Source organism: Blastococcus sp. SYSU DS0828, from assembly GCF_054050975.1.
Genome location: NZ_JBJHAK010000008.1, coordinates 1 through 56,081 on the forward strand (window position 1 = coordinate 1; position 56,081 = coordinate 56,081).

The 56,081-nt window shown below is 74.1% G+C and carries 57 protein-coding genes and 1 tRNA gene (1 of these 58 running past the window's edge); 41 read left to right on the forward strand and 17 right to left on the reverse strand.

Annotation, left to right across the window (positions count from 1 at the left end):
- Positions 1–81 precede the first annotated feature (81 nt).
- The 9 genes from ACI79Q_RS08355 to ACI79Q_RS08395 all read left to right on the forward strand — a co-directional run bounded on the left by ACI79Q_RS08355 (position 82) and on the right by ACI79Q_RS08395 (position 8,584).
- Positions 82–957, forward strand: coding sequence for a branched-chain amino acid ABC transporter permease (locus tag ACI79Q_RS08355; RefSeq protein ID WP_456591300.1), 876 nt, complete (start codon positions 82–84; stop codon positions 955–957).
- On the forward strand, positions 957–2,777 hold the full coding sequence (locus tag ACI79Q_RS08360; RefSeq protein WP_456614524.1) for a branched-chain amino acid ABC transporter ATP-binding protein/permease: 1,821 nt from the start codon (positions 957–959) through the stop codon (positions 2,775–2,777). The genes ACI79Q_RS08355 and ACI79Q_RS08360 overlap by 1 nt, the downstream gene beginning before the upstream one ends.
- The gene (locus ACI79Q_RS08365) at positions 2,774–3,496 is read left to right on the forward strand and encodes an ABC transporter ATP-binding protein (RefSeq protein WP_456599126.1); all 723 of its coding nucleotides are present in this window, start codon (positions 2,774–2,776) and stop codon (positions 3,494–3,496) included. Before ACI79Q_RS08360 ends, ACI79Q_RS08365 begins: the two co-directional genes overlap by 4 nt.
- A gap of 282 nt (positions 3,497–3,778) precedes the next feature.
- Positions 3,779–4,138, forward strand: coding sequence for a histidine triad nucleotide-binding protein (locus tag ACI79Q_RS08370; protein ID WP_456588904.1), 360 nt, complete (start codon positions 3,779–3,781; stop codon positions 4,136–4,138).
- Between the two features lie 61 nt (positions 4,139–4,199).
- Positions 4,200–5,021, forward strand: a complete 822-nt coding sequence (locus ACI79Q_RS08375) for an enoyl-CoA hydratase/isomerase family protein (RefSeq protein WP_456599127.1) — start codon at positions 4,200–4,202, stop codon at positions 5,019–5,021.
- Between the two features lie 254 nt (positions 5,022–5,275).
- A complete protein-coding gene (locus tag ACI79Q_RS08380) occupies positions 5,276–6,298 on the forward strand; it encodes a PhoH family protein (RefSeq protein WP_456588906.1) in 1,023 nt (340 codons plus the stop codon).
- A gap of 5 nt (positions 6,299–6,303) precedes the next feature.
- Positions 6,304–6,807: an rRNA maturation RNase YbeY gene (ybeY, locus tag ACI79Q_RS08385; protein WP_456588907.1), complete on the forward strand. Its 504-nt coding sequence runs from the start codon at positions 6,304–6,306 to the stop codon at positions 6,805–6,807.
- Positions 6,804–8,165: a hemolysin family protein gene (locus tag ACI79Q_RS08390; RefSeq protein WP_456588908.1), complete on the forward strand. Its 1,362-nt coding sequence runs from the start codon at positions 6,804–6,806 to the stop codon at positions 8,163–8,165. The genes ybeY and ACI79Q_RS08390 overlap by 4 nt, the downstream gene beginning before the upstream one ends.
- A gap of 86 nt (positions 8,166–8,251) precedes the next feature.
- Entirely contained in the window at positions 8,252–8,584 is a 333-nt protein-coding gene (locus ACI79Q_RS08395) for a cytidine deaminase (RefSeq protein WP_456588909.1), read from the forward strand.
- Here ACI79Q_RS08395 and ACI79Q_RS08400 read toward each other — a convergent pair.
- Positions 8,581–9,168 (reverse strand): hypothetical protein, encoded by a 588-nt coding sequence (locus tag ACI79Q_RS08400; protein WP_456588910.1) that lies wholly within the window; start codon positions 9,166–9,168, stop codon positions 8,581–8,583. The two genes, ACI79Q_RS08395 and ACI79Q_RS08400, sit on opposite strands and share 4 nt — an antisense overlap.
- 129 nt (positions 9,169–9,297) lie before the next feature.
- On the opposite strand from ACI79Q_RS08400, the gene ACI79Q_RS08405 reads away from it, so the two are divergent.
- The 9 genes from ACI79Q_RS08405 (at position 9,298) to ACI79Q_RS08445 (ending at position 16,710) form a co-directional block, all read left to right on the forward strand.
- On the forward strand, positions 9,298–9,498 hold the full coding sequence (locus ACI79Q_RS08405; RefSeq protein WP_456588911.1) for a hypothetical protein: 201 nt from the start codon (positions 9,298–9,300) through the stop codon (positions 9,496–9,498).
- Positions 9,499–9,579: 81 nt separating this feature from the next.
- On the forward strand, positions 9,580–10,494 hold the full coding sequence (gene era / locus ACI79Q_RS08410) for a GTPase Era (RefSeq protein WP_456588912.1): 915 nt from the start codon (positions 9,580–9,582) through the stop codon (positions 10,492–10,494).
- Between the two features lie 2 nt (positions 10,495–10,496).
- Entirely contained in the window at positions 10,497–11,288 is a 792-nt protein-coding gene (gene recO / locus ACI79Q_RS08415; RefSeq protein WP_456588913.1) for a DNA repair protein RecO, read from the forward strand.
- Positions 11,278–12,042 carry an isoprenyl transferase gene (locus ACI79Q_RS08420; protein ID WP_456588914.1) on the forward strand — a complete coding sequence of 255 codons (765 nt, stop codon included), beginning with the start codon at positions 11,278–11,280 and terminating at the stop codon, positions 12,040–12,042. The genes recO and ACI79Q_RS08420 overlap by 11 nt, the downstream gene beginning before the upstream one ends.
- Before the next feature lie 72 nt (positions 12,043–12,114).
- Positions 12,115–12,990, forward strand: a complete 876-nt coding sequence (locus tag ACI79Q_RS08425; protein WP_456614525.1) for a hypothetical protein — start codon at positions 12,115–12,117, stop codon at positions 12,988–12,990.
- A 69-nt stretch (positions 12,991–13,059) separates the two neighbouring features.
- Entirely contained in the window at positions 13,060–13,335 is a 276-nt protein-coding gene (locus ACI79Q_RS08430; protein WP_456588916.1) for an antibiotic biosynthesis monooxygenase, read from the forward strand.
- 23 nt (positions 13,336–13,358) lie between these two features.
- Positions 13,359–13,739 (forward strand): HNH endonuclease, encoded by a 381-nt coding sequence (locus tag ACI79Q_RS08435; protein WP_456588917.1) that lies wholly within the window; start codon positions 13,359–13,361, stop codon positions 13,737–13,739.
- A 72-nt stretch (positions 13,740–13,811) separates the two neighbouring features.
- Entirely contained in the window at positions 13,812–15,209 is a 1,398-nt protein-coding gene (locus ACI79Q_RS08440; protein ID WP_456588918.1) for a glycine--tRNA ligase, read from the forward strand.
- A 49-nt stretch (positions 15,210–15,258) separates the two neighbouring features.
- Entirely contained in the window at positions 15,259–16,710 is a 1,452-nt protein-coding gene (locus ACI79Q_RS08445) for an aldehyde dehydrogenase (protein ID WP_456599129.1), read from the forward strand.
- A gap of 106 nt (positions 16,711–16,816) precedes the next feature.
- Here the strand turns inward: ACI79Q_RS08445 and ACI79Q_RS08450 are convergent, their stop codons facing one another.
- Positions 16,817–17,890, reverse strand: coding sequence for a type IV toxin-antitoxin system AbiEi family antitoxin domain-containing protein (locus tag ACI79Q_RS08450; RefSeq protein WP_456614526.1), 1,074 nt, complete (start codon positions 17,888–17,890; stop codon positions 16,817–16,819).
- A gap of 222 nt (positions 17,891–18,112) precedes the next feature.
- Between ACI79Q_RS08450 and dusB the strand changes: the two genes are divergently transcribed.
- The 3 genes from dusB (at position 18,113) to ppdK (ending at position 22,574) form a co-directional block, all read left to right on the forward strand.
- A complete protein-coding gene (dusB, locus tag ACI79Q_RS08455; RefSeq protein WP_456614527.1) occupies positions 18,113–19,276 on the forward strand; it encodes a tRNA dihydrouridine synthase DusB in 1,164 nt (387 codons plus the stop codon).
- Entirely contained in the window at positions 19,273–19,713 is a 441-nt protein-coding gene (locus ACI79Q_RS08460) for an Rv0361 family membrane protein (protein ID WP_456588922.1), read from the forward strand. Before dusB ends, ACI79Q_RS08460 begins: the two co-directional genes overlap by 4 nt.
- A gap of 158 nt (positions 19,714–19,871) precedes the next feature.
- Entirely contained in the window at positions 19,872–22,574 is a 2,703-nt protein-coding gene (gene ppdK / locus ACI79Q_RS08465; protein WP_456613027.1) for a pyruvate, phosphate dikinase, read from the forward strand.
- Positions 22,575–22,659: 85 nt separating this feature from the next.
- Here the strand turns inward: ppdK and ACI79Q_RS08470 are convergent, their stop codons facing one another.
- Positions 22,660–23,532, reverse strand: coding sequence for a metal ABC transporter substrate-binding protein (locus tag ACI79Q_RS08470; RefSeq protein WP_456614528.1), 873 nt, complete (start codon positions 23,530–23,532; stop codon positions 22,660–22,662).
- Entirely contained in the window at positions 23,529–24,815 is a 1,287-nt protein-coding gene (aztD, locus tag ACI79Q_RS08475) for a zinc metallochaperone AztD (RefSeq protein ID WP_456614529.1), read from the reverse strand. Before aztD ends, ACI79Q_RS08470 begins: the two co-directional genes overlap by 4 nt.
- Positions 24,816–25,025: 210 nt before the next feature.
- Here aztD and ACI79Q_RS08480 point away from each other — a divergent pair, with 210 nt between their 5' ends.
- Genes ACI79Q_RS08480 through ACI79Q_RS08495 form a run of 4 tightly spaced genes read left to right on the forward strand, consistent with a single transcriptional unit; the run spans position 25,026 to position 28,576 of the window.
- Positions 25,026–25,649: a YdcF family protein gene (locus tag ACI79Q_RS08480; RefSeq protein WP_456588926.1), complete on the forward strand. Its 624-nt coding sequence runs from the start codon at positions 25,026–25,028 to the stop codon at positions 25,647–25,649.
- A gap of 10 nt (positions 25,650–25,659) precedes the next feature.
- Positions 25,660–26,139: a hypothetical protein gene (locus ACI79Q_RS08485; protein ID WP_456588927.1), complete on the forward strand. Its 480-nt coding sequence runs from the start codon at positions 25,660–25,662 to the stop codon at positions 26,137–26,139.
- Positions 26,139–28,025, forward strand: a complete 1,887-nt coding sequence (dnaG, locus tag ACI79Q_RS08490) for a DNA primase (protein WP_456614530.1) — start codon at positions 26,139–26,141, stop codon at positions 28,023–28,025. The genes ACI79Q_RS08485 and dnaG overlap by 1 nt, the downstream gene beginning before the upstream one ends.
- Positions 28,022–28,576 (forward strand): hypothetical protein, encoded by a 555-nt coding sequence (locus ACI79Q_RS08495; RefSeq protein ID WP_456588929.1) that lies wholly within the window; start codon positions 28,022–28,024, stop codon positions 28,574–28,576. Before dnaG ends, ACI79Q_RS08495 begins: the two co-directional genes overlap by 4 nt.
- Positions 28,577–28,589: 13 nt before the next feature.
- Here the strand turns inward: ACI79Q_RS08495 and ACI79Q_RS08500 are convergent, their stop codons facing one another.
- Positions 28,590–28,799, reverse strand: coding sequence for a hypothetical protein (locus ACI79Q_RS08500; protein WP_456588930.1), 210 nt, complete (start codon positions 28,797–28,799; stop codon positions 28,590–28,592).
- 137 nt (positions 28,800–28,936) lie between these two features.
- Here ACI79Q_RS08500 and ACI79Q_RS08505 point away from each other — a divergent pair.
- Positions 28,937–29,009: transfer RNA gene (locus ACI79Q_RS08505), tRNA-Asn, on the forward strand.
- A 97-nt stretch (positions 29,010–29,106) separates the two neighbouring features.
- Here ACI79Q_RS08505 and ACI79Q_RS08510 read toward each other — a convergent pair.
- Positions 29,107–30,024, reverse strand: a complete 918-nt coding sequence (locus ACI79Q_RS08510) for a LysR family transcriptional regulator (protein ID WP_456599136.1) — start codon at positions 30,022–30,024, stop codon at positions 29,107–29,109.
- A gap of 168 nt (positions 30,025–30,192) precedes the next feature.
- On the opposite strand from ACI79Q_RS08510, the gene ACI79Q_RS08515 reads away from it, so the two are divergent.
- The 3 genes from ACI79Q_RS08515 (at position 30,193) to ACI79Q_RS08525 (ending at position 33,106) form a co-directional block, all read left to right on the forward strand.
- Complete coding sequence (locus ACI79Q_RS08515) at positions 30,193–30,792, forward strand: hypothetical protein (protein WP_456599137.1); 600 nt, start codon at positions 30,193–30,195, stop codon at positions 30,790–30,792.
- Positions 30,793–30,941: 149 nt separating this feature from the next.
- The gene (locus ACI79Q_RS08520) at positions 30,942–31,319 is read left to right on the forward strand and encodes a nuclear transport factor 2 family protein (protein ID WP_456588935.1); all 378 of its coding nucleotides are present in this window, start codon (positions 30,942–30,944) and stop codon (positions 31,317–31,319) included.
- 95 nt (positions 31,320–31,414) lie between these two features.
- The gene (locus tag ACI79Q_RS08525; RefSeq protein WP_456614531.1) at positions 31,415–33,106 is read left to right on the forward strand and encodes a flavin monoamine oxidase family protein; all 1,692 of its coding nucleotides are present in this window, start codon (positions 31,415–31,417) and stop codon (positions 33,104–33,106) included.
- A gap of 81 nt (positions 33,107–33,187) precedes the next feature.
- On the opposite strand, the gene ACI79Q_RS08530 is transcribed toward ACI79Q_RS08525, so the two are convergent.
- Positions 33,188–34,099: a hypothetical protein gene (locus ACI79Q_RS08530; RefSeq protein ID WP_456614532.1), complete on the reverse strand. Its 912-nt coding sequence runs from the start codon at positions 34,097–34,099 to the stop codon at positions 33,188–33,190.
- Positions 34,100–34,193: 94 nt separating this feature from the next.
- Positions 34,194–34,937 (reverse strand): SDR family oxidoreductase, encoded by a 744-nt coding sequence (locus tag ACI79Q_RS08535; protein WP_456614533.1) that lies wholly within the window; start codon positions 34,935–34,937, stop codon positions 34,194–34,196.
- Between the two features lie 80 nt (positions 34,938–35,017).
- On the opposite strand from ACI79Q_RS08535, the gene ACI79Q_RS08540 reads away from it, so the two are divergent.
- Positions 35,018–35,491 carry an RrF2 family transcriptional regulator gene (locus tag ACI79Q_RS08540; RefSeq protein ID WP_456588939.1) on the forward strand — a complete coding sequence of 158 codons (474 nt, stop codon included), beginning with the start codon at positions 35,018–35,020 and terminating at the stop codon, positions 35,489–35,491.
- A 126-nt stretch (positions 35,492–35,617) separates the two neighbouring features.
- Here the strand turns inward: ACI79Q_RS08540 and ACI79Q_RS08545 are convergent, their stop codons facing one another.
- The 3 genes from ACI79Q_RS08545 to ACI79Q_RS08555 form a co-directional block, all read right to left on the reverse strand.
- On the reverse strand, positions 35,618–36,598 hold the full coding sequence (locus tag ACI79Q_RS08545; protein ID WP_456599142.1) for an ADP-ribosylglycohydrolase family protein: 981 nt from the start codon (positions 36,596–36,598) through the stop codon (positions 35,618–35,620).
- Between the two features lie 41 nt (positions 36,599–36,639).
- On the reverse strand, positions 36,640–38,325 hold the full coding sequence (locus tag ACI79Q_RS08550; protein ID WP_456599143.1) for a ribonuclease J: 1,686 nt from the start codon (positions 38,323–38,325) through the stop codon (positions 36,640–36,642).
- 120 nt (positions 38,326–38,445) lie between these two features.
- Entirely contained in the window at positions 38,446–39,753 is a 1,308-nt protein-coding gene (locus tag ACI79Q_RS08555; protein WP_456613021.1) for a class I SAM-dependent methyltransferase, read from the reverse strand.
- A 188-nt stretch (positions 39,754–39,941) separates the two neighbouring features.
- Between ACI79Q_RS08555 and ACI79Q_RS08560 the strand changes: the two genes are divergently transcribed.
- Complete coding sequence (locus ACI79Q_RS08560) at positions 39,942–40,610, forward strand: hypothetical protein (RefSeq protein WP_456614534.1); 669 nt, start codon at positions 39,942–39,944, stop codon at positions 40,608–40,610.
- Positions 40,611–40,634: 24 nt separating this feature from the next.
- On the opposite strand, the gene ACI79Q_RS08565 is transcribed toward ACI79Q_RS08560, so the two are convergent.
- A complete protein-coding gene (locus tag ACI79Q_RS08565; protein WP_456614535.1) occupies positions 40,635–41,792 on the reverse strand; it encodes an AI-2E family transporter in 1,158 nt (385 codons plus the stop codon).
- Between the two features lie 378 nt (positions 41,793–42,170).
- On the opposite strand from ACI79Q_RS08565, the gene ACI79Q_RS08570 reads away from it, so the two are divergent.
- Positions 42,171–42,431 carry a hypothetical protein gene (locus ACI79Q_RS08570; RefSeq protein WP_456588945.1) on the forward strand — a complete coding sequence of 87 codons (261 nt, stop codon included), beginning with the start codon at positions 42,171–42,173 and terminating at the stop codon, positions 42,429–42,431.
- A gap of 111 nt (positions 42,432–42,542) precedes the next feature.
- On the forward strand, positions 42,543–43,826 hold the full coding sequence (locus ACI79Q_RS08575) for a phospholipase D-like domain-containing protein (RefSeq protein WP_456588946.1): 1,284 nt from the start codon (positions 42,543–42,545) through the stop codon (positions 43,824–43,826).
- Between the two features lie 40 nt (positions 43,827–43,866).
- Here the strand turns inward: ACI79Q_RS08575 and ACI79Q_RS08580 are convergent, their stop codons facing one another.
- Positions 43,867–44,559, reverse strand: coding sequence for a metallophosphoesterase (locus tag ACI79Q_RS08580; protein WP_456614536.1), 693 nt, complete (start codon positions 44,557–44,559; stop codon positions 43,867–43,869).
- A 110-nt stretch (positions 44,560–44,669) separates the two neighbouring features.
- On the opposite strand from ACI79Q_RS08580, the gene ACI79Q_RS08585 reads away from it, so the two are divergent.
- Entirely contained in the window at positions 44,670–46,265 is a 1,596-nt protein-coding gene (locus ACI79Q_RS08585; protein WP_456613015.1) for a sulfite oxidase, read from the forward strand.
- On the opposite strand, the gene ACI79Q_RS08590 is transcribed toward ACI79Q_RS08585, so the two are convergent.
- Together ACI79Q_RS08590 and ACI79Q_RS08595 are read right to left on the reverse strand one after the other, a co-directional pair.
- On the reverse strand, positions 46,232–47,146 hold the full coding sequence (locus ACI79Q_RS08590) for an alpha/beta fold hydrolase (RefSeq protein WP_456614537.1): 915 nt from the start codon (positions 47,144–47,146) through the stop codon (positions 46,232–46,234). The two genes, ACI79Q_RS08585 and ACI79Q_RS08590, sit on opposite strands and share 34 nt — an antisense overlap.
- A gap of 159 nt (positions 47,147–47,305) precedes the next feature.
- Positions 47,306–48,853, reverse strand: a complete 1,548-nt coding sequence (locus ACI79Q_RS08595) for a phosphatase PAP2 family protein (protein WP_456614538.1) — start codon at positions 48,851–48,853, stop codon at positions 47,306–47,308.
- Between the two features lie 238 nt (positions 48,854–49,091).
- Between ACI79Q_RS08595 and ACI79Q_RS08600 the strand changes: the two genes are divergently transcribed.
- Genes ACI79Q_RS08600 through ACI79Q_RS08610 form a run of 3 tightly spaced genes read left to right on the forward strand, consistent with a single transcriptional unit; the run spans position 49,092 to position 50,647 of the window.
- Positions 49,092–49,421, forward strand: a complete 330-nt coding sequence (locus ACI79Q_RS08600) for a hypothetical protein (RefSeq protein ID WP_456614539.1) — start codon at positions 49,092–49,094, stop codon at positions 49,419–49,421.
- Entirely contained in the window at positions 49,418–50,224 is an 807-nt protein-coding gene (locus tag ACI79Q_RS08605) for a TIGR02587 family membrane protein (protein ID WP_456598393.1), read from the forward strand. The genes ACI79Q_RS08600 and ACI79Q_RS08605 overlap by 4 nt, the downstream gene beginning before the upstream one ends.
- 15 nt (positions 50,225–50,239) lie before the next feature.
- The gene (locus ACI79Q_RS08610) at positions 50,240–50,647 is read left to right on the forward strand and encodes a TIGR02588 family protein (protein ID WP_456614540.1); all 408 of its coding nucleotides are present in this window, start codon (positions 50,240–50,242) and stop codon (positions 50,645–50,647) included.
- Positions 50,648–50,656: 9 nt separating this feature from the next.
- Here the strand turns inward: ACI79Q_RS08610 and ACI79Q_RS08615 are convergent, their stop codons facing one another.
- Positions 50,657–51,682, reverse strand: coding sequence for an acetamidase/formamidase family protein (locus ACI79Q_RS08615; protein ID WP_456588954.1), 1,026 nt, complete (start codon positions 51,680–51,682; stop codon positions 50,657–50,659).
- A 180-nt stretch (positions 51,683–51,862) separates the two neighbouring features.
- On the opposite strand from ACI79Q_RS08615, the gene bluB reads away from it, so the two are divergent.
- Genes bluB through ACI79Q_RS08630 form a run of 3 tightly spaced genes read left to right on the forward strand, consistent with a single transcriptional unit; the run spans position 51,863 to position 54,911 of the window.
- Positions 51,863–53,563, forward strand: a complete 1,701-nt coding sequence (bluB, locus tag ACI79Q_RS08620; RefSeq protein ID WP_456599152.1) for a 5,6-dimethylbenzimidazole synthase — start codon at positions 51,863–51,865, stop codon at positions 53,561–53,563.
- Complete coding sequence (locus tag ACI79Q_RS08625; RefSeq protein ID WP_456588956.1) at positions 53,560–54,105, forward strand: bifunctional adenosylcobinamide kinase/adenosylcobinamide-phosphate guanylyltransferase; 546 nt, start codon at positions 53,560–53,562, stop codon at positions 54,103–54,105. Before bluB ends, ACI79Q_RS08625 begins: the two co-directional genes overlap by 4 nt.
- Positions 54,102–54,911, forward strand: coding sequence for an adenosylcobinamide-GDP ribazoletransferase (locus ACI79Q_RS08630; protein ID WP_456599153.1), 810 nt, complete (start codon positions 54,102–54,104; stop codon positions 54,909–54,911). Before ACI79Q_RS08625 ends, ACI79Q_RS08630 begins: the two co-directional genes overlap by 4 nt.
- A 36-nt stretch (positions 54,912–54,947) precedes the next feature.
- Here ACI79Q_RS08630 and ACI79Q_RS08635 read toward each other — a convergent pair whose 3' ends face one another.
- Positions 54,948–56,012: an AraC family transcriptional regulator gene (locus ACI79Q_RS08635; protein WP_456614541.1), complete on the reverse strand. Its 1,065-nt coding sequence runs from the start codon at positions 56,010–56,012 to the stop codon at positions 54,948–54,950.
- Positions 56,013–56,073: 61 nt separating this feature from the next.
- On the opposite strand from ACI79Q_RS08635, the gene ACI79Q_RS08640 reads away from it, so the two are divergent.
- Positions 56,074–56,081 carry the 5' end (the start) of a flavin-containing monooxygenase gene (locus tag ACI79Q_RS08640; protein WP_456588959.1) on the forward strand. 1,492 nt of this gene lie beyond the right edge of the window, so only the first 8 of its 1,500 coding nucleotides appear in the window; it begins with the start codon at positions 56,074–56,076; its stop codon lies beyond the right edge, outside the window.

Here is a 56,081-nt window from a genome sequence, read left to right on the forward strand (position 1 = left end):
CGGGGCCCGGTCCTCGGACCGGGCCCCGGCGGGCGTGTCGGCTACCGTGCCCGGGCACCCACGACGAGAACAGGCACCTCTGTGCAGCAGCTCCTGAACGGCATCTTCATCGGCTCCATCTACGCGTTGTTCGCCATCGGGTTCACGCTGGTCTTCGGCATCCTCGACCGGCTGAACCTCGCGCACCCCGCGGTCTTCGCGGCCTCCGCCTTCGTCGGCATCGAGCTGGTCGAGCGGGGCGGGCTGTCCCTCTGGGCCGCGCTGCCGATCGTCTTCGTCTTCGGCGCCGTCCTGGGGCTGGTGATCGAGCGGGTGGCGTTCCGGCCGCTCAAGGGCCGCGCCGACGCCCACTTCGCCGGGCTGATCTCCTCGATCGCGCTCGCCGGCATGCTGATCGCGCTGCTGCAGTGGCGCTACGGCCCGGACACCCGCCGATTCCCCCCGGGCTCGTTCCCCGACACCCGGTTCGAGGTGTTCGGCGCCCAGGTGACCCTCGTGCAGGTGGTCATCCTCGCGGTCTCGCTCGCCCTGATGGTGGCGCTGACCTACATGGTCACCCGCACCCGGCTGGGCCGGGGGATGCGCGCGGTCGCCGAGAACCCGACGGCGGCGCGGGTGCTCGGCGTGAACGTCGACCGGGTCACCGCGGTCACCTTCGCGATCTCCTCGGCGCTCGGCGCGGTCGCCGGCGTGCTGTTCGCGATCAACGTGAACACCGCCCAGCTGGGCATGGGCGCGGCCATCGAGCTCAAGGGGCTGGCAGTCATCATCGTCGGCGGCATGGGCTCGCTGCCCGGCGCCCTCATCGGCGGGCTGCTGCTGGGCCTGGCCGAGGTGTTCGCCGTCCAGTACATCGGCTCGTCGTGGGTGAACGTCATCGCCTTCGGCCTGCTGTTCGTGATCCTGCTGCTGCGCCCGCAGGGGCTGCTCGGCGCGCGGAAGGTCCGGGAGGTCTGATGCTGGGCCAGTACGCCACCACGCTCACCTTCATCGCCCTCGGGGCGATCTTCGCCTACTCCTTCTACGCCGTCCTGATCGCCGGGCAGCTGAGCCTCGGCCAGGCGGGCTTCGCCTCCCTGGCGGCGTTCTCCGGTGCCTACCTGTCACCCGCCGGCGCCGACGTCGGCGAGGTCCCCGCGCTGCTGATCGCCGTGGCGATCGGCATGTCCGTCGGCGCGCTCGGCGCCGTCGTCCTGGGCCTGCCGACCATGCACCTGCGCGGGGTCTTCCTGGCGATCGCCACCCTCGGGTTCGCCGAGGCCGTCCGCGTGGTCCTGCTCAACCAGGAGTGGACCGGCGGCGCGCAGGGCCTGGGGGTCCCCCGGGTCCTGACCGTCGGCATGGCCTGGACCGCGCTCGCGCTGGTCGCGTACTGGTTCTGGCGGATGGGGCGCTCGCGCTACGGCCGCGCGCTGGAGGCCATCCGGGAGGACGAGCTGGCCGCCCGCTCCATGGGCATCGACGTGGGGCGCCACCGGCTCGCCGCGTTCGTCACCGCGGGCGCGGTCGCCGGGTTGTACGGCGTCCTCTACGCCTACTACGTCCGGCTCATCGCCCCCAACGACTTCGACTTCACGGCGGCCGTGGAGGGACTGGTCACCGCGGTGGTCGGGGGATCCACGATGTTCCTCGGGCCGCTGCTGGGCAGCGGGTTCCAGACGATCGTCCCCGAGCTCCAGCGGGCGGTCGGCGTGGAGGCCGGCTGGATCCGGCCGTTCCTCGCCAGCCTGCTCCTGCTGGTCGTCATCCTCTTCCTGCCCGGTGGCCTGGCCAGCCTGATCCCGCGCCGGACCCGGATGCCCTCCGGCGGGGTCGACGACGACGCCACCGGTCTCGCCGCCCGTCGCCACCCGACGGCCGGGGATCCGGTGGTCACCCTCGCCGGCCTGGGCAAGGAGTACGGCGGGGTGCACGCCGTCCGGGGCGTGGACCTGGAGATCCGGGCCGGCGAGGTCGTCGGCCTGATCGGCCCCAACGGAGCCGGCAAGACGACGCTGGTGAACATGATCAGCGGGCTGGTCCCACCCAGCTCCGGCAGTGCGACGGTGCTCGGGACGACGATCGGCGCCACGCCGGTGCACCGGATCGCGGCGGCGGGCGTGAGCCGCACGTTCCAGCACTCGAAGCTGTTCAACCGGCTGTCGGCGCTGGAGAACGTGCTGGTCGGGGCTCACCTGGTCAGCCGGCCGACCTTCCTGCGGCGGCTGCTCTGGTTGCCGTCGGCGCGGCGGGACGAGCGGGCCGCGCTGCGCCAGGCGGCCCGCTGCCTGGAGCGCGTCGGGCTCACCGAGCTCGCCGCCAGCCGGGCGGAGGCGCTCTCCTACGGCGACCAGCGCAGGCTCGAGATCGCCCGTGCGCTCGCCTCCGATCCCTCCCTGCTGATCCTCGACGAGCCGGCCGCGGGGATGAACCGCGTCGAGGCGGAGCGGCTGTCCGAGCTGATCCGGTCGCTGGCGCGGGACGGGCTGACCATCCTGTTCATCGAGCACAACGTCGGCATGGTCCTGAAGACCTGCACCCGGGTCGTGGTCCTCAACTTCGGCGAGGTGATCGCCAGCGGCGCGCCGGACCAGGTCGCGGCCGACCCGGTGGTCATCGAGGCATACCTGGGCTCGGCCGGGGACGACGACGGTGGTGGCTCGATCGCCGATGGCACCCAGGTGGACCCGACCGCGGCCGGCGACGACGCCGTGCCACCGGACGCCGTCGCCAACGTGCGACCAGGTGCCGCCGGCACCCTGGACACGCCCGACACCACCCCGGGGGATGCGAGATGAGCGATCCGATCCTCACCGTCGAGGACCTGCGGGTGACCTACGGACGGGTCGAGGCCGTCCGGGGCGTCAGCTTCCGAGCCGAGCGGGGCTCGCTGGTGACCCTCGTCGGGGCGAACGGGGCGGGCAAGTCCTCGGTCATCAACGCCGTCTCCGGCATGCTGCGGCCGGCAGGTGGGCGGATCACGTTCGAGGGCCAGGACATCACCCGCACCCCGGCGCACAAGCTGGTGGGGCGGGGCCTCGTGCAGGTGCCCGAGGGCCGGCAGATCCTCGCCACGCTCACCATCGAGGAGAACCTCCAGATGGGCACGTGGCACTCCGGGGCCAGCGGCGCGCGCTCCGTCGACGCGATGTACGACCGGTTCCCGGTGCTGGCCGAGCGCCGGGCGCTGCCGGCCGGAGCGCTCTCCGGCGGCGAGCAGCAGATGCTCGCCATCGCCCGTGCCCTGGTGGCCGGGCCGACGGTCATGCTCATGGACGAGCCGTCGATGGGGCTGGCGCCCAAGATCGTCGACGAGGTCTTCCGCGTGATCGAGGAGATCCGCGCCTCGGGCACCACGGTGGTGCTGGTGGAGCAGAACGCCCGCCGGGCGCTGCGCGCCGCCGACCACGGGTACGTGCTCCAGAGCGGGGAGGTGGTGCACTCCGGGCCGGCCGACGAGCTGCTCGCCGACGAGCGGATCGTGCAGGCGTACCTCGGGGTCGAGAGCGGCGGCTGACGGCCGACGCGCTGGAACGGCCCCCGTGCCGGGTCCCGCCGTGAGCGCAGCGAGTGGTGGGGAGCAGGTGACGTCCTGGAACGGCCCCCGTGCCGGGTCCCGCCGTGAGCGCAGCGAGTGGTGGGGAGCAGGTGACGTCCTGGAACGGCCCCCGTGCCGGGTCCCGCCGCGAGCGCAGCGAGTGGTGGGGAGCAGGTGACGTCCTGGAACGGCCCCCGTGCCGGGTCCCGCCGCGAGCGCAGCGAGTGGTGGTGAGCACGGGGGTCCTCCTAGGGTCGGGGCGTGACCGACTGCCTGTTCTGCCGCATGGTCGCCGGCGAGATCCCCGCCGACGTCGTCCACGAGACCGACCGGGTGCTCGCCTTCCGCGACATCAACCCGCAGGCCCCGACCCACGTGCTCGTCATCCCCAAGGAGCACCACGCGACCGTCGGTGCTCTGGTGACGGCCGACCCGGCCCTGCTCGGCGAGGTGGTCGCCGGGGCGCACGCGGTGGCCACCCGGGAGGGCCTGGTGACCGACGGCGGTGCCGCACCCGGCTACCGCCTCGTCACCAACACCGGTCCGCAGGCCGGGCAGAGCGTCCACCACGTCCACCTGCACGTCCTGGGTGGCCGCGACCTCGGCTGGCCGCCCGGCTGAGCAGCCGCCCTCCCGGACGGCCGTCGCTGCGGCCCGCGGGGTGGGCTGAGAGGGTGAGGGCATGGCCGATCCCACCGCACCCCTCCGCGTCGAGCGCGACGGTGACGTCGCCGTCGTCGTCCTGGACAACCCGCCGCTGAACCTGTTCGACGCCGCGACCTTCGACGCGATGGAGACGGTGGCGGGCGAGCTGGTCGCGCTGACCGATCCGTCCCGGGCCGACCGGGCCCGTGCGGTGCTGGTCGAGGCGCGCGGCAAGGTCGTCTCGGGCGGGGTGGACGTCACCTATTTCCGCGACATCGCCGAGGGGCCGGAGCCGGCGGAGCGCGGCGGTGAGCTGTGGGCCCGGCTGCTGCGCGTGGCCAACGCGTTCGAGGACCTGCCGGTGCCCACCGTGTTCGCCGCCCACGGGCTCTGCCTGACCGCGGCCTTCGAGCTGGCGCTCTCCTGCGACATCCTGCTGGCGGCGGAGAAGGCGTCGTTCGGGCTCGTGGAGATCGTCGTCGGGCTCACCCCGTCGATGGGCGGCCCGCAGCGGCTGGCCGAGCGGGCGGGGCCGGCCCGGGCCAAGGAGCTGATCTACACGGGGGAGCGCTACCCGGCCGCCGTCCTGGAGCGCTGGAACGTCGTCAACCGGGTGCTGCCCGACGAGGGCTTCGCCGAGGCGGCGCGGGAGTACGCCCGCCGCGTCGCGGCCGGCCCCACCGTGGCGCACGCGGCGACCAAGCGGCTGGCCACCGTCGCCGTCCGCGAGGGCGCCCGCGCCGCCGACGCCCTGGTGCCGGAGATCTCCGGTCCGCTCTTCGCCACCGAGGACCTCCGCGGCGCCGTCGCCTCGTTCCTCACCGAGGGCCCGGGCAAGGCGACCTACCGGGGGCGCTGACCCCTTCGGGCGAGCCGGGGTTCGGGGGTCCGGGCGCGGGTAGAGTCGAACGGTCACCAGTGCGGGTCCCCCCGCACTTCGCCGTCGCAGGAAGGCAGGGTCGAGGGTTCTTGCCCGACACCTCCCCGAACGTCCCCGTGCCAAGTGCTCCCACGTCGCGTGAGGCCTCGGCGCAGGCCGCCACGGCGGACGGCACGCTCGTCGCTCCGTCCGCCGCGCCCGCCGGTACGCCGGCAGGCGCCGTCCCCCCGCCCGTGCGGGCCACCATCGCCGTGCCCGACGGCGTGTCCATGGTCTCCCTGCTCGGCTCGGGCGACGAGCTGCTCCGGCTCGTGGAGGCAGAGCTCGCCGCCGACGTGCACGTGCGCGGCAACGAGATCGCCGTCACCGGGCAGCCGGCCGACAACGCCTTCGCCGTCCGGGTCTTTGACGAGCTGATCGCCCTGCTCGGCACGGGCCAGGTGCTCCGGCCCGACTCGGTGCGCCGGGTCATCGGCATGCTCAAGGCCGGCGGCGCCGAGCGCCCCGCCGACGTGCTGAGCCTGGACATCATCAGCCGGCGCGGCCGCACCATCCGGCCGAAGACGCTGAACCAGAAGCGCTACGTCGACGCGATCGACGAGCACACGATCGTCTTCGGCATCGGCCCGGCGGGTACCGGCAAGACCTACCTGGCGATGGCCAAGGCGGTGCAGGCCCTCACGACCAAGCAGGTCAACCGGATCATCCTGACCCGCCCCGCCGTCGAAGCGGGTGAGCGGCTGGGCTACCTGCCCGGCACGCTCTCGGAGAAGATCGACCCCTACCTGCGGCCGCTGTACGACGCGCTGCACGACATGGTCGATCCGGAGTCGATCCCGCGGCTGATGCAGGCGGGCACGATCGAGGTCGCCCCGCTGGCCTACATGCGTGGCCGGACGCTGAACGACGCGTTCGTCATCCTCGACGAGGCGCAGAACACCACCGCCGAGCAGATGAAGATGTTCCTCACCCGGCTCGGCTTCGGTTCCAAGATCGTCGTCACCGGTGACGTCACGCAGGTCGACCTGCCCGGTGGTGCGCAGAGCGGGCTGAAGATCGTCCGCGAGATCCTCGACGGCATCGAGGACGTGCACTTCGCCAACCTGAGCAGCTCCGACGTCGTCCGCCACCGGCTGGTCGGCAACATCGTCGACGCGTACGAGCGCTGGGACGCGACCCGTCAGTCACCCACCAGCCGATCGGCCGCCGGCGCGCCACCGGTCCGCACCTCCCGACCGCGCCGGCAGGGGAGCTGACCGCCGTGCCCGTCGAGGTGTCCAACGAGTCCGAGATCGCCGTGGACGAGGCCGAGCTGGCCGGTGTCTGCCGCTTCGTGCTCGGCGAGATGAAGATCAACCAGATGGCCGAGCTCTCGGTGCTCTGCGTCGACCCCGACTACATGAGCAGCCTGCACGAGCGGTGGATGGGCGAGAAGGGCCCCACCGACGTGCTGGCCTTCCCGATGGACGAGTTCGACGGCGGCCGGCCCGACGACCCCGAGCCGGGGCCCGCGCTGCTCGGCGACATCGTGCTGTGCCCCGCGGTCGCCGTCCGTCAGGCCCGGGCCGCCGGGCACTCGATGGACGACGAGCTGGTGCTGCTGGCCACCCACGGCGTTCTCCACCTGTTGGGCTACGACCACATGGAGCCCGACGAGGAGAAGGAGATGTTCGGCCTCCAGACGAAGCTCATCGACGCCTGGCGGGCGGCCCCCCGTGAGCCGGTGACGGGCGCGCCGACGGGTCAGGAGACCGGTTCCCGATGAGTACCGGCGCGATCACCACCCTGGTGATCGCCATCTGCCTGGTTCCGCTCGCCGGCCTGTTCGGCGCGATGGAGGCGGCTCTCCAGCGGGTCTCCAAGGCCCGCGTCGAGGAGCTGCGCCGGGACGGGGTGAAGCGCGCGGCGGCGCTGGAGGAGATCGTCGCCGAGCGGGCGCGGCACGTCTCGCTGCTCCTGCTGCTGCGGATCGTCTGCGAGATGGTCTCCGCGGTCATCGTGGCGCTGCTCTTCTTCGACCTGTGGGACAGCACGCTGCAGGCGGTCCTGGCCGCCGCAGGGGTCATGACGGTGGTCAGCTACGTGCTCGTCGGCGTCGGGCCGCGCACCCTCGGCCGCCAGCACGCCTACGGGACGGCGCTGGCCTCCGCCGGGGTCGTCCGGCTGCTGGGCCGGGTGCTCGGGCCCGTGGCGAGCCTGCTGATCCTGGTCGGCAACGCGATCACCCCCGGGCGCGGCTTCCGGGACGGCCCGTTCTCCTCGGAGGTCGAGCTGCGCGAGCTGGTCGACATGGCCGAGGAGCGCGGTGTCGTCGAGTCCGGCGAGCGCAACATGATCCACTCGGTGTTCGAGCTGGGCGACACGATCGCCCGCGAGGTCATGGTCCCACGCACCGACGTCGTCTGGATAGAGCGCACCAAGACGGTGCGCCAGGCGCTGGCGCTGGCGCTGCGCAGCGGCTTCAGCCGGATCCCGGTGATCGGCGAGAACGTCGACGACGTGGTCGGCGTGGTCTACCTCAAGGACCTGGTCCGCCGGTCGCAGAACCTGCCGGACCGCAGCGGGCCCAAGGTCGAGGAGCTCATGCGCCCGCCGACGTTCGTGCCGGAGTCCAAGCCGGTCGACGAGCTGCTGCGGGACATGCAGGCGCAGCGCATCCACATCGCGATCGTGGTCGACGAGTACGGCGGGTTCGCCGGCCTGGTCACCATCGAGGACATCCTGGAGGAGATCGTCGGGGAGATCGCCGACGAGCACGACGCCTTCCAGCGGCCGGAGATCGAGCAGCTGGAGGACGGCTCGGCGCGGGTCACCGCCCGGCTGCCGGTGCAGGACCTCGCCCAGGTGTTCCCCGGGGTGGAGCTGCCCGAGGACGACGACGTGGAGACCGTCGGCGGGCTGCTCGCCCGCGAGCTGGGGCGGGTGCCGATCGAGGGGGCGGCGGCCGAGGTCGGGGGACTGCGGCTGGTCGCCGAGAGCACCGGTGGGCGGCGCAACCGCATCGACACCCTGCTGGTCTGCCGGCTGCCCGAGCCGTCGGAGGACGGCGAGGAGGCCGCCGACGAGCAGCAGCCCTCGGGGGCCACCCGGGCGGAACAGCCGGCGGGCGTGGTGGAAGGCTGAGGAAGGACCCTCCCACCCCCCACTGCTCGCAGGCTCGCACCGGGCGCCTGTGAGAGGGCTGGACCGACCGGTAGGAGACTGATTCGGTGGCTGATCTGCACCCCGAGGACGCGAAGCTCGTCACGCTCGCCCGGTCGGCGCGGGCGCGCGCCGGTGCGACCGAGGGCGCCGCGGTGCGCGACACCGACGGCCGAACCTACGTCGCGGCGAGCGTGGCGCTGCCCTCCCTGACCCTCACCGCGCTCCAGGCCGCCGTCGCGGCCGCCGTCTCCAGCGGGGTCGAGGGGCTGGAGGCCGCCGTCGTCGTCTCCGCGGCCGAGGCCGTGGAGCCGGCCGGGCTGGCCGCCGTCCGCGACCTCGCCGCCGGCGCCCCCGTGCACCTGGCCGGCCCCGACGGCATCCTGCGCAGCTCGGTCTAGCGGGTCAGCGGGATCCCGAGCGCGTCGGCGAACGCCGCCGGGTCGCGCACCCACAGGGTGAGCGCCTGCTCGCCGTCGTCGCCCAGGTACCGGACGGCGATCCGGTTGCGCCCCGGCCACCACCCGCCGCGCTTCTCCGGCCGGGGCCAGTCCGCCGGAGCGGGGCCGACGCGTACCTCCTGCACCAGCGCGGACGGGACGACGGCTTCCGGATCGGTGCGGCTCCCGGCCACGTCGAACGACAGCCCGTGGTCGGAGACGGTCACCCGGCGGGTGTTCAGCAGGTACACCGCCAGGCCGGCGAGGAGCGCCAGCGGCAGCTCCTCGCGGACGGCCGGCCAGCCGCCGACCCAGCCGAACAGGCCGAGCCACAGGACGACGACGAGCACGGCGGCACCGGCCGCGAACGGACCTCCGGGCCGGTACTGCCAGTAGCGCAGCGGCGCGGGGACGACGGTCGCCGAGCGCTTCGGGCCCCAGCCGGCCACGAACCGGTGGCCGCGCACCTGCTCGACGTGCAGCCGCCGGGCGCGGTCCGCCGCCGCCCGGGGTGGGCGCGACCGGTTCCGCTGACGTCCTGGCACGCCCCCGATCATCCCAGCCGGCCGATCGTGCGCGTCCGCGGTGTGCCGGCCGGACGCTGGCAGGTTTCTTGCGCACGCAGTCGTTCCCGCCGCTTCCGCCGCGGGCGGGGAGCGCCGAGGGTCGACGGTGTGGCGACGCTGCTCTTCCTGCTCCTGCTGGTGCTCGTCCTGCGGTCGCTGGGGCGGCCGGCGGGCGGGGACCGCCGGGAGCCGGCGGACTCCTGGTCCGCGGCGGGCCGGCGGCTGGCCGGGGACGTCCTGGCGGGCGTGCGCGTCCTCGGCCGGCTCGACGCCGCCCGCCGCGACCGGATCGGCCGCCCCTGGTCCTGACGGGGCATCCCGGGGATCGCGGCGCCACGCGTCGGACTCCGCCGCGCGGCGTTGTCGGTCGCCGGTGGGAGACTTGCCCGCGTGACCGACCCTGACCAGCCGTACCGCAGTGGCTTCGTCGCGCTGGTCGGGCGTCCCAACGCCGGCAAGACCACGCTGACCAACGCGATGGTCGGCGAGAAGGTCGGCATCGTCAGCAACCGCCCGCAGACCACCCGGCACGCCATCCGCGGCGTCGTCCACCGGCCCGGCGGCCAGGTCGTGCTGGTCGACACCCCGGGCCTGCACAAGCCCAAGAGCCTGCTCGGCCGCCGGCTCAACGACGTCGTCCGCGACACCCTCTCCGACGTCGACGTGGTCGTCTTCTGCGTCCCGGCCGACCAGCCCGTCGGCACCGGGGACCGGTTCATCGCCCGCCAGCTGCAGGAGGTGAAGGCCCCGATCGTGCTCGTGGTGACGAAGACCGACGCCACGGGCAAGAAGCAGGTCGCCGAGCAGCTCATGGCGGCCAGCCAGCTGGTCGAGGCCGCCGAGGTGGTGCCCGTGAGCGCGGTGAAGGGCGAACAGGTCGAGCTCCTGGAGGACCTGCTGATCGGACTGCTGCCCGAGGGGCCGCCGCTGTACCCGGAGGAGCAGACCACCGACGAGGACACCGAGCGCCAGCTGGCCGAGCTGGTCCGGGAAGCCGCGCTGGAGAAGGTGTTCCAGGAGGTGCCGCACTCCCTGGCGGTGACGATCGAGGAGCTGCACCGCCGCCCCGACCCGAAGTCCCCCGGGCGCGAGCTGGTCGAGGTGCACGCTCTGCTGCACTGCGAGCGGCCCAGCCAGAAGCCCATGCTGCTGGGCAAGGGTGGCTCGATCATCAAGGCGATCGGCACCGAGGCCCGCCAGGGCATGGAGACGCTGCTGGACGCCCGCGTGCACCTGGAGCTGCACGTCACCGTCCTCGGGGAGTGGCAGGACGACCCGAAGAAGCTCAACCGGCTGGGGTACTGAGCATGAGCGCGCACACCCCGAAGGCGCTCTACCGGGACGAGGGCATCGTCCTGCGCACCCAGAAGCTGGGTGAGGCCGACCGGATCGTCACCGTGCTCACCCGCCGGCACGGCAAGGTGCGGGCGGTGGCCAAGGGCGTGCGCCGCACCAAGAGCAAGTTCGGTGCCCGCCTCGAGCCGTTCACCCACGTCGACCTGCAGCTCTACACCGGCCGCAACCTCGACATCGTCAGCCAGGCCGAGTCGATCCGGTCCTACGGCCAGGAGGTCGTGGCCGACTACCCGGCCTATACCGCCGGCACCGCCGTCCTGGAGACGGCCGACCGGCTCACCGCGGAGGAGAAGGAGCCCTCGCTGCGGCTGTTCCTGCTGGTGGTGGGCGCGCTGCGGGCGCTGGGGGAGCGGGCGCACCCCGCGCCGCTGGTGCTCGACGCGTTCCTGCTGCGGGCGATGTCGGTGGCCGGGTGGGAGCCCGCGCTCGCGGAGTGCGCCCGCTGCGGCGAGGCCGGACCGCACCGGCACTTCTCGGTGCCCGCCGGCGGCACCGTCTGCCCGGCCTGCCGGCCCACCGGCTCGGCGATGCCCAGCCCGGTCACCATCGAGCTGCTCGACGCGCTGCTCACCGGCGACTGGACCCGGGCCGAGGCCAGCCAGGGCATCAACCGGCGGGAGGGCAGCGGGCTGGTCGCCGCGCTGCTGCAGTGGCACCTGGAGCGCGGGCTGCGCTCGCTGCCGTTGGTGGACCGGACCGAGTCGGCGCCCCGCCGGGAGATGAGCCTGCTGCATGAGGCGTGAGGTGAAGGCGCCGAATCCGCACCCGTCCGGCGCGCGCCCGCCGCAGCTGCCGAAGGACAAGGTCCCGCGGCACATCGCACTCGTCATGGACGGCAACGGCCGGTGGGCCAAGCAGCGCGGGCTGCCCCGCACCGCCGGGCACGAGGCGGGGGAGTCCTCGCTCTTCGACTGCGTGGAGGGCGCGATCGAGCTGGGGGTGAAGGCGATCAGCGCCTACGCCTTCTCCACCGAGAACTGGCGGCGCAGCCCCGAGGAGGTCCGCTTCCTCATGGGCTTCAACCGCGACGTGATCCGCCGGCGCCGCGACGAGATGCACGAGCTCGGGGTGCGGGTGCGCTGGGCGGGGCGGCGTCCGCGGCTGTGGCGCAGCGTCATCAAGGAGCTCGAGATCGCCGAGGAGCTCACGCAGGACAACGACGTCCTGACCCTGACCATGTGCGTCAACTACGGCGGCCGCGCCGAGATCGCCGACGCCGCCGCGGCGATCGGCCGCGAGGTCGCGGCCGGGCGGCTCAACCCCGACAAGATCGACGAGTCCACCGTCGCCCGGTTCCTCGACGAGCCGGACATGGAGGACGTCGACCTGTTCGTGCGCAGCTCGGGGGAGAACCGCACCAGCAACTTCCTGCTGTGGCAGTCGGCCTACGCCGAGTTCGTCTTCCTCGACACGCTGTGGCCCGACTTCGACCGCCGGCACCTGTGGGCCGCGTGCGAGGAGTTCGCCTCCCGGCAGCGCCGATTCGGTTCCGCCTGACGCCATGCGGCCGTACCGTTTCCGCTCAGCCGGGCAGCCCGCCGGCCGCGGCGCCGAGCGGAAGCGGAGACGATGACCCACCCCTCGACCGGTGACCAGCCCGCCGGCCCACCCGACCCGGCCGGCCGGCCGGGACACGGTCCGGCCGACGGCTCCGGGGCGACGGCCTGGACGCCGCCGACCGGGCCCTTCCCGGCCGCTCCGGTGCCGGGCGAGAGCGGCGGGTGGCCGCCGCCCTACGGGCACCAGCCCCCGGGCCAGCATCCGCCCCCGGGCCAGCAGCACTGGCACGGCGGGCCACCACCGTCCGGACCACCGCCCTACGGCCCGCCCCCGTACGGCGGGCCCGGCGTGCCGCCGGCCGACCGCCCGCGGAAGCGCACGCTGCTCCCGTGGCTGATCGGTGCCGCGGTGCTGCTGATCGCCGGTCTCGGCTTCCTGCTGGTCGTCCTGCTGCGCGGGGACGACGCCGAACGGCGCAGCGCCGAGCAGCCGGCGGGCGGGACCAGCGGGCCTGCCACGCAGCCGAGCCGGTCCCCGTCGGCGCCCCTCGGCGGAACGGGTCAGCTGCCCGGGGGCGCGCGGGGAGCCGAGCCCGTTCCCGGGCAGGAGGGCCGGTACGCCGGCTCGGGCGACGTCGCCCTCGCCTGGGTGGAGGCGATGGGCCAGGGCGACTTCCGGAACGCGTTCGACCTCTCCTGCGTGGAGGTCCAGGAGGGGGCGGTCGACGCCGCGGCCGGTGGTGACCCGGCGCAGGTGCTGGGTGACTACTTCTACAGCGTCACCCTCGGCGGCCAGGGCTTCACCAGCGGGACCTTCGACGGGGTCGAGCACCAGGAAGAGTCCGCCACCGACCTGGCCTCGTTCACCCTGGAGCTCGACGACGGCGCACCCTTCCTGCTGCTGGTCCACGTCGGCGCCGACGGGACGGTCTGCGACTTCCGCTGACCGGCGGGGTGCCTACCCGGCGGGACGATGACGGAGGATGCCGGGCGTGGACCGGACGGGGGAGCGCGCATGTTCGCGGTGACACGGCTGCGGGTGGCCGCGGACGAGGCGGGCGCGCTCGCCGACGCGGTGGCCGGGCTGCTGGCGGCGCTCGCGGCCCGGCCCGGCTTCCGCGGCGGCGAGCTGGGCCGGGCCGCCGACGACCCGACCCTCTGGGCGCTGGTGACCCGCTGGGACGGGGTCGGCGCCTACCGGCGGGGTCTCTCCGCGGCCGAGGTCAAGGTCGCCGGAGCGCCGGTCTGGGTGCACGCCCTCGACGAGCCGGGCGCCTACCTCACCGACTGACGGGCAGCGCCTACGGTTCGGCCGTGGTCAGCCGCACCCGCACCGCCCGGTACGCCCGTCGGCGCAAGCGCCGCATGGACGCCGTCGAGCACGACCTCACCGATGCCCAGTGGGCTGCGCTGTCGCACGCCTGGGGCGGGTGCGCGTACTGCGGAGCCGCCGGGCCCCTGCAGCGCGACTGCGTGCTCCCGATCTCTCGGGGCGGGCGGTACACGTTCGGCAACGTCGTCCCGGCCTGCGGCCCCTGCAACGCCAGCAAGTGCAACGACGAGGTCACCGGCTGGCTGCGGCGCAAGCGACTGGACGAGCGGGCCTTCCTCGTGCGGCACGCCGAGATCCGGGCCTCGCTCACGCTGCTGTTCTGCCCGGAGACGCCCGGGCGACCGGATGCGGCCACCGACTGAGAGCGCCGCACGACCGGCCAACTACCGTGGGCAGGTCAACCGCCGACCGCCAGCCGGATGGAGCCTCTCCGCGTGAGCACCGCCAAGCACGACGCCGCCCGCCTCGACAAGGTCGTCAACCTCTGCAAGCGACGGGGCTTCGTGTTCCCGTCCGGGGAGATCTACGGCGGCACGCGCTCCGCCTGGGACTACGGCCCGCTGGGCGTCGAGCTCAAGGAGAACATCAAGCGCCAGTGGTGGCGCACCGTCGTGCAGAGCCGCGACGACATCGTCGGCCTGGACTCCTCGGTGATCCTGCCGCGCCAGACGTGGGTCGCCTCCGGCCACGTCGGGGTCTTCACCGACCCGCTGACCGAGTGCCAGAGCTGCCACAAGCGGTTCCGCGCCGACCACCTCGAGGAGGAGTTCGAGGCGAAGAAGGGCCGGCTCCCGGAGAACGGGCTGGCCGACATCGCCTGCCCGAACTGCGGCACGAAGGGCGCGTGGACCGAGCCGCGCGACTTCAACATGATGCTCAAGACCTACCTCGGCCCGGTCGAGGACGAGTCGGGGCTGCACTACCTGCGCCCGGAGACCGCGCAGGGCATCTTCGTGAACTTCGCCAACGTCATGGGCGCCGCGCGCAAGAAGCCCCCGTTCGGCATCGGCCAGATCGGCAAGTCGTTCCGCAACGAGATCACCCCGGGCAACTTCATCTTCCGCACCCGCGAGTTCGAGCAGATGGAGATGGAGTTCTTCGTCGAGCCGGGCACCGACGAGGAGTGGCACCAGTACTGGATCGACGAGCGCACCCGCTGGTACACCGACCTGGGCATCTCCCCGGACAACCTGCGGCACTACGAGCACGCGAAGGAGAAGCTGTCGCACTACTCGAAGCGCACCGTCGACATCGAGTACCGCTTCGGCTTCCAGGGCTCGGAGTGGGGTGAGCTGGAGGGGATCGCGAACCGCACCGACTTCGACCTGTCCACGCACACCCAGCACTCGGGCACCGACCTGTCCTACTTCGACCAGGCCAGCAACACCCGCTGGACGCCGTACGTCATCGAGCCGGCGGCCGGGCTCACCCGCTCGCTCATGGCGTTCCTCGTCGAGGCCTACACCGAGGACGAGGCGCCGAACGCCAAGGGCGGCGTCGACACCCGCACGGTGCTCAAGCTTGACCCGCGCCTGGCGCCGGTGAAGGCCGCCGTCCTGCCGCTGTCGCGCAACGCCGACCTCTCGCCCAAGGCCCGCGACCTGGCCGCTGCGCTGCGGCGGAACTGGAACGTGGACTTCGACGACGCCGGCGCCATCGGCCGTCGGTACCGGCGCCAGGACGAGGTCGGGACGCCGTTCTGCCTCACCGTCGACTTCGACACCCTCGAGGACCAGGCCGTGACCATCCGGGAGCGCGACTCGATGAGCCAGGAGCGCGTCGCGCTGGACCAGGTCGAGTCCTACCTCGCGGCCCGGCTCCCCGGCTGCTGACCGACGCCGGAGGCCCCCTCACCCCGCGACCCAGTAGGAGGAGTTCCCCGTGTTCGAGACCAGCCTGCTCATCGGTGACGAGAAGCGGACGGCCACCAGCGGCCGGACCTTCGACCGCGCCAACCCCGTGAGCGGCGAGGCCGTGACGCGCTCGCCGGCCGCCGGGGTGGAGGACGCCGTCCGGGCCGTCGACGCCGCGGCATCGGCGTTCCAGAAGTGGGCGGCGACGACGCCGGGCGAGCGCCGGCGGCTGCTGCTGAAGGCTGCCGACCTCCTCGAGGTGAACACCGACCGCTTCGTCGAGCGGATGGCCGCCGAGTGCGGCGCGACCGCGGGCTGGGGGCACTTCAACGTCCACCTCGCCGCGGGCATGCTGCGGGAGGCCGCGGGTCTCACCACGCACGTGGGCGGGCAGGTGATCCCCTCGGACGTCCCCGGCAGCCTGAGCATGGGCATCCGCCAGCCGGCGGGCGTGGTGATCGGCATCGCGCCGTGGAACGCGCCGGTCATCCTGTCGACCCGCGCGGTGGCCTTCCCGCTCGCCGCCGGCAACACCGTCGTCCTCAAGTGCTCGGAGCTCTCGCCGGCCACGCACATGCTGCTCGGGGAGATCCTGATCGAGGCCGGCCTCGGCGACGGCGTCGTCAACGTCATCACCGTGGCCCCGGAGGACGCCGCCGAGGTGACCGAGGCGATGGTGGCCCACCCGGCGGTCCGCCGGCTCAACTTCACCGGCTCCACCCGGGTCGGCCGCATCATCGGCGAGGTCTGCGCGCGCCACCTCGTGCCGGCGCTGCTCGAGCTGGGGGGCAAGAACCCGCTCCTGGTCCTCGACGACGCCGACATCGACGCCGCCGTCCAGGGGGCGACCTTCGGCGGCTTCGTCAACCAGGGCCACGTCTGCATGTCGACCGACAAGATCATCGTCGACGAGTCGATCGCCGAGGAGTTCGTCGCGAAGCTGGTCGCCCGGGTGGAGTCGCTGCCGATCGGCGACCCGCGCACGGGCGACGTCGTCCTCGGCTCGGTCATCGGCACGAGCACCGTCGAGCACATCCAGCGACTGGTGGACGACGCCGTCGCCAAGGGCGCGAAGGTCCTGACCAAGGGCGAGCCGCAGGGCACGATCATGCCCGGCGTGGTGCTCGACCACGTCACGCCGGACATGGAGATCTTCCACGAGGAGATCTTCGGCCCGGCCGTCACGATCACCCGGGTCGCGAGCGAGGAGGAGGCGGTCGCCGCGGCCAACGACAGCGCCTACGGGCTGTCGGCCGCCGTCTTCACACGCGACGCCGCACGCGGGTTCCAGGTCGCCCGGCGGATCGAGTCCGGCATCTGCCACATCAACGCGCCCACCGTGCACGACGAGGCGCAGATGCCCTTCGGTGGTGTGAAGGACAGTGGGTACGGGCGGTTCGGTGGGCTCGCCGGCATCGAGGCCTTCACCGAGCTGCGCTGGATCAGCATGCAGGTGGAGCCGCGCGTCTACCCGTTCTGAGCTCGTGTCGTCCCACCGGTGAAGCCGGTCGGCCGTGCGGCGGGTCAACCCGCACGGCCGACCGGTGCGCCGCGCCACGGCGCGGCTTCCGGGGCGCCGGTGCGGCTCAACCCGGTCGGCCGACGCCGTCCTCGACCCGGGCGAGCCATCCGTCGTCCCCAGCGTCGTGACCGCGCGCGCGGCCCGCGGGCCGCGGCACCGCCAGGAACTCCCGCACCTCGGGGCCGGGGACGGCGAGCAGCCGCCGTGCCGACCGGTCCAGTCGTCGACGCCCCCCGTTGAGGTCCTCGTACAAGACTCGGAGGAACCGCACCCCGACCGAGCGGAGCAGATCCTCCCGGCGCTTCTCCTCCCACAGCTCCTGCTCCGCGGTGCGGCCGAACTGCGGTCGGCGGTACTTGATCCGGCCGTCGAACTCCACCGCCACCGCGGCCCCGGGGTACCAGCCGTCGACCACCTTCACCAGCTGACCGTCGACACGCAGCTCCACCTGCGGTACGAACGGCGGCAGCCCGAGCGCGGCGAACGTCAGCCGGCCGCAGGTCTCCAGCCACGACTCAGCCCGGCCGTCGGCGAGGCCCAGCGCGCGGCCGGCACGCGGGATCCCGGGCACGTTCACCTGCCGGTCGATGACGCGGCGCACGTCGTCGTGGGTCGTCAGGCCGCGCAGCAGGGCGGCGTCGACGGCGGCGACGGCGTGGATCTCCGGCCAGGCCCTGGCGACGTCGACCAGCGTGCGTGCCACCGTCGTCACCCGGTAGGCGCCGCGGACGGTGACGTCGTCGTCGGGCAGCGCAGCCCGGGTCATCAGCCAGCCGCGTCCCCGGCGCCAGTGGTGCGGATCGGTCAGGTGCACGGCGACCGGAGCCGGGAACGGGCGGGGCAGCCCCCACACCCAGGCCGCGCTGTCCCGGCTGAGGACGGCGGACGGACGGGCCAGGGCGGTCGTGACGGCCAGCGCCTCCAGGCCCGGTCGACGATCGGTGCGCTCCACCTCGGCGAGGTCCGCGGCGCTGACGAAGACACCGGTGCGCAGTCGCACCCACGCGCCCGTGCGGGTCGCCGTCCCGACTTCGCGCTCGGTCACGCCCCGAGCGGCGAGGTCGGCGGTGGTGAAGATGCCCAGGCGCCGCCGTGCGGGTTCGTCGACGGCGAGCGGGACGTGCAGGTGCGTGGTCACGGGACGACCGTCGGGCAGCCAGCCATTTCCGGGACGCGCCCTGCCCGATCTGTGGGCCGGCGCCGGCCTGGGGACGGCGTGGGGCTCGAGTCGCGCCGCCGACCGTCGACCCGGGTCGTGGCGCGGCTGGACTGGCGACCAGGCGGCTCGAGCCTGCTGGCGGCTCACCCGGCCGGGCGGCGGAGGTCCGAGTGACGGCGGTCGCCGCCTACTCTGGGTACCGTGACCGCCACGCTCGAGCCGACGACGACGGCGCCCCTGCCGCCGCTGCGGCTGGGTGCGCTGACCGTCGACCCCGCCGTCGTCCTCGCGCCCATGGCCGGCATCACCAACCCGGCCTTCCGCACGCTGTGCCGTGAGTTCGGGGCCGGCCTCTACGTCTGCGAGATGATCACCACGCGGGCGCTGGTCGAGCGGAACGACAAGACGCTGCGGATGATCCGCGCGACCGCCGACGAGAAGGACGCCTTCTCCGTCCAGCTGTACGGCGTCGACCCGGCGCCCGTCGGCCGCGCCGTGGAGATGCTCGTCGACGAGGGCGTCGCCGGCACCCGGCCGGCGCACATCGACCTGAACTTCGGCTGCCCGGTGCCGAAGGTGACCCGCAAGGGCGGCGGCTCGGCGCTGCCGTGGCACCGCGTGCTGCTGCGGGACATCGTCCGGGAGGCCGTGCGCGCCGCGAAGGACGTGCCGGTCACCATCAAGACCCGCATCGGCATCGACGCCGACCACGTCACCTACCTCGACGCCGGCCGCATCGCCCAGGACGAGGGCGCCGCGGCGATCACGCTGCACGGCCGGACCGCCGACCAGCTCTACAGCGGCACCGCCGACTGGGCACCGATCGCGCGGCTCGTAGAGGCCGTCGACATCCCGGTGCTCGGCAACGGCGACATCTGGGAGGCCGACGACGCGCTGCGCATGGTCGCCGAGACCGGCTGCGCCGGCGTCGTGATCGGCCGCGGCTGCCTGGGGCGGCCCTGGCTGTTCGGCGACCTCGCCGCCGCCTTCGCGGGGCAGGCGCGGCGAGCGCTGCCGACGTTCCGCGAGGTCGCGGCGATCATGCACCGGCACGCCACGCTGCTGGCCGAGGAGCACGGCGAGCGCCACGGCTGCAGCGACTTCCGCAAGCACGTCGCCTGGTACCTCAAGGGCTTCTCCGTGGGCGGGGACGTGCGCCGGGCGCTGGCGATGGTCAGCAGCCTCGACGAGCTGGCCGGGCTGCTCTCGGGCATCCCCGACCAGCCGTACCCGACCGCCGTCCTCGGTGCGCCGCGCGGCCGGACGAGCACCCCCCGCCCCGTCGCCCTTCCCGAGGGCTGGCTCGCCGACCGGGACGACCCCCGCCCACCCGTGGGCGCAGAACTGGAGACGAGCGGCGGATGACGCAGGGCCCCTTCCTCTACGACGACGACCCCGCGCCGCTGCACACCGGCACGCCGCGCGCCCGGCAGGGCTGGCTGATCGGCGGCCTGGTGGGCACCGTGGTGGTGGCCGTCGGCATGGTCGGCGTCCTGTACCTGGTCCGGGGCGGGCCCGCCGACCAGGCCACCGAGGTCACCGGGGTGTTCCTGGCGGCGCTCGCGAACGGGGACACCGAGACGGCGTACGGGCTGCTGTGCGAGGACGAGCGCGGTCGGCTGGACGGCACCGGCATGGAGGCCGAGTACTCGCGCCCGGGGGACGCCGAGATCGTCGAGGTCGAGGACGACCCGGGCGAGGGCGCCCGGGTGCAGCAGGTGACCGTCCGCTGGGACGACGGCGGATCGGCACAGCTCGCCGTGGTCAACGAGGACGGCCCGCGCATCTGCGGGATCGACTGACCCCGACCGGCGCCACCGCGGCCAGGGCTCGCGCCGGCTGCTCTTGTACGCCAGGATCGACGGACGTCGGCGGGGTGGACGTTTAGGACGTCTGCTCCGCGCGGCATTGTCTCCTCTGGCGGATCGGCCCCGGAGGGCTGACGGATGCGGAGGTACGGGTGGCTGACGGGAAGTGGGTCTACGACTTCAGCGAGGGCAGCAGGGACCAGAAGGACCTGCTCGGCGGCAAGGGCGCCAACCTGGCCGAGATGACCAACCTGGGTCTGCCCGTGCCGCCCGGCTTCACCATCACCACGGACGCCTGCCGGTACTACCTGGAGCACGGGAGCACCCCGCCGGAGCTGGACGAGCAGGTCAGCGGGCACCTGGCGGCGCTGGAGAAGTCGATGGGGAAGACCCTCGGCGATCCGGTCGACCCGCTGCTGGTGTCGGTCCGGTCCGGTGCCGCGGCGAGCATGCCGGGGATGATGGAGACGGTCCTGAACGTCGGCCTCAACGACGACTCCGTCCAGGGTCTGGCGGCGCAGTCGGGGAGCGAGCGCTTCGCCTGGGACTCCTACCGCCGGCTGATCCAGATGTTCGGCAAGACCGTGCTGGGCATCGACGGCGCACTCTTCGACGACGCCCTCGACGCGGCCAAGGAGGAGCAGGGCACCGATCTGGACCTGGATCTCGACGCCGAGCACCTGCGCGACGTCGTCGTCCGGTTCAAGGCCATCGTGCGCGAGCACACCGGCCAGGACTTCCCGCAGGACCCGCGGGAGCAGATGGATCTCGCGATCAACGCCGTCTTCGACTCCTGGAACTCCGACCGGGCGATCATCTACCGCCGTCGCGAGCGCATCCCCAGCGACGCCGGCACCGCCGTGAACGTCTGCGCCATGGTGTTCGGCAACCTGGGCATGGACTCCGGCACCGGCGTGGCGTTCACCCGCGACCCGGGCAGCGGCGAGCAGGGCGTGTACGGGGACTACCTGCAGAACGCGCAGGGGGAGGACGTCGTCGCCGGCATCCGCAACACCGTGCCGCTGGCGGACCTGGAGACCATAGACAAGGGCGCCTACGACGAGCTGATGGCAACGATGTCGCGGTTGGAGTCGCACTACCGCGACCTCTGCGACATCGAGTTCACCATCGAGCGCAACAAGCTCTGGATGCTGCAGACCCGTGTCGGCAAGCGGACGGCGGGGGCGGCGTTCCGCATCGCGACCCAGCTGGTCGACGAGGGGCTCATCGACATGGACGAGGCGGTCCGCCGGGTCACCGGTGACCAGCTCGCCCAGCTGATGTTCCCGCGGTTCGTCTCCGGGGGCGACGCCCAGCAGCTGACGCAGGGCATGAACGCCTCGCCCGGTGCGGCCGTCGGCCGGGCCGTGTTCAGCTCCGAGGCAGCGGCGCAGTGGGCCGACCGTGGTGAGAAGGTCGTCCTGGTCCGCCGGGAGACCAACCCCGACGACCTCTCCGGCATGATCGCCGCCGAGGGGGTGCTGACCAGCCGCGGTGGCAAGACCTCGCACGCCGCCGTCGTCGCCCGGGGCATGGGCAAGACCTGCGTCTGCGGCGCCGAGGAGCTGCGGGTCGACACCAGGGCGAAGGAGTTCACCGCGCCCGACGGCACCGTCGTCCGCGAGGGCGACGTCATCTCCATCGACGGCTCCACCGGCAAGGTGTGGCTTGGCGAGGTGCCGGTGGAGCCCTCGTCGGTGGTCCGCTACTTCGAGGGCGAGCTCGACCCGGAGCACGACGACGCCGACGACCTGGTGAGGAGCGTCCACCGGATCCTGACCCACGCCGACGAGAAGCGGCGGCTCGACGTCCGCACCAATGCCGACACCCCCGAGGACTCCGCCCGTGCCCGGCGGTTCGGCGCCCAGGGGATCGGCCTGTGCCGGACCGAGCACATGTTCCTCGGCAGCGACCGCCGGAAGCTGGTCGAGAAGCTGATCCTGGCCGACGGCGACGAGGAACGGCAGGCCGCCCTGGACGCCCTGGAGCCGCTGCAGAAGCAGGACTTCCTGGAGATCTTCGAGGCGATGGACGGGCTGCCGGTCACCGTTCGGCTGCTGGACCCTCCGCTGCACGAGTTCCTCCCCGACCTCACCGAGCTGTCGGTACGGGTCGCGCTGGCCGAGGAGCGCGGCGAACCCGACGAGGGCAATCTGCGGCTGCTGACCGCGGTCCGCCGCCTGCACGAGTCCAACCCGATGCTGGGCCTGCGGGGCGTGCGGCTCGGTCTGGTGGTGCCCGGGCTGTTCGCCATGCAGGTGCGGGCCATCGCCGAGGCCGCCTGCGAGCGGAAGCAGGCCGGGGGCGATCCGCGGCCGGAGATCATGATCCCGCTGGTGGGCGCGGTGCAGGAGCTGGAGGCCATCCGCGAGGAGTCCGAGCGGGTGCTCGCCGAGGTCTGCGAGGAGTGCGGCATCGACCTGCGGCCGCTGATCGGCACCATGATCGAGGTGCCCCGCGCGGCGCTGACCGCCGCCGAGATCGCCGAGCACGCCGAGTTCTTCTCGTTCGGCACCAACGACCTCACCCAGATGACGTGGGGCTTCTCCCGCGACGACGTCGAGGCCGCGTTCTTCCACCAGTACCTGGACAAGGGGATCTTCGGCATCTCGCCGTTCGAGTCGCTGGACCGGGACGGCGTCGGCCGGCTGGTGCGGATCGGCGCCGAGAGCGGCCGGGCGGCCCGGCCGGACCTCAAGCTCGGCATCTGCGGCGAGCACGGGGGCGACCCCGACTCGGTGCACTTCTTCCACGAGGTCGGCCTGGACTACGTCTCCTGCTCGCCGTTCCGGGTGCCGGTGGCCAGGCTCGAGGCCGGGCGCGCCGCGCTCGGCGGAGGGCGCGCGGGCGCCTGAGAGAGGATCCCGGAGCCCCCGCGCCTCGCGAGCTCGGCCCCGGGCCCCTGCACGGCGGCTGCGGTGCAGGGGCCCGGGCTCGCCGTCAGCCGTCGCAGGCGAGCCCGCGACGCAGCGCCGCCAGGTTGGCCGCCATGAGCTCGGGATAGGTCTCCTCCGCCTGCACCCGCTCGACCGGGTGCAGCACGTCGGTGGCAAGCCCCAGGTCGCCCGCGAGGGTCCGGGCGACGCGGTCCCCGGCGGTGGCCTCGAAGAAGATCGTCCGGGCGCCGGTGCCGGTGACCTCCTCCGCGACCTGCCGCAACCGGCTGGGCGAGGGCTCGACGTGCGGGTCCAGCCCCGCCACCCCGACCTGCCGCAGGCCGTACCGGTCGGCGAGGTAGCCGAACGCCTCGTGCGAGGCGAGCAGGGTGGCCCCGCGACAGGGCGCGAGGGTGTCGGCGTACTCCCGGTCGATCTCCTGGAGCGCGGCCGCCAGCCGTTCGGCGCCTTCTCGGTAGGCGCCGGCGTGACCGGGGTCCGCCTCGGCGAACTCGCCCGCGAGGCGGTGACCGAGGTCGGCGAGGCGGGTGGGGTCGAGCCAGAAGTGCGGATCGGCACCCCGGTCCGCCAGGGCGGCGGCGTCGACGACGTCCTCGGGGCGCTCCTGCTCGAGGACGGCGTCGACCGCCGGCTGCAGGCCGCCCGACTGGTGGACCACGACGTCGACCTCGGCGAGAACCGCGACGTCCCGGGGCGCCGGTTCCAGCCGGTGGCTGTCCCCGCCGGGTGGGACCAGGTTGGTGACCTCCACGTGCGGTCCGCCTACCTCCTCGCTCACGTACGCGAGAGGGTAGGAGGTGACCACGACGTCCAGCCGTGCGTCGTCGGCGCCGTTCGCCGCGTCCCCGCAGCCGGTCAGGGCGGTGAGCAGGCCGGCCGCGACGAGGCCGGCCGGCAGGGCCGCCGGCCGGATCACTCGCCCTGCTCGTCGTGCTCGTGGTCCTCCTCGTGCGCGCCGTGCGCCTCGACGTCCCCGGAGACGCCGGCGAGCTCGTTGGGCGTGACCTCCAGCTGCGCCGACTTCCACACCTCGCCGCCCTCGACGTCGACGGCGTGGATCTCCCGGGTGGCGGGCTCGGTCACGTAGGCGATGCCGTCGACCACGAAGACCTGCGGGTGCGGGTCCTGCCAGTTCTCCGACTCCTCCCACGGCCCGGTGACCGGGATGGAGTCCGTGACGGTGCCGGACACCGGGTCGATGACCTGCAGCGCGCCGTCGTAGGTCAGGACCAGCCCCTCGCCGTTCGGCCCGCGGCCGAAGGAGCGGTACCAGTACGGCGCCGGCAGGTCGACCAGGCGCAGCTGCGCGGTGGTGGTGTCGATCAGCGCCACGGTGCTGGAGCGGTCCTCCGCGCTGCGCTCGTAGTCACCGAGCACGATCGGCGAGTTCTCGGTGCCGAACTGGTTGCCGATGCGGCCGTACTCGTCCGGGCTCTCGATCTTCACCAGCTCGCCGCCGGCGTACAGGACGGCGCCGTCCTGGCAGCCGATGACGACCGCCTCGTCGGCGGCCACCGTCTCGCCGTGCACGGCGGGGCAGTCGTCCCGGGCGGCGATCTCGTCCCCGTCCGCGTCGAGGATGCGCACCCCGGAGCGCTCCTCCTCCGTGCCGTCGGAGACGAGCATCGTGCCGTCCTCGAGCTCCACCGCGACGCCGTGGTGGGCCGCCGGCGTGGCGAACTCGCGCACCTCGCGGTCCGGGTCGGCGAGGTCGGCGCTGTCGAACGCGGTGACCTCCCCGGTGCCGTCGTCGAACAGCACGGTCCGCCCGGCGTGGGCGACGACGTGCCCGGGCTTCTCGGCGGGGAGGACGACGTCGGTCAGCTCCGGGTCGGCGGCGTAGTAGTGCTCGTGGTCGCCGTGCGGCTCGGCCCAGGCGCCGCCGTCGAGCAGGCGGAAGCCCTGCTGGGTCGACACGAGGAAGTGTCGGCCGTCGCCGGCGGCGTTGAGCCGGTTGAAGCCCTCGAGCGGCTCGTCGGCGAGCACCTCGAGCGTCTCGCCGTGCAGGACCAGGAGGCCGCCGTCGTAGGTCAGGGCCAGGCGCGGCGAGCTGGCGCCCAGCTCCGCCGGTCCGGACGCGGTCGGCGCGCTGCTGGCCGACGCCGGCCCACCGCCGTCGGTCGACGCGCAGCCGGTGGCCAGGGCGAGGGGTACGGCGGCCGCCAGGGCGGCGGCGCGGAGGGAGGGGAGGGGAGACACGGGTGCTCCTGTCGTTCGGGGATCGGACGACGTGACCGTACCCATAACGAGAATCATTCTCATATACGGGGGGTGTGTGGACGCGCCTCCCCGTGGTGCGGTCGCGGGGCGCCGGCAGCGCGGCGAGCCGCCGGCGCGACGCGAGGCGGCGCGCCGGTGCCCCGTCCCGGGCCGCCGCGCGCCGTCGTCCCCGCGTGGTACCCATGACGGGTGGGTGTGCGGAGTCTGCTGTCGCGGGTGGTCGGGGCCGGGGTCCTGGCCGCCGTGCTGCTGGTGGCCTCCACGGCGCTCGCCATCTGGTGGACGGCGCGGCAGGACGCCCGGCCGCAGTCCGACGCAATCGTGGTGCTGGGCTCGGCCCAGTACAACGGCGTCCCGTCGTCGATCTTCGCGGCCCGGCTGGAGCACGCGCGGGCCCTGTACGAGCAGGGCGTCGCACCGGTGATCGTGACCGTCGGCGGGAAGGCGGCCGGCGACCAGTTCACCGAGGCGGAGGCCGGGCGCGACTACCTCGCGGCGGCCGGGGTGCCCACCGAGTCGCTGCTCGCGGTGCCCGAGGGTGTGGACACCCTGGAGAGCATGCGCGTGGTCGGCGCGGCGTTCGACGAGCGCGGCTGGGAGCGTGCCGTGCTGGTCACCGACCCCTGGCACGCGATGCGCGCCGAGCGGATGGCCGAGGACGCGGGGATCGAGGCGGAGAGCTCACCGACTCGCCAGGGCCCGGCGGTGCAGACCCGCGCCACCCAGTTCCGCTACATCCTGCGGGAGACTGCTGCCTACCTGCTCTACCGCGTGACCGGTGAGAGCATCGCCGGCGCGCCCGGCATCGGCTGAGGGAGGAACGGTGCTCGAACTGGGCAGGGCCGGTACGCAGGGCGCGCCGAAGGGCGTCCTGCCGGTGCTGCGCGACGGCCGGGTCGTGGCGACGCTGCGCCCCGCGACGTGGACGGAGGCCGCCACGGTGGCGGTCGACGGCGACACCTGGGAGTACGCCCGGCGCAAGCGCGAGCTCACCGGTCACCGGTCGGGTGACCCGGAGGGCACCGCCCGGCTGCGTGCCCGGCAGACGTCGAGCTGGAGGGGCACCTGGGCGATCGACCTGGAGGGGGCGACGGTCGAGGTGCGGCCCGCCTCCCGCTGGAAGGGGACCCACCGGTTCCTGCTGCACGGGCGTCAGGTGGCGGAGAGCGGCACCACGCCGGGCTGGACCCCGCGGCCCGCGATCACCCTCGACGGCGCCCTGCCGCTGGACCAGCAGCTGTTCCTGCTGTGGTGGGAGCACGTGATCCGCCGGCGGGTCACGGCAGCGGCGGCGGTCGCCTGATGGCCGGCCGGGGGCGCATTCGCGCCGCGGACATCGCGCTGGTGCGCGACCGCAGCAAGATCGACGAGATCGTCGGCGAGCACCTGCAGCTCAAGCGCGCCGGTGGCGGGAGCCTCAAGGGGCTGTGCCCGTTCCACGACGAGAAGTCGCCGTCGTTCCAGGTGACGCCGAGCCGCGGGCTCTACCACTGCTTCGGTTGCGGGGTCGGTGGCGACGTCATCCGCTTCGTCCAGGAGATCGACCACCTGTCGTTCACCGAGGCCGTCGAGCTGCTGGCCAACCGCGCCAACATCGAGCTGAAGTACGAGGACGACGGCGGCCGCCCCACCGCGGGCCCCGACCGGGCCTCGGTCGGGCAGCGGGCGCGGCTGGTCGCGGCCAACACCGCGGCGGCCGCCTTCTACGCCGAGCAGCTCGGCACGCCGGAGGCCGCGCCCGCCCGGCAGTTCCTCGCCGACCGCGCCTTCGACCGGCAGGCGGCGCTGGACTTCGGCTGCGGCTACGCACCCGGCGGCTGGGACGGGCTCACCCGCCACCTGCGAGCCAAGGGCTTCAGCCAGCAGGAGCTGGTCACGGCCGGGCTGGCGAAGGAGTCCTCCCGGGGCACCCTGATCGACCGCTTCCACCGCCGGCTGGTGTGGCCGATCCGCGACATCACCGGCGACGTCATCGGCTTCGGTGCCCGCAAGCTGATGGACGACGACCCCGGCCCCAAGTACCTCAACACCCCGGAGACACCGCTCTACAAGAAGAGCTCGGTGCTCTACGGCATCGACCGCGCCAAGCGTGACATCGCCAAGCGGCACCAGGCGGTCGTCGTCGAGGGCTACACCGACGTCATGGCCTGCCACCTGGCCGGGGTGACGACGGCGGTGGCCTCGTGCGGTACCGCCTTCGGCGCCGAGCACATCGGGGTGCTGCGGCGGCTGCTGATGGACCAGGACGAGTTCCGCGGCGAGGTGGTCTACACCTTCGACGGCGACGCGGCCGGCCAGGCGGCGGCGATGAAGACCTTCGCCGAGGACCAGCGCTTCGTCGGTCAGACGTTCGTCGCGGTCGAGTCGGAGGGGCGTGACCCGTGCGAGCTGCGGCAGGAGCACGGCGACGCCGCCGTCCGCGACCTGGTTGCCCGCCGCACCCCGCTGATCGCCTTCGTGCTCAAGACCACGCTGGCCGGCTACGACCTGGATACCGTGGAGGGCCGGGTCGCCGCCCTGGAGAAGACCGTGCCGCTGGTGGCCCAGATCAAGGACCACGCGCTGCGCCCCGCCTACGCCCGGGAGCTCGCCGGGATGATCGGCAACACCGACGAGGCAGAGGTGCTCGAGCGCGTGCGCCGGGCGACCGGTGACGGGGGAGGAGCGCCCTCCCGGGGCCGCCCCCGCGCGCCCCAGCGCACCCCCGACGACGCCGCGGTCGCCGTGGAGCGGGAGGCGGTGAAGGCCGCGTTGCAGGCGCCCGAGCTCGCCGGCCCCGAGTTCGACGCCATCCCCCCGAACGCCTACACCGACCCCGACTACGCCGCCGTGGTGGCCGCCATCGCCGCGGCCGGGGGTGTGGCTGCCGTGACCGTCACCGGGCCGGCCTGGCTGGACGAGGTCGCCGCGCACTGCGAGCGGGAGAGCGCCCGCGCGCTGCTCACGGCGCTGGCGGTGGAGCCGATGCGCTCAGTGAGCGGCGAGTGCGACGCCGGCTACGTCAACGCGCTCCTCGCGCGGGTGCAGGAGATGGCGACCGTCCGCGAGATCACCGCCCTGAAGGGCCGGCTGCAACGGACGAACCCGGTCGACTCCGGCGACGAGTACATGAAGGCCTTCAAGCAGCTGATGGATCTCGAGCAGCTGGCGATCTCGCTGCGCAAGCGTGCGATGGGCGGCCTGGCATGAGCCTGCTGGCCGAGCTGCGGCGCCGGTTCGCTCGCCCGCCGGAGGAGGTGCGGGCCGCGGTGGCCGACCCCGACGAGCGGGTGCTCGCCTGGGGCGTGCTCGCCCGCGGGGCCGGCTGGCTGGTGGCCACCTCCCGCGGTCTGCGGGTGATCGGCCCGGCCGCCGGGGACACGGTGCTGCCGTGGCACGAGGTGGGGCACGCCCGCTGGGCCGCGACCGCCGACGGCGGCGGTTCCTTCACGGTCACGCCGCTCGCCGAGGTGGAGCCGGGTGTGCAGTCGCGGCTGCCGGTGGTGCGGCACGTGCTCGCGGACGCCGGCGACCTCCCCGCGGTCGTGCGGCGCCGGGTGGACCAGACCATCGTCACCAGCCGGCGCGTACCGCTGCCGGACCGGGGAGGGCTGCTGCTGGTCGCCCGCCGGGTGCCCGGTCAGGCCGTCCGGGAGTGGACCGTGGTGTTCGACGACGACGCCGACCGCGACGACCCGGGTGCCAGGGAGACCGCACGGCAGAAGCTCGCCGAGGTGCTGGCCGCCGAGCTGCCGGACTGAGCCGGCGCGCGGATCAGCGAGGGGCCTCGCTGCCCAGCTGGGCCTTCAGCGTGGAGACGGCGTCGTCGGCCTTGGCCTGCGCCATGCCCGCGAGGCTCTGCAGGCGCGGGTCGTCCTTGGCCTGCTCCCAGGCGCGCCGGAGCTGCTCGTAGCGCTCGCGGCCGGCCCGCGACCCGAGGACGTAGCCAGCCCCGAATCCGGCGAGGAACGACAGCTTGGCCACGGAAACCTCCAGAGTGAACATGCGGTGAACGAGGGCCACCGTACCTGTGGTGCACAACGCTTCGCCCCTCGTGAGCCGCGTGCGGGGGGCGTCGGCGCGTGGGGTACTCTCGTCGGGCCAGCGGTTCGCACCGCTGATCCCCCGTAGCTCAATTGGCAGAGCATGCGACTGTTAATCGCAGGGTTATTGGTTCGAGTCCAATCGGGGGAGCAGACACGAGCCCGTGACCGGCCCGCCCGCCGGTCGCGGGCTTCGATCGTTCCCGGTCCGTCGGCTTCCCCGAGGCTGCACCGTCGGGCAGAGCCGGTCAGGCCGATGTCGGACGGAGCGACGCGTCCGCGTCACGCACCGAGCTCGTCGCCCGCCGCAAGGCCGCTACGAGCGGTGAGGGGTCGGTGGCTCGGGTGCAGAGGGCCAGCATGGCTGACTCCGCATCGAGGACCGGGAGGAACGCCACCTCGGGATGGCGGTAGCTTGCGGCCACGAACTCCCCGGTGATCGCGATGGCCTGCCTGGATGCGACCACCTCGAGCAGTGCATCCATGGTGCGGACGGAGGGGCCGTAGCGGACGGCGACTCCGCTGGGGCGTGGATCGCAGGCCCACCAACGCACCCACGCGGGGTCGGCGTCCTCGTCGGTCACATGGGGTTCGCCGTCGAGGTCCCGGAGTTCCACGGCCGGGCGCACTGCGAGCGGGTGCAGGGCCGGGAGGGCCACGACCCGCTTCTCCAGGTGTACCGGGTCGAAGCGCAGGCCTCGGGTATCCGAGAACGGCAGTCGCACCAGCGAGGCGTCGACGACGCCCTCTCGTACGGAGCTGACTTGCTGGGCCCATGGAAGTTCCACGAGGTCGACGGACACCTCCGGCACTTCGCGGGCCAGCTGGTCGAGCAGTTGACGGATCCGCCAACCCGCCGGCGCGGTCATGAAGCCCAGCCGTAGCGTGCTTGCCTGTCGGCGGCGGTGGGCCATCACGGCGGCGACGGCCCGGTCGGCGGCGGCGAGTGCCTCCCGCGCCTCGGCCAGGAAGCCCTCCCCGGCCGGCGTCGGGCGCACCGGGTGGGCGGAGCGGTCCAGCAACGGGACGCCGAGCGCCCGCTCGAGCTTGCGCACCGATTGGCTGAGCGCGGGCGCGCTGAGGTAGAGCCGCTCGGCCGCACGACCGAAGTGCCCGTCGTCGACGACGGCGACGAGGTGGCGCACGAGGTGCAGGTTGAGGTCCACGGTGACTCCTCCTGCCGACACAGTAGTGGCCCAGCTCACGTCGAGGCCGGTTCTGACCTGCGCTGTTAACCGATCGCTTTCGATGGCGGCCCATCTGCGTCATGGACCGATGCGAGCGGCGCGGCCCAGGATCCCCCCCACCTAGACCGCTGCACCCGAGGAGATCCAGTGAGCCGCTACGAGGACGCGCTGTCCGCCCATGCACGCGAGTTGGAGAAGCTCGTCTCCACCATCGACAACCCCCACCACCGGGCGATCCTGAAGAACTACCGGATGCACGGGTTGCTGGAGGTCTCCGGCCGGTACAAGGAGCTGCTGGCGCCGGACATGACCGTCGAGCACCCCCACTACCGCCTCCACGAGGGCGGGCAGTCGATCATCCTCGACGGAATGCCCGAGGTCACCGCCTTCTACGAGTCGCTCGCGGCGGCGAACGCCCTGGTGATGTGGGTGGGCGAGAACGACCTCGCGGTCAACGACCACGGGTTCTCCGGTGAGGTCGAGTTCTACGGGTTCGTGCCCGCCCCCATGCTCGGGGAGAGCGCGTTCTCGAACGTGCGGCCCGGGGACGACCCCGGTGAGATGTACCTGCTCAAGCGCACCCTTGCCTTCGTCTGGCCCTACGATGCGCGCGCCCGGATGATCGGCGAGCACGTGTACGAGGACGGCGCCTCCCGAGAGGTCATCGAGCCGGACCCGGCCGACGTCATCACCGCCGAGCGGGCTCGCGAGCTGCTTGCCCCGGAGATCGACAAGGTGCTGCCGTAGACCTCGCGCCGGTGCCCGGCACCGCTCCGGGCGGTCGCCGGACGTCCTCGTCGGGGGCCGCCACCGCGGTGTGGTGGTCCCCGACGAGGCGCTGGTGGGAGGGTGCCTGCGGTGGTGCGGGTCCGCACCGCGACGATGGACTGAGAGGGATGACCGTGCCGACCGACCCCTTCGCCGCCTTCCGGGCGGCCGTCGAGAACCGCGACGTCGATGCCGCGGTGCGGCTGTTCACCGACGACTGCGTCTTCCTGTCGCCGATCGTCCACGAGCCCTACCGCGGCACCGGACCGCTGCGCGCGATCCTCACCGGCGTCATGTCGGTCTTCGAGGACTTCCGCTACACCGCCTCCTACGCGGGCGACGACGGGCACGTCCTCGCTTTCGACACCAGGGTCGGCGGCCGCGTCCTCCAGGGCGTGGACATCCTGCGCGGCCGCGACGGCGTGCTCACCGAGCTGACCGTGATGGTCCGGCCCTACTCGGCCGCGACCGCGCTCCGCGAGCGGATGGCCGCCCTGCTCGCCTGAGCGTGGCGGGCCGCACCGGGCGCCCCCGTAGGGTGCGACACCGCGCGCCTGGACACCGGCCGCGAGCAGCCGGTGCAGGTGAGGAGGAGGACGCCGTGACGATCGGGCCGGACCGTGAGGCCGCTCGCGACGAGGACCGGCCGCCGGTCACGATCTTCGGCCCGGACTTCCCGTTCGCGTTCGACGACTGGATCACGCACCCGTTCGGCATCGGCGAGATCCCACCCGAGCGGCACGGCGAGGAGGTCGCCATCGTCGGTGCGGGGATCTCCGGTCTGGTCGCCGCCTACGAGCTCATGAAGCTCGGGCTCAAGCCGGTCCTCTACGAGTCGTCGCAGATGGGCGGCCGGCTGCGGTCGGCGCGGTTCGAGGGCGCCCCCGCGGAGATCGTCGCCGAGCTGGGCGGCATGCGGTTCCCCGTGTCGTCGACCGCCTTCTACCGCTACGTCGACCTGCTCGGCCTGGAGACCAGGCCGTTCCCCAACCCGCTGACGTCGGCGTCGGGCAGCACGGTCATCGACATCGAAGGCGAGACGCACTACGCCGAGTCGTCCGAGGCCCTGCCGCCGCTGTTCCGGGAGGTCGCGGCGGCGTGGGCCGACGCTCTCGGGACCGTGGGGTTCGACGAGATCCAGGACGCGATCCGGGCGCGCGACGTCACGAAGCTGAAGTCGCTCTGGGACGAGCTCGTGCCGCTGTGGGACGACCGCACCTTCTACGACTTCATCGCGAGCTCCGAGGCGTTCTCCCGGCTGTCTTTCCACCACCGGGAGGTCTTCGGCCAGGTGGGGTTCGGCACCGGCGGGTGGGACTCCGACTTCCCGAACTCGATGCTCGAGATCTTCCGCGTCGTGATGACGAACTGCGACGACGACCAGCGCTTCGTCGTGGGTGGCGTGGAGCAGGTGCCGTGGGGGCTGTGGAACCACGCGCCGTCCCAGCTCGCCCACTGGCCGGCCGGGACGACGCTGGCGAAGCTGCACTCCGGAGGGCCGCGCGCCGGCGTCGCCGCGATCGCCCGGGACGCGGACGGGCGCTTCGCCGTCACGGACGCCTGGGGCCACGTCCGCCGCTACCCCGCGGTGCTCGTCACCTGCCAGAGCTGGCTGCTGACGACGCAGATCGACTGCGACGAGAGCCTCTTCTCCCAGAAGATGTGGACGGCGCTGGACCGCACCCGGTACATGCAGTCGTCGAAGACCTTCGTGATGGTCGACCGGCCCTTCTGGAAGGACAAGGACCCGAGGACCGGCCGCGACGTCATGAGCATGACGCTCACCGACCGGCTGACCCGCGGCACCTACCTGTTCGACCACGGCGACGACCAGCCCGGCGTCATCTGCCTGACGTACTCGTGGATGAGCGACGCGCTGAAGATGCTGCCCTACCCGGTGGACCAGCGGGTGCGCCTCGCGCTCGGCGCGCTGAGGAAGATCTACCCCGACGTCGACATCGCCCAGCACATCATCGGTGACCCCATCACCGTCTCGTGGGAGGCGGACGCGAACTTCCTCGGCGCCTTCAAGGGCGCCCTGCCCGGGCACTACCGGTACAACCAGCGGATGTACGCGCACTTCGTGCAGGACGACCTCCCGCCCGAGCAGCGAGGGATCTTCCTGGCGGGTGACGACGTGTCGTGGACGCCGGCCTGGGTCGAGGGCGCGGTGCAGACCTCCCTCAACGCGGTCTGGGGCATCATGCGGCACTTCGGCGGCGGCACCCACCAGCAGAACCCGGGCCCCGGCGACGTGTTCGCCGAGATCGGCCCCATCGCGCTGCCGGACTAGGTGTGCTGCCCGGGGACGGCAGTTCCGGTCAGGCGGTGCCACCGTGGTCCAGGCAGCTGGGCCGGCCGGAAGCCCCGCATGTCAGGGGGCTCTCCTCCGGAGACCCGTCCCCAGGCTGATCTCCGCGAGACGCTCGTGCAGGACGGCGAGTCCGTACGCCACGCTTCCCGTGAGCGTCACGAGCGCCATCAGGATCATCGCTGGGCCCGCATCACCCTGGTGGGCGAGCAGCACCTGGGTCGGACCCTGCAGCGCGGCGGTCGTGCATCCCACCCACGTGAGCACCCAGGCGGTGCGGGGCCGCAGTGCTCCTCGCCTCACGAGCGGAACCACCCACCCGACCAGCGCGAGCAGCCCGGTCACGGCGAGGACGGTCCGCTGGGACAGGGCTTCCATCCCTCGGGGACCGCTCGTCCCGGGGCCGAACAGACCCCAGCAGGTCATGGCCATGCCGAAGGGCACCATGCTCAGGGCACCGACGGCGATGGCCCAGCCTCGCGGACGAGGCGGGGGGTACCTGAGAACGCGCCCCCACCGACCGAGGGTGTAACACCAGGCGAGGACTGCGATGCCGATGGCGAGCAGGCCGAATCCGCCGTACGTCAGCGCGAACACCCACGGGCTCAGATTGTCCATACCGTCGGTGTGCAGCTCGCCCGTCCCCACCAGCTGGAGCGCACCGCCCAGGGGGAGCCCGACGAGGATCGGAGCCAGCAGGCCGGTCGCTCCGCCCGCGAGCGCCACCACGATCCACCCGGGAACGCGCCGCCCCCACGGACGGACCAGCGCGATCGCCAAACCGACGGCCATCAGCTCGAGCAGGATGGTGACGACGTTGCCGACGACCACGCGGGTGCTGTGGAGCTCTGCTGCCCCGGCGGAGCTCTCCACTCCGACCGTGCTGCCGGTGAGCCACAGGATCTTCAGCGCCGTGTACGGCGCGACCGCGGCCACGACCAGGCGCAGGGCGATGCGCTGAGCACGGGGATGCATGTCCGGCCTCCGGCTACCTGTCGCGGCGCTCGACCACGGCGTGGACGTGATCGGACGACCAGGCAGGCGCGGTCGTCCGGTCGGACCGGCTGGATCACCGCTGTGCGGCGAGCCAGTCGTCGAAGGTCGTGGGTGCGATGCGCGCGCCGTCCGCGGGGAGGAGCACCTCGCCGGCCATCTCGGGGCCGAACACCGTCGACCAGCTGGGGCGGAGCTTCACCTGACGGCCCAGCACGTCGTTGGTGCGGCGGACCATGTCGACCAGGTCCTGTGGTTCCGGTCCGGCGACGTCGACGTAACGTCCCTTCGGCTCACCGACCGCCAGCTCCACGAGGATGCTCGCCACGTCGTCGGGTGCCACGGGCTGCAGCAGGAGCGGTGCCACGGTGGCGACCCCGTTCTTCTCCGTCCAGCCGGCGACCATGGCCGGGAAGTCGTGGAACTGGGTCGCCGGCACGATCGTCCACGGCACGGGACCTTCCTCCACGAGGCGCTCCTGGAGTCGCTTGCCTGCGTAGTGGGCGTTCCCCTGGACGCGGTGCAGGCCGGCGATCGAGAGCAGCACGTGGTGTCGCACACCGGCGCGATCCTCGGCCGCCAGGAGATTGCGGGTGGCCGAGCCGAAGTAGGTGAGCGCTTCGTCCACCTCGGTGGCTGCCGAGTTGGTGACGTCCACGACGGCCTGCACCCCGGTCAGGGCCTCGTCGAGACCCTCGCCGGTGAGCAGATCGACCCCGGACGACCGACTGACGCGGACGGCCTCGTGGCCGGCGCCCTCCAGCACCCGCACGACCCTGGCACCGATGTTGCCCGTGGCGCCGGCAACCGCGACCCGCATGGTTCCTCCCTCGTTCTCCGGGCTCGGCGGGACCTTATCTCGGAGGAAACATCTCCGCAATGTCCTGTTACGCTCCCCCCGTGAGGCTGCCGGCGAGCACGGAATGGCTCCTGCACTGCGCGACGACGCTCGCGCAGCTCGAGCGGGGCGCCTCCGCGACGGCCGCGCAACTGGCCGAGTACTACGACCTCCCGCCGGCCTCGCTGGCCAAGCAGCTCCAGTCGCTGGTCAAGGCGGGCGTCCTGCGCGCGAGCACCGGCCCCCGGGGTGGGTTCGAGCTGGCGAGACCGGCGGAGCAGATCACCTTGCTCGACGTCGTCGAGGCCGTCGACGGAGCGGTCTCCCCGTACGTCTGCCGGGAGATCCGACGGCGCGGGACCGGGGCTCTGCCCCCCGAGGAGTGTGCCCGCGCCTGCGTCCTCGCGGTGAAGATGGCCGAGGCCCACTCCGCGTGGCGGGAGAGCCTCGCGTCCTGCAGCCTCGCCGACATCATCGCCTCGCTGCCGGCCTCCGCGCCGGCGCGGACCCGACACCGCATGCGGCGCGGTTCCTGACCCGGCCCGTGGTCGGTTGTGGCGGCGGCCGACGCTGCCGACCCGGACATCGTGCGCGTGCGCGCGGACGGGTGGGTGACCGCTGCCCCCTGGGGCGCAGGAGGTCGTCGCCGACGTCGGGAGCGCTCAGCCCGGATCGACGGGCCCCCGGGTTCGGGTGGCGAGCCGGTGGGCCACCGATTCGATCCGTTCCCGGCCCTCCAGCCGGGCGAGCAGGTGCTCCGGCATCGCCCGGGCGCCGGCGAAGGCGCCGGCGATCGATCCGGCCATCGCCGCGATGGTGTCGGTGTCCCCACCCATCCGCACGGCGAAGGTGACGGCAGCCACCGGGTCCTCGAGCCGGGGGAGTGCGGCGCACAGAGCGGCCCCCACCGCCTCGTGGGCCGTGATGCCGTTCCCGGTCGTCGCCGCCGCCTGCTCGGGCCCGGTCGCCCGGGCAGCCGATGCGGCCGCGGCCACGGCGCCTTCCAGCTCAGCGGTCGCGAGGTGCCGGCGGCACGCCGCCAGCACCTCGTCGACCGGCGGTGGCGCTCCCCGGGGAGCGGCGAGCAGGTGGTGGACCGTCACCGCGATCGCGACGGCACCGTCCCGCCCGACGGGATGGGCGTGGGTGATCTCTGCGCTCCGCCTCGCCACCTCCGCCACCCGCGCCGGTCCGCCGCTCAGCGTGCCCACCGGCGCGGCCCGCATCGCGCCGCCGTTGCCCAGCGAGCCGGAGCCGTCGAACGACTCCCGGGCCACCGGGCGCCAGTCCCGACCGGCCAGCGCGGCGGCGAAGATCCGCGGGGGGTTGCCCCCGTATCCGCGCCACGGTTCCCGATCCCAGGTCCGGGCGAAGGCCAGCGCCAGGGCGTCCTGGTCGAGGTCGTCCGGACCGAGATCCGCGAGGTGATCGGCGAGCGCCACCTGCAGGGCCGTGTCGTCGGTCCAGCGCAGCACCCCGTCGGAGGTGAGCGACCGGTGGAGTTCGTCGGCCGGCACCCGGGCTGAGCCTTCGAACCGGGCACCGACGGCGTCCCCGACGGCGCCCCCGAGCAGGAGGCCGAGGACCCGGTCCTCCCAGGGCGCCGGCGCGGCGCCCGGCTGCGGGCGTGACCGAGCTGCCATTCCTCGGCCTCCGTGTGCTGACGCCGGGGCTGACCTCCTGCTCAGGCGTCGATGACGATCGGGATGATCAGCGGGCTGCGCCGGTAGCTCCGGTCCGCCCACCGGCCGACGGCCCGCGCGATCAGCTGTTCCAGCTGCACGGCTCCGCCGACCCCCTCCTCGGCCGCCTTGGCCAGCGCCTTCTCGATCAGGGGCACGACCTCGTCGAACGTCGTCTCGTCGTGCACGAAGCCGCGGGCCAGGAAGTCCGGCTCCTCGGCCAGCGCGCCGGTGTCGGCGTCCACGATGGCCACGACGGTGATGACGCCCTCCTGGGCCAGCGTGCGCCGGTCGCGCAGGTGGGCCTCCGTGGCGCCTCCGACGGTGGCGCCGTCGACGTAGACGTTGCCGGCGGGCACCTTCCCGGTGATGCGCACCTTGCCGTCGAGCAGGTCGACGGCGACGCCGTCCTCGGCGATGACCACGCCCCGCGGGTGGACCCCGGTCCGCACCGCGATGTCGCCGTTGGCCTTGAGGTGCCGCCACTCGCCGTGCACCGGCATGACGTTGCGCGGCCGCACGAGGTTGTAGACGTAGGAGAGCTCGCCCGCGCTGGCGTGCCCGGAGACGTGCACCTTGGCGTTGCCCTTGTGCACGACGTTGGCGCCCCACCGGGTGAGCTCGTTGATGACGCGGTAGACGGCGTTCTCGTTGCCGGGGATGAGCGAGCTGGCCAGCAGCACCGTGTCGCCCTCGGTGATCCGGATGACGTGGTCGCGGTTGGCCATGCGGGACAGCGCCGCCATCGGCTCGCCCTGCGACCCGGTGCAGACCAGGCACACCTTCTCCGGGGGGAGCTTCTCGAGCTCCTTCATGTCGACCAGCAGGCCGGGCGGCACGGTGAGGTAGCCGAGGTCCTTGGCGATGCCCATGTTGCGGACCATGGAGCGGCCGACGAAGGCGACCTTGCGGCCGTGGGCGTGGGCGGCGTCCAGGACCTGCTGGATGCGGTGCACGTGGCTGGCGAAGCTGGAGACGATCACCCGCCGGGGCGCGGTCCGGAACACCGTCTCCATCGCCGGGGTGAGCTCGGCCTCGGACGTCGTGAAGCCCGGCACGTCGGCGTTGGTGGAGTCGGTGAGGAAGAGGTCCACGCCCTCCTCGCCGAGCCGGGCGAACGCGCGCAGGTCGGTGATCCGCCGGTCGAGCGGGAACTGGTCCATCTTGAAGTCACCGGTGTGCAGGACCAGGCCGGCGCCGGTGCGGACCGCCACGGCGAGGCTGTCCGGGATGGAGTGGTTGACGGCGACGAACTCGCAGTCGAAGGGCCCGAACGAGGCCCGGTCCCCCTCGCGCACCTGGCGGGTGACCGGCCGGATCCGGTGCTCCTTCAGCTTGGCCTCGATGAACGCCAGGGTGAGGCGGGAGCCGACCAGGGGGATGTCGGGACGCTCGCGCAGCAGGTAGGGGACACCGCCGATGTGGTCCTCGTGACCGTGGGTCAGCACGATCGCCTCCACCTCGTCGAGGCGGTCCCGGATGGCGGTGAAGTCGGGGAGGATCACGTCGACCCCGGGCTGGTGCTCCTCGGGGAACAGCACTCCGCAGTCGACGATCAGCAGCCGGCCGGCGTGCTCCAGCACGGTCATGTTGCGACCGATCTCCCCGAGACCGCCCAGGGCCACGACCCGCAGGCCGCCTTCGGGCAGCGGAGGGGGGAGGCGGAGCTCAGGGTGCGCGCGACTCATGCCCTCACGCTACGGGCGACCCCGGTCGTCGTGCGTGCCGCGTCCCCGTCGACCGGTCCGGGGTCGTCTCCCCGCACGCGCGGGCAGGGCCGGAGGGGTGGTAGGCGCGACGGTTCCCGGTCACGAGCCCGCGTCGTTCCCGGCGGGTGGCACCGTGGCCCCGGCCCAGTCCGGGCGGCGCAGCGGGAGCCGGTTCTCCCCGCCCGGTTTCACCGCCAGCACCTGGTTCACCCCGACGCGGTGCCGTTCGAAGGCCAGGGCCGAGCCCGCGAGGTACAGCCGCCACACCCGGGCCCGGCCGGGGGAGGCGAGCCGGACGGCCTCGTCCCAGTGGTCCTCGAGGTTGCGCACCCAGGCCCGGCAGGTGAGCGCGTAGTGCCGGCGCAGCGCCTCGACGTCGCACACCTCGAAGCCGGCCTCCTCCAGCACCTGGACGTGCGTGGCCAGCGGCTGGAGCTCCCCGTCGGGAAAGACGTACCGCGTGAGGAACGAGCCCGGGTCGGGGCGGTCGGGGCCGGCCGCGGGGCCGCGCGCGATCGCGTGGTTGAGCAGCCGGCCGCCGGGGCGCAGCAGCTCGTGCAGCCCGGACGCGTACGCCGGCAGCTGGGCGCGGCCCACGTGCTCGGCCATCCCGACCGAGGCGATCGCGTCGAACGGCCCGTCGGCGACCTCGCGGTAGTCCTGCAGCCGGACCTCGACGCGGTCGGCGAGCCCGGCGTCGGCGATCCGCCGGCGGGCCAGGTCGGCCTGGGCCTCGGAGATCGTCACGGCGACCACCGAGACGCCGTAGCGGGACGCCGCGTGCAGGGCGAGCGAGCCCCAGCCGCAGCCGACGTCGAGCAGCCGCATGCCCGGCTCGAGCCCGAGCTTGCGGCAGACCAGGTCCAGCTTCGCCTCCTGCGCCTCCTCCAGCGTCGCACCGGGGTCGGGGAAGTAGGCGCAGCTGTAGACCAGCGAAGGCCCCAGCAGCAGGCGGTAGAAGTCGTTGCCGACGTCGTAGTGGTGGCTGATCGCCTTCCGGTCCCGCGACAGCGAGTGACGGATGCCGCGCACGCGGGACTCTTCTGCCGGCGGCGCGGGCGGCGGTCCCAGCACCCCGAGCCGGAGCAGCGGGCCGGCCAGCCGGGCCAGCGCCCGCCGGTCCAGGCGCAGCTCCGGCCGGGCGGGCAGGTCGTCGGGAAAGCTCAGCACGGCGTAGAGGTCGCCCTCGACGTCGAGGTCGCCGCTGACGTAGGCCCGGGCGAGCCCGAGCTCGCCCGGCGCGTGGACGAGGCGGCGCAGGGCACGTCGGTGGCGCACGACCAGCGTGGGTGCTCCGTCGACGACGGTCTCGGAGCCGTCCCAGCAGCGCACCGACAGGGGCAGCGGGGCCCCCAGGAGGAGGGTTCCCAGCTCCTCGACCAGCTGACTCGCGCCTCGTCGTGCCATGCCCCGACCCTGGCAGAAGGACCACCGGCACCGCGAGCGTTCTCACCCGCCCGCGCCACCGGTTCTCCGGGCGTCGTGTCGAACGGGTAACGGAGGCTGGGCCCGGTCCGCTCCAGGGGTGCAGGCTGGTGGGTGGCCGGCAGCCGGTCCGAGCGGCGTCGGCACACCGGCCGAGGGAAGGAGGAGGCATGCGCAGCCACCAGGGAACGCGGCCCGGGAGGAGAGCGGTCGTCCCCGGGACCGTGCTGACCCTCGCCCTGGCGGTGGGGGGCTTGACCGGCTGCGGGAACGAGGCGCCGGAGCCGTCGACCGACCCGGGAGCCGCGGAGGAGCTGGAGGAGCTGCGGGACGACATCACCGCCCTCCGCGAGCGCGTCAGGGCGCTGGAGGAGCGGTCGCGCCCGTCGTCGGAGCCGACTCCGCCACCGTCCGACGACGGCGGCGCGGACTCCGGCGACGGCGCGACGCCCGGAGCGGAGGCGCCACCGCGGCCGGTCGAGGACCCCGCCGGCGTGTTCCAGGATCCGGCAGCCCTGATCGGCCGGGACGTCACCGTGGTGGCCGAGGTCTCCGACGTCGTCGCGGTCAGCGAGGTGGGGGCGGCCTTCCGGCTCGCCGACGGGGCGGGCAACACCGTCGGCGTGATCACGGCCACCCCGCCGGGCGACCTGGAGGTGGGAGACGTCCAGCGGGTGACCGGCACGGTCGGCCGGGTCTCCCGAGACCGCTTCGAGGCCGTCTTCGGCATCGCCGCCGACGTGCTGGTCGACGACCCCGAGGCCTTCTTCACCGACCTCGGGGGGGAGATCGCCATCGCGGCGCGGGACGTCGAGGCCGTGCCGCAGCCCGCCGGCTGAAACGCCCGGCGCCCGCCGGTGAGATCAGCGAGCGCCCGGCGCCGGCTGCCGGGGGAGGGCGGCCGGTGGGGGAGCCGGGGGTGCGACCGGGTGCTCGCGCAGGTAGCCGAGGACCCGGTAGGCGACGGCCACCAGCGGAACGGCCAGCAGCGCACCGGGCAGCCCCCACAGCATCGTGCCCGCGGTCACCGCGACGAGGATCACGGCGGGGTGCAGCCGGAGCGTCCGCCCGACGATGATCGGTTGCAGGATGTTCCCCTCGACCTGCTGCACCACAAGGACGGCGATCAGCACGATCACGGCGTCGGCGAAGCCGTTGGTCACGAGGGTGACGAGCACCGCCACGGCCCCGCTCACCGTCGCCCCGAACAGCGGGACGAAGGCGCCGATGAAGGTCAGCAGGGTCAGGGACGCCCACAGCGGGACGCCCAGGACCAGCAGCGCGGCACCGATGCCCACCGCGTCGATGAGCGCCACGATGATGATCCCGCGCACGTACTGCGACAGCACCGTCCACGCCGAACGCCCCGCGCCGTCGATCTGGGCGCGCCGCCGATCGGGGGCGAGCCGCAGCGCCCAGGCCCACATCGATGCGCCGTCCTTGAGCAGGAAGAACGTCAGGAAGAGCACCAGGAGGACGGCGGCCAGGCCGTAGAGCGCCATGCTGGCCGCGGCCGTCGGTTCGGGCGCGAACTGGTAGATGCGGTCCACCACGGCGTTGCGGGCCTCGGTCACCTGCTGGGGATCCAGGCCCAGCGGCCCTTCGATCAGCCAGACCCGGATGCGGTCGATCCCCGCGGCCAGCGGCCGGGTGAGGTTCTGCAGCTGGTCGGCGGCACGGAACCCGATGAGGAAGCCGACGCCGACCATGACGCCCAGCAGGAACAGGACCGACAGCAGCGCGGCGAGCGCACGGGGGAGTCCCCGGCAGAGCCACCGGGCGATCGGTTCCACGATGGCGGTCAGCAGCAGTGCGACGGCGATGGCCACCGTCAGGAGCGGCAGCCGCAGCAGGAACCAGAACAGCAGCCAGCCGATCCCGGCCAGCGCGAGCAGGGCAGCGCTGATGACGAGGGTCCGCACCGCCCACGCCGGTGCGGTGGGCAGCGCGGCGGGGACGTGACCGCTGCCCGCCCGCGCGTCGACCGGGACCGCGGGCGCGTCGGGAGGGTTCCTCGGCATCTCGCCCGACCCTCGTCTCGACCACCGTCTCACCGAAGCCATCCCGTCCGCACCGTGCGTCCTCCGATCCATGGGTGCCCGTCCCGCGGTTCTCGCCCCGGCACCGGGCGCCGGGCACGTGCGCATCTTCGGCCACCAGGGCGCTGGCGGCCGGTCGAGCGGGCTGATCAGCCGTCCTGGCTGCTGGTGCCGCACGTCGACGCGGCCGGCGGGGACGGCCGCCGAGCCCTCCTCCTCGGACCACCCCCGCCGGCTCTGTTGCGATCGCCTTGCAGCTCTGTGTCAGACGGGGCGACGCCCGTGCCGGCCGGCACCCGGGAGGACAATCCGACGACGCGCCACCCGATGCAGTCGCCGCCCGTACCGCCGGAGGAAGCCATGTCCCAGCCCGTCCTGTCGCGCCCCGTCGGGTCCCCACCCTCCACCAGGAGCATCGCCGCCATCGACGGGGACCTGCACTGCTGCCGCGGCATCCGGCGGGACGCGGAACGCGAACTCGCCGAGGTGCGGCGGCGTCAGGAGGAGCTCGCCGATCTGGAGGCCACGTTGCTGGTCACGATCGACAGCCGGTCACGGATGGTCGACCACCTCCTCGACGAGCGTCTGCGGGCGGTCGCCGTCGCGGCGGGGCGCGGGTAGCTCCCGCGCCTGACGGTGTCGATCCGTTGACGGTCCCCGGGGGCGCGGTTCAGCCGCAGCGTTCCCGGACACCCCGTCGGCGACCGACGTGCGGATCGAGAGGAGCGTTGCGTGCCTGCCGGACGTGCGGTGGACGGGGTGGCCCCGGCCGGGGTGCGATCGGGGGAGCGCGGCCGTCGGGCCGCGAGCGCCGCCACGGAGGCGAGCCCCCGGCGGGTGCTCGAGGCGCTGGTCGGCGTTCCGTTCACCGAGGGCAACCGGGTCGACGTCCTGAAGGACGGCGACGAGACGTTCCCGGCGCTGCTGGCGGCCGTCGCCGCGGCGCGGCGGACCGTCGACCTCCTGTGGTTCTCCTGGCGCGGCGGTGAGATCTCCCACCAGATGGCCGGGGCGCTCGCCGACCGGGCCCGGGACGGCGTCCGGGTGCGGATCATGCTCGACGGTTACGGGGCCAAGCAGATCGACCGGGCCGACCTCCGGGTGCTGCGGGAGGCCGGGTGCACCGTCTTCTTCTACCGGCCGCTCCACACCGCGCGCATCAGCGTCTTCAACCTGCGCACGCACCGGCGGGTGCTGCTCTGCGACGAGACGGTGGCGTTCACCGGCGGCACCGGGGTGGACACGACGTGGACCGGGGACGGTCGGCACCCGGGGAGCTGGCGGGACACCGCCGTCCGCGTCGAGGGCCCCGCGGTCGCCGGTCTGCGGTCGGCGTTCCTCCAGACGTGGATGCAGGCCCAGGTCCGGCTCCCCGGGGGACTGGTGTCCGACGACGACCGGTTCCCCGAGCTCGCCGCGGCGGGCGGCACGGCGGTCCAGGTCATCCGGCCGCCGTCCCAGCCGGGCTGGAGCGAGGCCGCCGTGGCCGTCGCCGCGCTGCTGCGGTCGGCGCGCCGGCGCGTCCGTGTCACCACCCCCTACATCCGGCTGCCGCGCTGGCTCCGCGAGCTGGTGGTCGCCACCGCCGAGCGGGGCGTCCAGGTGCAGGTGCTGGTCGCCGGACCCCGCGTCGAGCGGTCGTCGGTACACCTCCAGGGGGAGCTGGACTTCCAGCCGCTGCTCGATGCCGGGGTCGAGATCTGGCGGTACCAGCCGTCGCTGCTGCACGCGAAGGTCGTCACGGTCGACGGCGCGGTCGCGATGCTGGGCACGGCGAACCTCGACACCCGGTCCCTCGCGCTGAACGAGCAGGTGTGCCTGGTGGCCGACGATCCGTCGGTGGCCGCCCTGCTGGATGCGCACTTCGACGAGGACGTGGGCCGCAGCGAGCGCGTCGACCCGGTGCAGTGGCGCGCGCGGAGCCTGCGGAGGCGGGCCCTGGAGGTGGCGTCCGACGTCGTCGGCCGGCCGCTGCGCGGCTGGGGAGCGATCGGGCTCGCCGGCCGCCGGCCCTGATCCGCTGCGGGACGTGCCGATGGCGCGGGGCAGTGCGGACTCAGCCCTCCCCGCGCCGGAGGTCGAAGAAGACCACCTGCGGGGGCGCGTTGATCCGCACCGGTACGACGCTGAAGCAGAGCCCGCACGTGACGAAGAGGCGGTTGCCCTCCGCCCCGTAGCCCTGCCTTCCCCACGCGTCGGCCACGATCTTCTCCTCCGCGGTCACCTCCAACCAGGACCAGTGGTCGGAGAAGGGCAGGGCGATCTGGCCGCAGTGGGTGTGCCCGGCCACGGCCAGCGGAGCGGAGCCCGCCGGCAGCTCGGGAAAGCTCAGCGGGTTGGGCATCAGCACCAGCCGCGCCGCATCCTCCGGAACCCCGGCCAGGGCCGCCTCGGCATCGGCGAGACCGGGTCGCACCGGGCCGATGCCCACCAGGTACAGCGGCTCGGCGCCGTCGGGCCCGGGGATCGTCAGCGCCTCGTTCTGCAGCACCGGGATGCCGGCGTCCTCCAGGGCGCGGGTCATCTCGTCGGCTCCGCCGGCGTGGTAGTCGTGGTTGCCGAGGACCGCGTAGGTCGGGATCCCGGCGTCCACGAGCGGGGCGAGGATCTCCATGACCGCGTCCACCTTCGGCCCCGGAGGGCTGTCCTCGCCGTAGATGAAGTCTCCGCCGAGCAGGACGACGTCCGGCTGCTCCTCGACGATCCGGTCGACGGCGCGCTCCACCATGCCGACGTTGGCCAGCCACATAGGGCGTCACGGGACCGCAACGACCCCGGGCTGAGGGTTCGTGACGGTTCGGCGTCGATCTCGGCCACGGCGGTGTCCGGTGACGGCAACCGGGACATCGGGCGGGGGTGGTGGACGACGCGGCGCGCGCAGCAGGAGCCCCGGGTGGCACCCGGCCGTCGAGCCGCGGCGGCGCCGCAGCGGCCGGCCTGGCCGCGGTCGCCGTGGCGCTCGGCGTGGAGGAACTGGCCGCGGGGGCGATCCCCCGGGCGCCCTCGCTGATCATCGCGGTGGGCGACACGGTCATCGACAGCGTGCCCGGGTGGCTGGAGCAGTGGGCCATCGCCACCCTCGGCACGGCGGACAAGCCGGTGCTGATCGGGGGCATCCTGGTCGTGTCCGCACTCCTCGGGGCCGGCCTGGGGCTGCTCGCCCGGCGGCGGTTCGCCCTGGCCGCCGGCGGCATCGCCCTGTTCGCGGCCCTGGGCGTCGTGGTCGCACTGACCGACGACCGCACCCCGGGGCTCCTCAGCGCGCTCGTCGGCGCGATCGGCGCCGCCGCCGGCGTCGCCGTGCTGTACGTGCTGCTGCGGGCGCTGCCCAGCCGGGCACTGCTCGCGGAGCCGAGAGCCGGCGCAGACGGCGCACCGGTCCTCAGCTCGCTCGACCGCCGTCGCTTCCTGGCCGTCACCGGCGGCGCCACCCTGCTCGGCGTCCTCGCCGGCGTCGGCGGCTACCTGCTGTCCGGGCGCGAGCGCCTCGACAGCCTGCGCGCCGCCATCCGGCTCCCCGTGCCGGCGCGGCCGGCCGGGCCGGTTCCCGCCGAGGCGGACCTGGAGATCCCGGGGCTCACCCCGCTCTTCACCCCGAACGCGGAGTTCTATCGGATCGACACGGCGCTGCGCGTGCCCACCGTCGACCCCGACGACTGGCGGCTGGAGATCCGCGGGATGGTCGACCGGCCGTTCAGCCTGACCTACGCCGAGCTGATGGCGCTCCCGCAGATCGAGGCCGACGTGACGCTGGTCTGCGTCTCCAACGAGGTGGGCGGGGACCTCGTCGGCAACGCCCGCTGGCAGGGCGTTCCGCTCCGGGCGCTGCTGGACCGGGCCGGTCTGCAGCAGGGGGCCACCCAGCTCGTCGGCCGCTCCGTCGACGGCTTCACCGCGGGCTTCCCGGTGCTCACCGCCCTCGACGTCGAGGAGGCCATGGTCGCCGTCGCCATGAACGGCGAGCCGCTGCCCGCCGAGCACGGCTTCCCCGCCCGGCTCGTGGTGCCCGGCCTCTACGGCTACGTGTCGGCGACCAAGTGGCTCTCGGCCATCGAGCTCACCGACTGGGGCGTCGACGGCTACTGGATCCCCCGCGGCTGGGCCAAGGAGGGGCCGGTCAAGACGCAGGCGCGCATCGACGTGCCACGCTCCGGTGCCGCGGTGGAGCCCGGGCGGCGGCCGATCGCCGGTGTCGCCTGGGCACCGACCCGTGGGATCGAGCGGGTCGAGGTCCGGATCGACGACGGGCCCTGGCAGCAGGCCGAGCTCGCCGAGTCGCTCGACGTCGACTGCTGGCGGCAGTGGTACCTGCCGTGGGACGCGACGCCCGGCCGGCACCGCATCGCCGCCCGGGCGACCGACGGAGGCGGTGAGGTGCAGACCGACCAGCGGGCCCCGGTCGCGCCGGACGGCGCCGCTGGCTACCCGGTGATCGAGGTGGCCGTCGACGGCTGAGCCGCCGCGTCCTGGCGACCGGCGACCCGCTGGGCCCACCGGGACACCTGGTCGACGACGACGTGGGGGTTGGTCAGGGGGAGCATGTGGCCGGCGCCGGGGACCGTGACGAGCTCGCCGTCGGGCAGCTCGGACAGCAGTTCGTCGATCTCATCCTGGGGGACCTCGGGGTCCCGGCTGCCGTGCACCAGGAGCGTGGGCACCCGCAGGGACGGCGCCAGCTCCACGCCGTTGTGCGAGAGGCTGGCCAGGGTGGTGCCGGCCAGCGCGAGCGGCCGGGTGCTCAGGAAGTCGTCACGGACCCGCTCGACGAGCTCGACCGGCTCGCCCGGGGCGAAGGCGAAGCGCCGGATGGCCCGGTCGGACACGGTGCGTACCGGCCGGATCCGCCGGCCCAGCCGCGCGCCGGTGCGCAGCAGCGAGAACCAGGTCGACCGCAGCTGTGCCTGTGTCCGCCGGGGGAGGCGCCGCGCCGGGAACCCGGGAGCGGTCACGCCCGAGCCACCCGAGCCGACGAACACCACCCCGCCGATGCGTTCGTCACCGGAGCGGTCCACGTGGGCAAGCAGGATGCCGCCACCGAGGCTGTGCGCCACGACCACCGCGGCGCCCCCCTCGGGCACGACGGCGCCGAGCACCGCGGAGAGGTCCTGGGCGTGCGCGGCGAGGCCGTAGCTTCCCGAGCGCGCGTCCCCGCTCTGCGCGTGCCCGCGCAGGTCGTACCCGACGACGCGGTAGCGCGCGGCGAGCCGCTCGGGCACCTCCCCCCAGGAGTCGGTCGACATCCCCAACCCGTGCACGAGGACCAGGAGGGGGGCGTCCTCGGCTCCCCAGGAGTGGAGGGCCAGGCGGGTGCCGTCGAAGGAGGTCACGTCGGTCATGCGGCAGGAGTACCCCGGGACCGCCAGGGGCGGTGTGTCGATGTGATGACGATCCGGTCGTGCACAACCGGCTTTGGCGTCGCCGGACGCCTGCGGGGCCGAGCCACGTCGGCGGGTGCGGGGAGGGCCCGCGGTGGATGCCCGGCGTGGTGGACGGCTCTACCCCGGACCGGAGCGCGACAGGGTCAAGCCGCCTCGCGGTTCCGTGACGGCGACCGAGCGGCCCGCCGGCTCACCGGCCACCCGGGACCGGGGGTAGCGCACCTCGTCCGCCACCCCGCGCAGGCGCAGGCGGCAGCACACCAGCACCCACACGGTGCCGAGGACCAGCCCGGCGAGCACGTCGGTCGGGTAGTGCGCCGCGGTGTAGATGCGGGCCAGCGCGACCGCCGGGGCCACCAGGACGGGCACGGCGAGCGCCGCCCACCGCCACCGGCCGCGGCCGAAGGTGATGACGAGCGCGGCAAGTGCCCCGTAGAGCGCCACCGCGGCGGCCACGTGGCCCGACGGCCAGCTCGCCTGGGTCACCAGACCCGACGTCAGGTCGGCCACCGGCGGCCGGGCGCGTTCCACGGTGCGCGAGACGACGAAGTAGATGCCGAGCTCCCCGAGCACGGTGACGAGGACGAAGAGCACCGGCCGCCGGCTGCCGGTGATCGCGAGCGACACGACGGCGAGGGTGAGGGACACCGCGATGAACGCGGGTGTCCCCGCCAGCCGCTCGACCGTGGTGGCGACGTCGGTCCAGGTGGGGGTGCGCAGCTCGACGACGGTGCGGACGACCTCCCGGTCGAACCGGCCGAGGGGGCTGTCGCCGAGCACCGCGGTGACCAGCAGCCCCAGCGCGATCAGCACCAGGGAGAGCGCGGTGGCAGCGCCCATCAGCCGGAGCGCCGTGCGACGACCGTCCGGTAGCGCGGACTGGCCGGAGGTGGCCAGGTGCGGCACCTCGTGGGGGTCGACGTCCAGGGGGTCCGGCGCCGCCGCCGTCCGCCGGCGGTGGTCGTGCTGCCAGCCGCGGAAGGCCGCCGTCGTGACCGCCAGCAGCCCCGCCCCCAGGAACCACCCGGCGAGGACGTCGGTGACGAAGTGGACACCGAGGGCCAGCCGGGTGAAGCCCACGGCGAGGGTCAGCAGCAACGCCGCGGCCACGACCCACGGCCGCGCGCGGCGGCGCACCGCGGGCAGGACGAGCAGCGCCAGCATCCCGAAGGTCACCAGCGAGAGCGTCGCGTGGCCGCTGGGGTAGCTGGCGTTGGAGGGCAGCTCGTTGACCGGGCTCGCCACGACCGGCCGCGCGCGGCCGATGAGCGCCTTGGTCAGCGGTACCAGGATCGCCATCCCGACGCCGGTGGTCACGACGAAAGCGGCCAGCCGGCGCTGACCCCGGATCAGCAGGAAGGCGGTGGTCAGCGTGAACAGCAGGATCACCGCCGCGTTGCTGCCGAGGTCGGTGACCGCCTGGAGCACCCGGACCAGCGCGGGGGAGTCGCTCACCACCGCGTTGAGGTCGGCGGCCACCTCGCCGTCCAGCGAGGCCAGCGGCGACCACTCCTGCTGCACCAGCAGCAGGAGCAGCAGGAACGGCACGGCGCCGACCAGCAGCGCGGCCCACCCCAGCAGGGCGCGGACGCCGAACCGGCCGACCCCGTCGGCGGCCTCGGCGCGCGGGCGGGAGGGGCGGTGCTGCTCGGCGTCCCGGTCCATGGCAGGGATCGCTACCCGGCGTTCCCCACGGGGCAACGGGGGTCGACCCGACGATCCTGTGACGGCCCGGTCGGCTGCCACCGGTCGGCGCTCCCGCGCCGCCGCCGGTCGTCCCCAGCCGGAGGGCGTCGAGCGAGAGGTGCTGCTGCTCGCCGCAACCGCCCCCTCACGCCTACCGGGGCTTTCGTCCGGAAACCGTCATGAGGTCGACGGGCGGGACCGGGGGTAGGGGACGGCCGTGGAGCTCCTCCTCGCCTTCGCGCTGCTGCTGTTCGCCGCTGTGCTCTTCTCCGGGCTGGCGAACCGGACCGTGCTCTCCACCGCCGTCCTCCTCCTGCTCGCCGGGTTCGTCCTCGACGCCGGGGTGCCCGGGGCAGACGCGATGTTCCACCTCGTGGCGCTGGTCGTCCTCGCCTCGATCCTGGCGCACTCGTCGACCGACGTCCCCATCGCGCACGCCTGCGCCCGCGCCCAGGGGCGACCGGAGCCACCTCCCCCGCAGCCGGTCGTGGGGGAGGCGACGAGCCCGGTTGCCGGCCCCGGTGCGGGCGGAGCGGGGGCGGGGTGACCGCCACCCGCGACCACGAGCTGGCGAGGGGGGTCGGCCGGGCGTTCGGTGGGGCGCTGCTGTTCGCCCTGCCGTTGATGATGACGATGGAGCTGTGGCGGCTGGCACACACCGTCGAGCGGTACCGGCTGGCGCTGCTGGTGGCCGCGACCGTCGCCCTGGTGATCGCCCTCTCCCGGTACTTCGGCACCGGGCCCGGCGGCGTCGGCGTGGGGGGTTACCTGGCCGACGCCGGCGTCGCCCTCCTGGTCGCCGCGGGAGCGACGGCGCTGGTGCTCGGGGTGCTGGGCGTCATCGACCCGATCCAGAACTGGGAGGACGCGTTCTCCGTGGTCGCGATCGAGGCCCTGCCGGCTGCCGTCGGCGCGTCGTACGCCCGGAGCCAGCTGGGGCTCGGCAGCCGGCGGCGGGAGCCGGGCCACTACGGGCACGAGGTCTTCCTCATGCTCGCCGGTGCGGTGGTCTTCGCCGCGAACATCGCGCCGACCGAGGAGGTCGTCCTCATGGCCGCGAGGACCAGCACCCTCGGCACCCTGGCCCTGGTCGTCCTGAGCCTGGCCGTGATGCACGGCTTCGTCTATGCCGTCGGCTTCAGCGGGCAGGAACGGTCCACCGGCGGGTTCGTTCGGTCGTTCCTCACCCTGACGGTGGTCGGGTACGCCGTGGCGCTGCTGGTCGCCGGCTACGTGCTCTGGACGTTCGGCCGGTTCGACGGCGCGGGGCCCGCCGTCGTCGTCGGCCAGTGCGTCGTGCTGGCCTTCCCGGCCAGCATCGGAGCCGCGGCAGCGCGGCTCATCCTGTGAGTGGGAGGGGATCGAATGGCGGAGTCCGGGGACCGGAGCGCCCGGCAGGAGCGGACGACGGCGGGGGAGTACGTCCTGGGTGCCCTGGGCGGTCTGCTGGTCGTGGCCCTGCTGGGGTTCCTGGCTCAGCAGGCGGTGACCGGACGGGGTGCGGACCCCGCCCTCTCGGTCACCGTGACGGCGGTCGAGCCACGGGGGGACGGCTACGCCGTCCACTTCCGGGTCGAGAACAGCGGTGGCCGGACCGCCGCGCAGGTGCAGGTGTCGGGTGCCCTCTCCCGGGACGGCCGGAAGGCGGAGCAGGCCTCCGCCGTCGTCGACTACGTGCCGCCGGACAGCCGGCGCGACGGCGCGCTCCTGTTCTCCGAGGACCCTCGCGACGGCCGGCTCGAGCTCCGGCCGTCGGGCTACGCCGCCCCCTGACGCCGCCCCTCAGCGCTGGGCGAGATAGGCCGACGCGGTCTGCCGCAGCCGGTCGTGCACGCCGTCGGCGACGGTGACGCCGTCGCGGCCCAGGTACCGCTTGGCCAGCTTGGCGACCATCGTGTAGTTGGTGTCCACGACGTTGCCGGTCGGCGCGAGGCCGGCCTGGCTTACCAGCTGGTAGGCGTCGAGGGTGTCCCAGCCGGTCAGCTCGGCGGCCCAGGTCACCAGGTCGTGCTGGCTCACCCGGTAGGCGTCCTCCAGCGGGCGGGCGGAGCCGGTGGACATGAGGAAGTCGTCGGTCTCCAGCCGCGGCCACGGCGTGGCCGCGCCCTTGACCAGGTCGACGACGACGACGGTGCGCATCGCCGCCTCCACCGCGGTGCCGCAGACCTCGCCCTCGCCCTGGCGGCAGTGGCCGTCCCCGATCGCCAGCTGCGCGCCGGGCACGTTGACGCCGAAGTACGCCGTCGTCCCCGCGCGCAGCTCGGGGGTGTCCATGTTCCCGCCGTGTGCGCCCGGCGTGATGCTGGCGAACACCTCGCCGCCGGCCGGTGCGACGCCGGCCGTCCCGTGCATCGGGTCGAGCGGCAGCTCCACCTCCGGGCCGCCGCGGCGCGGGCGGAACAGGCAGATGCCCCGCTCCCGGTCGACCTCGTAGACCCACACGACCTCCTCGAGGGGGTCGTGCAGCATCGCCGTGCTGTGCGTCGCGGTCAGCGCGCCGAAGTGCGGGAACGTCGTGGACACGGCCCGGTCGCGGGCCGGCGCGATCTCCACGAAGTGGACGGCGACGGTGTCACCGGGCTCGGCGCCCTCCACGTGGATCGGGCCGGTCACCGGGTTGAGCTGCGAGAAGTCGCAGACCCGGCTGGGCAGGTCGTCGGGGCCGGTCACCCGGCCGCCGAAGCAGTCCTCTGTGGTCAGCTCGACGACGGTGCCCGGCCGCACCCGCAGCAGTGGCTCGACGGGGCCGCCAAAGCTGTAGCGGTACTGGTCGGGGGTGGGGTCGAGTCGGACGACCTCGAGGCTCACGGGTTCCTCCTCCGTGGGAGTCCGGCCGGGGCCGGTGCAGCGGGACGGGCGGCGGGTGGGGTGGGCACCGGGAGCGCCGGCCCCGCCCGGGGGAATCATCCGGCCCGGTGCCCGGATCGGCGCGCCACCGTGCGAGGGTTGTGCCGGCGGGAGGCGGAGCACCTGAGGGAGGTCGCAGGCATGACCTGGCCCCGGCCGGTCCCCGTGATCGGCGATCGCACCCATGCCGCCGAGCGGGCCGCGGACCCGGCGGGCTGGGCCCTCGACCCCGGCACGGTCGAGGCGCTGCACACGGTCATCGGGGCGCGGCGGGACATCCGCCGCTACCGCCCCGACCCGGTGCCCCCGGAGCTGCTGCGGTCGGTCCTGGAGGCCGGTCACCGGGCGCCGTCGGTGGGGCACTCGCAGCCCTGGCGCTTCGTCGTCGTCACCGAGCAGACCACCCGCGACCGCGCGGCGGTGCTCGCCGACCGCGAGCGGCTGCGCCAGGCCGAGCTGCTCACCCCCGACCGCCGGGCCCGGCTGCTCGACCTGCAGCTGGAGGGCGTCCGCGAGGCGCCGCTGGGCGTCGTCGTCGCCTGCGACCGCCGCACCCACGCCACCGGCGTGCTGGGCCGCGCGACCTTCCCGGACGCCGACCTGTGGAGCTGTGCCTGCGCCATCCAGAACATGTGGCTGGCCGCCCGCGCCGCCGGCCTCGGCATGGGCTGGGTGACGCTCTTCCAGCCGGCCGACCTGGCCGAGCTGCTGCACCTGCCCGACGGCGTGCAGACCCTCGGCTGGCTGTGCCTGGGCTGGCCCGACGAGCGGCCGCCCGAGCCCGGCCTCGTGCGGCACGGCTGGTCCACCCGCGCCGCGCTGGACGACGTCGTCCTGTACGAGCGGTGGCCGGCCGACGACAGCCCGGCCGCTCCGGTCAGCCACCTCGCCGGGCCGCGGCCGGAGGCCGTGGTGGCCGCGCGCGACACCGGAGACGACCTGCTCGCCGTGCCCGGGTCGCTCGGGGTGCTCGACCGCGCGGCCGACCGCGTGCTGGCCCTGCCCGGACCCGTGCCCGCCACCGGCACGCTCGTGGTCGTGGCCGGTGACCACCCCGTCGCCGGCGCGCACGCCGTCTCCGCCTACCCGCTCACCGTGACCGCCGACGTGCTGGCCGCGACCCGCAGCGGTGAGTCGCTCGGTGCGACGACCGCCCGGCAGGCGGGGTTGCGGGTCCGCGCCCACCACGCGGTCTCGCCGGAGGCCCAGGGCGACCTGCTGACCGCGGACGCCCTTACCCCGGCCGTCGCCGAGGCGCTGGTCGAGGAGGGGCGGGCGCTGGGGCACGAGCTCGCCGCCGACGGCCTGGTCTGCCTCGGTGAGGTCGGCATCGGCAACACCACGGTGGCGGCCGCGCTCGCCTGCGGCCTGCTCGGCCTGGACCCCGACGACGCCGTCGGCCTGGGGGCGGGCGCCGACGCGGCCATGCTCGACCGCAAGCGGGCCGTCGTCCGCGGCGCCCTGGACCGCGCGCGGACCGAGCACGGCCCGGCGCTCGACGAGCCGCTGACGGCCCTGGCGGCGCTCGGTGGGCCGGAGCTGGCCGTCCTCACCGGGATCACGCTCGGCGCGGCGGCGGCCGGGGTGCCGGTGGTCCTCGACGGGCTGGTCACCTCGGTCGCGGCCGTCGTCGCGGTGCGCCTGGAGCCGGCCGCGCAGCCGGCGCTGGTCGCCGGCCAGCGCAGCCGCGAGCGCGGGCACGCCGCGGTGCTCACCGAGCTGGGGCTCGAGCCGCTGCTCGACCTGCGCCTGCGCGCGGGGGAGGGCATCGGCGCCGTGCTCGCCGCGCAGCTGCTGCTCACCGCGCTGCGCGCCCGGCACACCGCCGGGCGGGTCCGGTGATCCCGCGGCGACCGCGCCGCGTGCTGGTGCTCGGCGGGGCGCGCTCGGGCAAGTCGCGGTACGCCGAGCAGCTGCTGACGCGCGCCAGGGGCGTCGAGTACGTGGCCTGCGGACTGCCGGCCGACGGCGGTGACCCCGAGTGGGCCGACCGCGTGGCCCTGCACCGCGACCGCCGCCCGGCGTCCTGGCGCACCGTCGAGACCGTCGACCTCGTCGGGGTGCTGGGGGAGCCGGGGCCGCCGCTGCTCGTGGACTGCCTCTCCACCTGGCTGGCCCGGGTCATGGACGACTGCGGCGTCTGGACCGCGGCCGAGGGCGCCGATGCGCGGCTGGCCACCGCGGTCGACGACGTCGTGGACGCCTGGTCCGGCACCCGCCGCCGGGTGGTCGCGGTGAGCAACGAGGTCGGGTCCGGAGTCGTCCCGGCCACCGCCTCGGGCCGCCGCTACCGCGACGAGCTCGGCATCCTCAACGCCCGCGTCGCCGCCGCCTCCCAGCGGGTCTGGCTGGTCACCGCCGGGCTCCCGCAGCGGCTGCGGTGAGCGCGGCACCGCGGTCGGTGGCGGGCAGCGGGGGGCTGCTCGCCGCGCTGGGCCTGTTCAGCGTGCTGCCCGTGCCGGAACGGGCGCGCACCCCGGGGGCGGGTGTGCTGCGCTGGCTGCCGGTGGTCGGCCTGGTGCTGGGCGGGCTCGCCTCCCTCCCCGGGCTGGCCGTCTGGCGCGGTGGCGCGGAGGGGTCGCCGCTGCTGGCCGCGGCGCTGGTCGTCGTGGCGCTCGCCCTGCTCACGCGGGGGCTGCACCTGGACGCGACCGCCGACCTCGCCGACGGCCTCGGCAGCGGGCGACCGGCCGAGCAGGCGCTGGCCATCATGCGGCGCCCGGAGGTGGGCGCCTTCGCCGTCGCGGCGATCGCCTGCACCGTGCTGGTGCAGGTCGCCGCGCTGGCGGCCGTCCTCGGCGGGGCCACACGGGGTGAGGGCGTGCTCGCCGTCGTCCTCGCGACGGTCACCGGCCGGGTGGCGGTGCTGCACGCGGCGGCGCGGCGACCGGCAGCGGGGTCCTCGCTGGGGGTGCTGGTGGCCGGCGCGGGTTCGGCTGCGGTGCGGGTGGTCGCGACCGCGGTGCTGGTCGTCGCGGTGGCCGCGGCGGTGCCGGCGACGGGCGGATCCGCCGCGGAGGCGGCGTGGTCGGTCGCCGCGGTCGCGGTGGCGCTCACCGCGACCGGTCTGCTGACCCGGCACGCGGACCGGCGGCTCGGCGGGGTCAACGGTGACGTGTTCGGCGCCCTGGTGGAGGTCGGCACGACGGTGGCGCTGGTCGTGCTGGCCGCCGGGGAGGCGTGGACCTGAGCCGCCGGGCAGGTCGTCCGAGGGCCGGCGGGCGCCTCAGGTGTGCGCGTCGGCGCGGGCCGACCGCGCCCAGCGCCGCGGGCTGACCCCGGTCCAGCGCCGGAAGGCGTGGACGAAGGCCGAGGCCTCCGAGTAGCCGATGCGCTCGGCGACCTGCTCGACGCTCAGCCCCACGGTGACGAGCAGCTCCTCGGCGAGGTGCCGCCGGGTCTGGTCCACGACGGCGCGGAAGCTCGTCCCCTCCTCCTCGAGGTGGCGGCGCAGCGTCCGCACGCTCATGTGCAGCTCGGCGGCGACGGCCTCCTGGCCGGGCATCTCCTGCGGGCGGCGGAGCAGCAGGTCGCGGACCTGACCGCTCAGCCCGCGGCGGGAGACCCGTCGCTCGAGCAGCTCCCGGCACTGCGCCTCGCACAGGGCGGCGGTCAGGGGCGCCGCCTGCGGCAGCGGCTGGTCGAGCAGCGCGGCGTCGAAGGCCAGGACCGAGCGGGCGGCGCCGAACCGCGGCGCCACCCCGAACGCGGCGTGGTACGGCGCCGGGTCGGCGGGCTGCGGCAGCCGCAGCTCCACGCGCAGGGGGACGACGGGGCGGCCCAGGGACTCGCGCCACAGCTGCAGCGCGGCCGACGCGTCGCGCAGCAGGACGAACCGGCGCACCGGCTCGGGCAGCTCCAGGTCGTCGAAGAAGAGGGCGAGCTCGCCGTGGTCCTCCTGGGCGCTGACCCGGGTGAGCGCGTAGGTCAGGTCGAGGAAGCGCATCGAGACCTCGTGCCCCTCGCGCAGCGTGCGGCTGGAGAGGAGGGCGAAGCCCCAGATGCCGTACGTGGCCAGGCGGTAGCGCACCCCGGCAGCCAGGCCGCCGTGCTCGGGCAGCTCGGCGGCCAGCGCGGCGACCAGCCGGACCTCCTGCTCGGCGGTGATCTCGGCAGCCGGGTCGTCCAGGGCCGCCGCCGGGATGCCGGCGGCCCCGAGGAGGCGGCCGCGCGGCAGCCCGTGCTCCTCGGCCAGCGCGCACAGCAGCGCCGCGCTGCCCGTGCCCCGGGCCGCGGCGTGGACGGGGTTGGCCGATTTCATCAAGGTGCGGCCGATTGTGTCATGGCTCACAGCGGCTCCGCGTCGTTACGTTCGCGAGTGATACCGGTCACGCACGAAGGGGAGTACGGGCATGACGGC

Bases quoted from the DNA above. Each gene is read 5' to 3' on its own strand.
- ACI79Q_RS08360 (WP_456614524.1), top strand. From the start codon at position 957: ATGCTGGGCCAGTACGCCACCACGCTCACCTTCATCGCCCTCGGGGCG.
- ACI79Q_RS08365 (WP_456599126.1), top strand. From the start codon at position 2,774: ATGAGCGATCCGATCCTCACCGTCGAGGACCTGCGGGTGACCTACGGA.
- ACI79Q_RS08375 (WP_456599127.1), top strand. From the start codon at position 4,200: ATGGCCGATCCCACCGCACCCCTCCGCGTCGAGCGCGACGGTGACGTC.
- ACI79Q_RS08390 (WP_456588908.1), top strand. From the start codon at position 6,804: ATGAGTACCGGCGCGATCACCACCCTGGTGATCGCCATCTGCCTGGTT.
- recO (WP_456588913.1), top strand. From the start codon at position 10,497: ATGAGCGCGCACACCCCGAAGGCGCTCTACCGGGACGAGGGCATCGTC.
- ACI79Q_RS08420 (WP_456588914.1), top strand. From the start codon at position 11,278: ATGAGGCGTGAGGTGAAGGCGCCGAATCCGCACCCGTCCGGCGCGCGC.
- ACI79Q_RS08425 (WP_456614525.1), top strand. From the start codon at position 12,115: ATGACCCACCCCTCGACCGGTGACCAGCCCGCCGGCCCACCCGACCCG.
- ACI79Q_RS08430 (WP_456588916.1), top strand. From the start codon at position 13,060: ATGTTCGCGGTGACACGGCTGCGGGTGGCCGCGGACGAGGCGGGCGCG.
- ACI79Q_RS08460 (WP_456588922.1), top strand. From the start codon at position 19,273: ATGACGCAGGGCCCCTTCCTCTACGACGACGACCCCGCGCCGCTGCAC.
- dnaG (WP_456614530.1), top strand. From the start codon at position 26,139: ATGGCCGGCCGGGGGCGCATTCGCGCCGCGGACATCGCGCTGGTGCGC.
- ACI79Q_RS08495 (WP_456588929.1), top strand. From the start codon at position 28,022: ATGAGCCTGCTGGCCGAGCTGCGGCGCCGGTTCGCTCGCCCGCCGGAG.
- ACI79Q_RS08520 (WP_456588935.1), top strand. From the start codon at position 30,942: ATGACCGTGCCGACCGACCCCTTCGCCGCCTTCCGGGCGGCCGTCGAG.
- ACI79Q_RS08530 (WP_456614532.1), bottom strand. From the start codon at position 34,099: ATGCATCCCCGTGCTCAGCGCATCGCCCTGCGCCTGGTCGTGGCCGCG.
- ACI79Q_RS08535 (WP_456614533.1), bottom strand. From the start codon at position 34,937: ATGCGGGTCGCGGTTGCCGGCGCCACGGGCAACATCGGTGCCAGGGTC.
- ACI79Q_RS08545 (WP_456599142.1), bottom strand. From the start codon at position 36,598: ATGGCAGCTCGGTCACGCCCGCAGCCGGGCGCCGCGCCGGCGCCCTGG.
- ACI79Q_RS08550 (WP_456599143.1), bottom strand. From the start codon at position 38,325: ATGAGTCGCGCGCACCCTGAGCTCCGCCTCCCCCCTCCGCTGCCCGAA.
- ACI79Q_RS08555 (WP_456613021.1), bottom strand. From the start codon at position 39,753: ATGGCACGACGAGGCGCGAGTCAGCTGGTCGAGGAGCTGGGAACCCTC.
- ACI79Q_RS08560 (WP_456614534.1), top strand. From the start codon at position 39,942: ATGCGCAGCCACCAGGGAACGCGGCCCGGGAGGAGAGCGGTCGTCCCC.
- ACI79Q_RS08565 (WP_456614535.1), bottom strand. From the start codon at position 41,792: ATGCCGAGGAACCCTCCCGACGCGCCCGCGGTCCCGGTCGACGCGCGG.
- ACI79Q_RS08570 (WP_456588945.1), top strand. From the start codon at position 42,171: ATGTCCCAGCCCGTCCTGTCGCGCCCCGTCGGGTCCCCACCCTCCACC.
- ACI79Q_RS08580 (WP_456614536.1), bottom strand. From the start codon at position 44,559: ATGTGGCTGGCCAACGTCGGCATGGTGGAGCGCGCCGTCGACCGGATC.
- ACI79Q_RS08590 (WP_456614537.1), bottom strand. From the start codon at position 47,146: ATGACCGACGTGACCTCCTTCGACGGCACCCGCCTGGCCCTCCACTCC.
- ACI79Q_RS08595 (WP_456614538.1), bottom strand. From the start codon at position 48,853: ATGGACCGGGACGCCGAGCAGCACCGCCCCTCCCGCCCGCGCGCCGAG.
- ACI79Q_RS08610 (WP_456614540.1), top strand. From the start codon at position 50,240: ATGGCGGAGTCCGGGGACCGGAGCGCCCGGCAGGAGCGGACGACGGCG.
- bluB (WP_456599152.1), top strand. From the start codon at position 51,863: ATGACCTGGCCCCGGCCGGTCCCCGTGATCGGCGATCGCACCCATGCC.